This window comes from Streptomyces sp. NBC_00483 (assembly GCF_036013745.1).
Classification (GTDB): domain Bacteria; phylum Actinomycetota; class Actinomycetes; order Streptomycetales; family Streptomycetaceae; genus Streptomyces.
The window spans coordinates 1370063-1426911 of sequence record NZ_CP107880.1; the positions used below are offsets into that span (position 1 = coordinate 1370063).

Sequence of the window (56849 nt, forward strand, 5' to 3'; positions counted from 1 at the left end):
CTCGAAGGGGTCGCCGTCCTGGTCGAAGTCGATGCGCGTGCGGTCGAGTTCACCGTGTTCGTGGTGCAGGGCGTGGAGAGTGAGGGCGATCGCGGTGTTGGTGCGGTCGGTCCTCAGGAGCGTGCCGCTGATGACGAGTTGAGGGTTCGACGGGGAGGTGGGCGCGTAGAGGCTGTCGCCGATGAGGTACCAGTCGGTGGCCGTGGCGTCGCACATCATGGCGAGGATGTCGCGGTCGGTGATGCGCATGGTGGTGTCTCTCCTTGTGTCCTGGCGGGGTGAGGTGCGGGTGGCCGGAGTTGGTGTGGTGTGTTCGCGGGTCCGGGTGGCGGGCGCGGTGTGTCGGTGCCGCGCCCGCCGTGGGGTGTGTCAGGTGCAGGGGCCGAAGCGGCAGGTGTTGGTGTGTGCGGGGTCGTCGTCGAAGGTGGGTGGCAGGGCGTTCTGGCGGTCGCAGTCTTCGCGGGTGAGGGTGCGGGTGAGGTGGGTGCCGAGGTCGGCGAGGTGGCGGATCTCGGCGAGCGGGACCGGGGCGGCGCATTCGGGGCAGGGGCCGAGGAGTTCGAAGGCGTCCTCGTCGTAGAGAGGGAAGCGGGCCAAGAAGGTGTACGTGTCTCCGGACTCGGGGCAGGTGGCGGTCGCGAGGACCGGCTCGCCGATCGCGGTGCGGCGGCGCAGGTGGTCGGGGGTGGTGGTGATCTGGTCGAGGGGTAGGCCGAGGGCGGCGGCGAGGCGGACGGCGGTGCGGGCGTGTTCGCGGCCCTGGTACTGGCCGTGGGGGCTGAGGGCGGTGTGGTGGCGGATGTAGACGGCGGCGGCCTGGGCGCGTTCGGCGATGCTGGTCATGTCGGGTTCTCCGTTCGGTGCGGTGCAGGTTGGTGTGTTGCTCGGTTGGGGGTGGGGCCCGGCGGGGCGCGTGGTGTGTCCCGCCGGGCGGTGTGTCAGGTGTGGGTGGTGGCGAGGGCGGCCTGGGCGGCAGCACTGATCTGGGCTGCGGCCTGGGCGGGGTCGGTGAGTTGGAGGAGGGTGGTGCCGGGGCAGGGGGTGGGGTCGGGTTCGAAGGCGAGCCACAGGGCCGCGCAGCCGCTCGCGCGCAGGGCCTGGATGCGGGCGGTGGCGGCGGTGTGTTCGTCTTCGGCGTAGGCGCCGTCGGAGGCGATGACCACCAGGCGTCCGGCGCCCGGGCGGCTCAGGCCGAGGGCGGCGTCCAGGGCGTCGAGGGCTTCGGCGAGGTTGTGGCCGAAGCCGTTCGCGTGGAAGCGGGGCACCTGGGCGGGGGTGCGGCCGGGGGCGGTGATCGCGGTCAGGCAGCAGTCGTAGGCGATGGTCGCGGCGCGTGAGTCGGGGTCGCTCAGGGCGGTGGCGCGGGCCACGATCCAGGCTGCCGAGGCGATCGGGCCTTCGGCCTCGCCCATGGAGCCGGAGACGTCGACCGCGATGCCGACCCGCAGCGGCGGGGTCGGGGTGTGGTGGTGCACGGTCCGGGTGAACGGGGTCGCCGTCGGGGTGGCCCCGGCCGCCCTCTGGGCGTCGCGGGCCAGGGCCTGACGCATGTTCAGCCGTCCCGGCGGGGCCTGCGAGGCCACGGTCGTCTGGGTGCGTTCGCGATAGGAGGCGGCCCGCAGGCCCCGCGCCAGCCGTCCTGCGGCTGCCTTCTCCCCGGGTGTGGGTGTGCGGGTGCCGCGCAGCGGTGACCAGGCGGGCCCGTCGGGGTCGTGCGGGTCGAAGGGGCGGGCGCCGGGGGCGAAGATCTTCTTGGCCAACGCGGCCGAGGTGCGGGCGTGTTGGGCCTGGGACGTGCGGGCGCGGGTGCGGGCGCTCTGGGCGGCGCTCGCCTGCTCCCGGGCGCGGGTGGCGGCGTGTTCGGTGGCGTGTACGGCGTCGACGGACTGGCTGATCGCTTCGGCGAGTTCGGTGTCCGGGGCTGCCTGCGTCGGTGGGGTGGGGGCGGGGCGGTTGGGGTCGGCGGTGAGGGCCTGGCACCAGGCGCGGCCGTGGGCGAGCATCGCCTGTTCGTCGTCGTCGGCCGTGGTGTGGGCCGCCTGCCAGATGTCGGCGAGGGTGGCCAGGAGGTCGTGGCCGAGGCGGGCGGTGAGGAGGTGGGCGACCGGGTCGGTCTCCGTCTCGTCGAGGATGCCTGCGTCGCGGCGGGCGAGGAGGAGGCCAGCGGCGTGCGCGGCCTGCCACACATCACCTGCGGCCGGAGCCTGGGTGGTGAACTCGTCGAGGATGAGGGCGTGGACGGCGGCGCGCAGCCAGCGTCGGTCGTGCGGGCGGCGGGTGAGGTGTGCGGCCTCGGCGCGGGATTCCTCCAGGAGGGCGGAGGCGGCGTCCAGGGCGGTGCCGCGCAGGTGGGGTGGGGTGGTCCAGTGGGAGTGGGCGGCGTGGGCGGCTTCGTGGACGAAGGCGCCCCAGGCGGCCGGGTAGTTCTCCTCGTCGCCGGGTTCGAGGGGGTCGATGGTGTGTGCGGGGTGTGGGGCGAAGAGGGCGGCGTCGATTTCCAGGGCGGCCAGGGTGGGCATGAAGGCGGCCGGGGCGCCGGAGCGGGTGCCCGGTTCGCAGGTGACGATCACGTCGTCGCGGTCGGCGAGTTCGGGCAGCCGCTCGGTCAGCGCGGCCGAGATCCGCAGCCAGTGCCCGGCCTGCGCGCCGCGCCGGGGCAGGGCAGTCGGGCCGCCGTCGTCCTCCCAGCGGGCGGCGGCCAGTTCGTCGGCGGTGACGGCGGGCGGGGTGTGCTGGAGGTGACTGTTCAGGAGCGTCGTCGTTCCAGTCATGGTGTGTCATTCCCTTCCAGGGAGGGCGAGTTCAGGGGGGGGTGCGGGGCCGGGCGGTGCGGGGGTGCCCGGCCCCGGGCGGGGGTCAGAGTTGGCGGCCCAGGGCGAGGGCGGTGATGGGGCGGCCGATGGCCTTGGTGACGATCTCGGCGACCGTGTCCCGGTCTTCCGGGGGTGCGATGCCGACCAGGTTGGCGAAGGCGACATCGGCGCCGAGTACGTCGGCGATCTTCTGGAAGGCGATCAGTTCGCGTAGTTGCGGGGCCCAGCCGAGTTCGCCGCCCGCCTGCCGGGTGGCGATGTTGCGGGCGATCCGCACCGCCGTCGCGTTGATCTTCAGGGCTTTGGCGAGGTCGTAGTCGGAGGCCACCTGGATCTGCATGCTGAACCGTGAGGCGAGCGCCTCGGTGAGGACCGCGCCGTGCACGCCGGGGTTGTGTCCGGCGATCACGTAGAAGCCGTCGGCCGCCTCGATCGTCTCGCCCTTGTGCGCCTTGACCTGGATCTGGCGGCGCCCGTCCAGGGCCGGGTAGAGGGCGGCCAGGACCTTCGGGGAGATCAGGGTGGCGTCATCCAGGAGGAGGGCGCGGCCCTCGGTCATCGCGGTCACCAGGGGGCCGTAGATGAACTCGTAGCCGCCCGCCTCGGTTTGGGTGTACTCGCCGACCAGGTCACCGACCGTGGTGTCCCCATCGCCCGCCACCGTGATCAGGTCGGGGAAGGCCGCCTCGATCAGGGAGGTCTTGCCCGTGCCCGGCGGCCCGTACAACAACACCGGGACGCTCGCCTCGCGCAGACGCTGCAGCGCCTCGACATCGGGCAGATTCTCCAACGCCCGGGGGTGATACGTCTGCCCATTCGGGCGGGTGATCGGGGCCGGGCGCCCGCCCGGCCCCGGTACGGGCGCGGTGGCGGGGCGCGGGCGGGGCACCGCCGCCGAGGCCGGGGTGGGGTTGGAGGTCGGCTGGGCGGCGGCCCCGGTGGTCGAAGTGGCCCGGTAGGTACGGGGTTTGTGGCCGACCCGTTCGGCCTCGCCCCGGGTGACCAGCGTCTCGCAGGCGTTGCCGACCGCTCCCCCGGAATGCCCCAACTGTTTGGCCAGCTCGGTGACCGTGTAGCGGCCCTGCGGGCTCACGGCCAGGATTGCGGCCACCCGGGCGCGCAGTTGACCGGGGCGGGCCTTGCCCGACCCGGTGGGCAACAGGGCGGCGGCCGGGGCGGGTTGAGGCGGGGGCGGGGTGGGTGTGGCCATGGCGAAGCCTTCCTCTCACTGGGTAAAGGAGAAAATCGGTGGGGGTTCCTGCCACCCGCCGCACCGTCGTGGTGGCGGCCGGTTCGGGCATGGGGGTGCCGTGGCACCGGCCTCATGCGGTCTCGGTGCGGGGTCTGGCTCAGGGGGGTGCCGCGCTCGGGCGGCGGTCGAACGGCTGGGGCCGGGCGGGACAATCGTCTAGGCCGGTTACCCCTTTCCCTGAATTCGGCTACCCGTTCGGAAATTCCCCCGCCGGGCTGCTTTCGCATTTCCCGTTCCCGCCTTTTCGGGGACAATTTAAATATAGCTCGACTCCGGCCCGACCTGAAGCGGGACTCCGGCTTGATAATGCTGGAATTCTCGTGAATTCACGACCGGAATTCCGGGGAATTCGGGAGGCGGCGACGCTTTGCGTCGTGCGCGGCGCACGGGGCGACCGATTACCAGGCGGCCTGCGGGCGCCGGCAAACCCATGATTCGAGCACGCGTCCGAACCACCAGCCCGGCACGGCGGCCCGGCACGGCGGCCCGGCACGGCGGCCCGGCACGGCGGCCCGGCACGGCGGCCCGGCACGGCGGCCCGGCACGGCGGCACCTGCGGCTCCGCCTCGTGCCGCCTCCAGGCCTCCCAGGCATCCCAGGCCTCCTGAGGCCAGGCAAGCAGGGGCCGGCAGGACGGAGAGCAGGCAGAGGATGAGAAGAAAAACAGGGGGGAGATAGAGGGAAGAGAGCGGAGAGCTGTGAGGAGGTCAGCAGAGATAGCGAGATGTGAAATGCGAGCCGGGGAGGGCGGCATGTAGTAGATCGGGATGCTTTTCTGCACCGATATACAGTCGCCCTCGCCACCTGGCGGCTCTTAGGCCACCTGACCTGCTCTTTAACCATCCGCAGGGGCGTCGCATCCAAGCGCGAACACAGACATGACAGGGGAAACGACACCGGACTCGACGGGGCAAGCGCCATCGAGCCAGCAGTCGCCGGATCGTGCCGATCATGGCATCGCGACCTGCGCTTTTGTGCTTTATCGCGGCTGACGCAACGCAGGAGTAAGAAGGGCCTGGGTGGCGGCAGCCGGTTCGAGGCCAAGCTCAGCGAGGCGTCGCTGCAAGCGGGCGTAGGTGCTGCGTGCGGCGTCGTGGTGTCCGGCCTGCTGATACAGGCGCATGGTGTGCTGGGTCAGCTGCTCATGTTCAGGGTGGAGCGTTCCCAGGCGCTCCAGGAGAGCCAGCACCGTGTCGCGGGCGTCCGAGTCACCCACATGTTCCGTCTGGTGCGCCAGGCGGAGGACGGCGTCGGCGGCCTGGGCCGTCGCGTGTTCACGGATGGTGTCGGCCCACAGGTAGTCGCAGCCTTGGGCGAACGGCCCGCGGTAATGCACCAACGCCTGGCTTACGACGTCGAGACGGGTGGAGTACTCCTCACCCTCCTCGTCCGCGGAAAGTGAGCGCCGGGCCGGCCTTCGAAGGAGTTCGGTGAAGTCCGCCAGATCCGTTTCTACCAGTTGCGGGTGGAGTTTGTGGACTTCACCTTGCAGGAGGACGAATTCCTGCCCATCGATTCCCGTGGCGGGGCGCAGAGAACGCCGGACAGCGCGGCGCAGGTTCTTCAGCGCGTTTTGTTCGGTGCCGTCGGCAAGGTGGAGCTTCTCCGCGATATCCGAGGCGAGGAGCCCTGCCGGGTGGGCGGCGAGCAGGGCTAGAAATTCGTGGACTTCGCTGCGCAGGTTGGCACCGATGGGGTCGGGATTTCCGTGCGCGTGCAGTGTGATGGGGCCGAGTACGTTCAGGCGTACCGGCTTGTGTTGGGCCTCGCGGTGGTGCACAGCGTTCGGATGCTCAGCGGCAACGTGGGGAGGGCGGGCGTCGCGGGCGGGCGGGGTTCTCTGCGCGGCCGGGTTCTCTTCCTGGTCGGCGACAGTTCGTGTGGGCTGGTGGCCGGTCGCGCGTGGGTGGGGTCGCTGGCCGTGGGCACCGAGGAGGACGTCGACCATGTCCCTGCCGGCATCCGGAGTGAGGTGGAAGAGTCGCAGGGGACCCGGACCTTGGCCGGCCGCAGTGTCGGTTGTGCCGTCGGGATCGACGTGCCACCGGCTCGCGCCGGGCAGTGCAGTATCCAGGGTGAACACCATCAGGGCGTCCGGCCTGCTCTGGGCGGCCAGAGTTCGCAGTTGTCCGGTGTGGGCGGCGTCGGGGGTGGCGAGCAGGACCAGTGTTCCGGGACGGCCAAAGTCACCTGCGTCGAGCACCAGGCTCCCGGACGAGGTGGAGGCCGCGGATTCGACCGGAGGTGCGTCCGTGTTCTCCAGGTACTCGTGACGGCCGTGGGTGATCAGGTGTTGTTCGGCGAGACGGACAGCATGGGTGAGGTCACGGCCCTGAGTCAGCGCGGTGAATTGAGTCGGCAATCCGGGCAGCAGGAGCTCGGCGAGCGGCTGCGGGACAACAGCCGTGACATGGGGGCGTCCTGGACGGCAACGTTCGGCGGCGGTGAGGATGCCTACCAACAGGGCACGGGCGGCAGCCTCTGCGCCCGGCCCGAGAAGGGCAACTCCTCCCGCCGCAGCGAGCTCGGCCAGTCCGACTTCGACTTCGTCGCGAAGGCCGATGGTCACCGTGCCTGGTGCGCGTGGAGGCCGGGGCGGAGTACGACGAGTAATCAGGGCTTCGGGATCGTCTTGGCGCACGGGCAAGGAGGCCTCGTGCGCTGCCTGAGCGGCCAATTCGACAAACGGGCTCAGGCTGGCCTCCTCGTCCTCTTGGTCAGGTTGGCGTCGCCGCGCTTGATGCAGGCGCCACGCATGGCGTGCCATCAACAGCCCGGCCGCTGCTGTGATGCCGATCAGCCCGGCCTCTCCGAGTCCGATCTGGGCGGACCTTGACTCTGTCTCCGGGTTGGCACCGTCGCGCCTATGCTCCGGGGAGTCCTCGCGTCCCGCATGCCGCTCGCTCTCATCGCCGTCGCCGCCGACGTCCTTCGGTGGCTCATGCGGGGCAGCAGACTCAGGGGGAGCTGCCGATCCAGGCGCGTCCGAATCGGGAGCAGGCGCAGAGGGGGCAGCCGAGGCCCGTGGAACGGGGATGGTCAGCCGCCAGCCCGGCATGATTCTGTCTGGATCACCGAGCCGACCGCCGTCCGGCTGGATGTGGTGCTTGCTGAGCGCATAGATGCGTGGCCACTTACATCCGTCGCCGAGGCGCGCGTGCGCGATCTCCCACAGTGTGTCCCCGCTTTCCACCACGTACTCGACATGCCGAACCTCCATGGACTCGGTCACCGCGCGCGGAATCACGACCCCAGTGCCACCGGCCGTGCCCTTCTGGACAAGCGGCTGTCGACCGGCCGACGAAACCTGATGGTCCTGGCCCGGATTCACAGGCCCCGTCGCGACCGTTGCCGGCCTCATCTCCCCTGTCGTGACGGGCTGTTGCGCCGTTGACACCTGAGGACGCCAGAGGCTCAGCAGGGCCACCACGAGGGCGCCGACGCACACCGCAGCCAGCGACTCCTTGAGAGACAGTGTGGCGACGTGCGCATCGTGGGCCCGACGGTCGCGCAGCAGCTCCGGAAGATGTGCGGCGTACCAGATGGTTTCCCGGACCGCGGACAACGCGAAGCCTGCCCAGGCCACCCAGCCGACCACCGCCAGCAGGTCGACCATCAGGGGGTCGCTGATCGGTTGCATCAGCCGGTCGGCCAACTCGCTCCACGAGGCGACTGCGTCCGGCCACGGGACGCCTGCGGCGCGCCACAGGACATAGGGGAAACCCGCGAGCAGGACGAGAACGACAGCAGCCGACCCGAGTGCGGTGGCCGCCGCGGCCAGCCGACAGCGCAGTCCAACGGGGTGGCCCATGGTGGTGCCCCTTCTCGTGGCGCGCATCGGCGAGGCGATATGGCGGTGAACGGTCCTTACGAGGTGGCACGTTCGGCATGAGCTGTGCCGCTCGCATGCACCGTGAGGGTTGTGACGCCGATCAGCTGGAGGATCTGGGTTCTCTGGTGGTGGGTGACGTGCACGGTGACCGAATCGCCGTGCACGCCGGCCGTCCCCGCGTCGCCGGTGGAGGAGACGTGCGCGCGGGCAGCTCGAACCGCCTGTGCACGCAGGAGGCGAACATCGGCACCGTGCGTACGGCGCAGGTGACCGACGTCGATCTGCTGGGCGCCGGTGCGCGCGGCTTCCTGCGCGACGTCCAAGGCCTGGGCCTTGCCCGCCAATGCCAAACCACCGTCGACGACGATCCCGGCGAACAGCCACAGCGCGGCGAAGACGCCGACGACGAATGCGGTCACCTGTCCGCGGTCGTCTCCGGCTGCCACGAGAGCCCGTACGGTCCGCAGACGGCCCGAGAATAAGTTCATGGCAGGCTCCGGTAAGTGTCGACGACGGAGTACGCGGTGCCCTCCACCTGCACCCGGCCGGGCAGGCCCGTTCCCGTGAGGCGGCCGAGATCGGCTGTGCAGGACACGTGCGCAGTCACGGTGGCGCCGGGCGCGAGGTGGCCGGTGGCGAGGCGGACACGCGGCTGGGTGCAGGCCGCTCCAGCCTCGCGCAGGGCCTGGCTCGCGGCGCGGTCGGCTGAGCCGCGCGCGACAGTATCGGTGCGGGCCAGAGAGGCCGCGCGAGCCGCCTGGTGGGCGGCATCGGACACCACAAGACGGGCATCGACAAGCAACCCGACCGCCACCACTACCAGCATTACCAGCACCAACAGCGGTGCGACCAGAACGAGTTCCACTGCGGCCGAGCCGCGGTCCCGCCCGTAGCGGCTGCCTCGGGTCGGCCCAATCATGGCTGAGCTCCGGTCGGGAAGGTGACCTTCTCGGTGGCGCCGGCGGCCGTACCCGAAGCGTGCAGATGGAGGCCGGGCACCACCGCGATCACAGATCCGTCCACCCGCACGGTCGTGTACGCCGAGGTGCGCGCAACCTGGACGGACGGTCCGGTCAGCACCCGGCCACCCAACGCGGCCAGGCTACGTCGGGCCTGCGCACTGCCGTCTGCGGCGCTGCCGTCCTCCACGCGAGCAGCGGCCAGGCCCCGTTGCGCGGCGTACTGGGCGATGTGCCGGGCGTGCCACGTGAGGGCGAGCTGCACGATGAGCAGGGCGAGAACGAGGAGTGCTGGGGTGACGAGCACTAGTTGGGTAGAGGCGGACCCGCGGTCCTCGCGCAGTCGGCGCCTCAGCGTGGTCACGACTCAACTCCCAAGGTCGATGCCGTTGGCCTTCGCGGTGACCTTGGCGACGATGATGCCGACCACGGTCAGGCCCAGAATGGCCAGGAGCGCGGTGACGATGATCGTCTCCGTGGTGTATCCGGCGTCCCCACGTTCCTTGATCTGGTGACGCAAGTCGTCGAAGCGGGTACTCAGAAGGCTGGCCAGTGTGTCGAGTCGAGCCATCGCAATCACTGCTTTCGTTGTTCTCGTCGGAATCTCGTGAGTTCTCGTGGTCACGTGCGAATCAGTGCCAGATCCCGCGCCGTGATAGCGGCCGGGCTCGGGGTGCGGGCGCGGGTGTTACCCGAGGGCAGTGACGTGAGCGAGTGCCGGGTAGCCGATGAGCAGCAGAAACGCGGCGAACAGGCCGACCACCGGCACCGACATCCGCTCGGTCGCCGCTTGTGCCTGGCCGTCGGCTTCCGAAATGCGGTGCCGGCGCATGGCGCGGGCCTTGGCCGCGAGCGAGGCACGGATCTTGGCACCTTCGCTGCCCGCAAGGTTCAGCGTGGAGGCGAGTTCACTCAGGTCGGACACGCCCAACTGTCTTCCCAGGTCGCCGATATGAGGCCATGGGCTGGTGCGGGTGAGTCGGGCCACGTTCAACGCGTGCCGCAGCTTGGCCGCGGCCCATCCCTGCGGCGTTTCCACTGCCTGGGCCAGGGCCTGGTGGATACCTGCACCACCAGCGAGCGCGATCACGGTGAGGTCGAGAACCAGGCTGAGGGCGTGCCGCATCTCGCGGCGTCGGCGTACCGCTTGCTGACGGATGCTCAGGTCGGGGACGAAGAACAGGAGCGCCGCCAGGACGAGCGAACCGGCCATCGGCGTCCACCAGCCCGTCTCGATCCCTGCGCCCAGCCGCACCAGGGCAGCGACGGCCCACGGCGCCGCGAGCCCCGCCACCGCGCAGACAGCCTTGCCCGCCAGGTGCTGTTCCTCGTCCGTCCCGCACACAGCCAGGTCCCGGCGCAGCGAAGGCGTGGGGAACCCCAGCGCTCGCACCAACGGCACGGCGCGCCGGCCCAGGCGCGTCGCCCACTCTGCTTCATCAGGCTCTCCGCGGGGCGGAGGCACCCACAACTGTGGCACTTCGACCGAGGCGACGACGTCGGCGAGCCTCGGATACGCGGTACGCGCGCCGTAGGCCAAAGCGACCATGCCCGCCCCGAACAGTGCCCCCAGCAACATGACGATCATCGGAGTCCCCCCTGTCCCGCGCCCGCAGCCCCTACCGGCTCTTTGCCCCGGCCTCCGGAGGAGGCGCCGGGTGCGATGAGTCGGACGGGTTCGTCGATTCGGCTGATCACTGTGAGGTAGGTGAAGCTGGCGGCGAACAGCACGCCCACGACCGCGAGGACGATCTGCCCGGTGAGGGTGTTGAACGGGTCCAGGTAGGGGCGGTTGAGGACCACCAGGCCCACCGCCATACCCACGGTGACTCCGACCGTGACCCGCACCCCGGTCCGGATGCTCGCCCGTCCGGCGTCCACACGCTGCCGCATCGCGACCTGTTCACGCACCGAGTCGGCCAACTCCCCGAGCAGAGGGCCAAGTTTGCTGGCCTGCTGCTCCGCTGCCATCACCAGCGCCGCGACCACCACGTCGGCCAGCGGATCGTCGACCTGCTCGGCGAACTCCCGCAGCGCCTGCGCCAGCGGCCGCCCGGAGCGAACTGTGGCGGCCAGTTCCCCGAGATCCGCTTCCAACGCGGCCGGCGCGATATCCGCAGTGGCCAGCACCGCCTGCTCCAGACCGGCAGCGGCAGAGAGGGTGTCACGCAGCATCTCCGTCCACAACGCGAGCGCCTCCATACGCTCGGTGCGCCGCGCCGCCGCCCTGTCAGGGCCCAGCAAGCCGGGCAGTGTGAGCATGGCGACCGTCGTCAGCACCGCCGCTACCGGCCACGTGGTCAGGACGCCCGCCAAGGCCCCGGCCGTCACACACATCACGACACGGCGTGCAGTCCAGTTGTCCGGCAGCCTCCCGGCCAACCGACGCCACAGACCGGCGCCGCCCTCTCGCTCCTCATGCCGTACGACCCCGTAGGCAATCGCGATCATGCCGAGGCCGAACAGAGCGCCGAGCCCCAGGCCGACCCCAGTGACCGGTAGAGCCTTTCCCAGGTCTGTGTTCATGCCGGCCCCCACCTACGTGCCGCTGCAGCCCCCGCATCCCAGCCCACCGCGACCAGATCGCCAGCGGTTTCGGTGCGCAGCGGAGCACCAGGCGCCGCACGGCCACCCGGACCGGACCGGTAGACCTCGTTCGAGACGACCTGCGGCCCGTCCGCGTCGATCACCTCACGCACCGAGTCGACCACCCGGCAGCCTGACGCGTCCCAGCCCAGGTGCACGACGAAGTGCACCGCCGAGGCCACCAGCAGGTTTGTCGCCTCCAAAGTGAGCCGTTCCGGCGACTGGGCCGCGTACGAGGCGAACTTGGTGAACACGCCGCGCGAGGTCGAGGCGTGAATGGTGGACAGTGAGCCGTCGTTGCCCTGCGACATGGCATTGCACATCGGGATGACCTCTGCACCACGGATCTCGCCGACGATGACCCGGTCCGGGGACATTCGCAGCCCCCAGCGCACCAGTTCCGCCTGGTCGATGCCGCCCTGCCCCTCGATGTTCGGCTCGCGGGCCTGCATGGCCACCACGTTCGGATGTGCCACCACGTCCGTGTCCAGGCCGAGTTCGAAGGTGTCCTCGATCGTCACCAGCCGTTCTTCGCTGGGAATCTCACTGGCCAGGGCTCTCAGCACTGTGGTCTTGCCGACGTTGGTGCCGCCGCCGACCACGATGTTCTTCCGTGCCCGCACCAGCGCGCCCAGCAGATCAGCCATCTCCACGTCGCAGACGCCGAGGCGTACGAGCTCGCGGAGCGATGTCGCCGGAAAGCGGTGTCTACGGATCGTCAGTGACACCCGCCCCGTCACCGCCATCACGGCGAACAATCGTGATCCGTCCGGCAGTTGCAGGTTCAGCCGGGGCATGCCCCGATCGAAGCGGCGTTCCTCTCCGCCGGCGTGCGCAGCTAGGGTGCGCACCAACTCCACCAGTTCGGCGTCCGAAAACGCCACCGGCGCCTCACGACGCCAGCGTCCGGCGGAATCCTTGACCCAGACCACATCACAGCCGTTGACGCAGATGTTCTCCAAATCCTTGTCGGACAACAGTCGTTGAAGGCCACCGGTCCCGAACAGGGCATCCTTCACCGCCTGCGCACAGCGCTCCTCCACCCGGACGTGCATCACCGGGCTGCCCTGCCCCAGCGCGGCGCGGCGCTGCGCGGCGAGTTCCTCCGCCAGTAGCCGTTCCACCGTGATCAGGCGCGCGGCCTCGTCCTCCGGTTCCAGTCCGGCCCGCTCGCGTTCACCCGCATAGGCCTCCAGGCGAGCCACCACCCGCTGCTGCACCACCGCGACCAGCGCGCTCTCCTCCCCACCGAGTACGAGACCGGCGGACACCCCCAGGTCAGTCACGACCCACTCCCCTCTCCCGATACCTCGACCAGCCCGGCCCGCGTCCAACAAGCCGCGCCCCTGGCGCCGCTCTCGACGCCGTTGCCCTGCGCTCGCTCGCCGACCTGCGCTGCCAGGCCCTGCGCTCCGATCAAGCGACGCGCGAGATCACCGGCAGCGGCCAACAGCGCGGGCACCCGAAATCCCTCAGCTCGAAGCCGAGCCCGGCCCGCCCCGCCGAGAGCGGCCACGCTGCGCCCGTCCCACGGCCACAACACCACCCGCGGCATGGCCAGCACGTCGGCGATCTCTCCTGCCGGGTACCGGCACGGCCCCACCACCACCAGCGCGAACCGTCCGACATACATGTCCAGGTCCAGTCCGCACGTGGCCACCTGAGTCAGGGCCGCCGGCGATCCCCGTGTCACCAGCACCACCTGGTCCGCCGCTTCCAGCAACGGCACTACGTCCTCGCTGATCCGGCCCACGTCGACCAGGACAGTGCCGGTATCGCCCGCCTCGCCGCGCAGCACCCGCTGTCCGTCTTTGCTGGCGAGCACCCGCACGGCACCCACGCACGGTGCCCGCCCAGGAACGGAGGCCACCACGCGTACGCCGAAGGGCAGTTCGCTCACGGCACCCAATAGAGAACCGGGCTCCTCCTGACGGGCCGAGGCAGCCACGTCGAGCAATGAAGGCGTCGCCGGCAACCCGAACCGGATCATGAGCTCGCCACCGGAGCGATCCGCCTCGACCACCACCGGCCGCACCCCACCGTCCGCCGCCACCGGCCATGCCGCAGCCAGCGCCAGCGCGCTGGTCGTCACGCCCGGCGCCCCGGTCATCGACCCGACCACCACAATCCGTCGACTCACGGGGCCTCACGCCCCTGAACCGACAGCACGACCACCCGAGGGCGCTCCAACTGCGCGGCCCGGTTCGCGGCGGCGGTCTCCACAAGCACGCTCACCACCCGAGGCCCACCCGCGGACTCGGCCGCGCGCACCCCGGTCACCGTGCCCACCACGCTGGAAGCGCCCTTCGCGTCGTCACCGTCATCCGTCCCTCCGGAGGCATCCGGCCCCGCGACCAGAGCGACCCTGTCCCCTCGCGTGACGTCCGGAGGCGCCCCACCCGCTTCCACCGCGACCGCCACCTGCGAGAGCCCCTTTGGGGGAAACTCGGAACGCTCCCCTACCTGCCCTGAAGACAGCAACGCGCCTTTGGTCAGCGGGATTTGAGCTCGCTTCCCCAGCACCGTGCCCCGATGCGCGAGGGGCACCACGCCCGTCTCAGCCGCAACCTCCACGATCCGCAGATCCGTCGGCCTGATCACATGCCCCGCCGGAACATCCCGCGCAAGCATCAGTACGTCCGTCCGCCCTCCGATCTCGGACACGATCAGCGCGAAGCCGACGGCCGAGACTGCCACCGCACCGATCCCGGCCCACAGCCACCCCAGCCGACGGCGTCCACCTCCCGCCACGGCTGGTTGACTTGCCGGCCCCGCACCTCGCGCCCGTGGCACACCGCGTCGAGCACTCTGTTGAACTGAAGAAGGCATGGAGGTACCCACGATTCACCTCACGATCAAGGAAGTTCCCGCCGAATATCGGCCGGCCCACCTCGCAGCGGGCCATGCCGTCACACCAGGGCGTCAGCTTGTGACGACACCCTGAACCTCGTCCACGACCACCTCCCGGTGCGCGTCCATGACGAGCCCCGGCACCGTTCCGCCTTGCCCACCCCCGTGCCAGGTCACGTCCCAGACAACCCGCACGGACAGCACGAACGCAGGCCCCGGTACGGACGCCCGCTCATAGACATGACCGCAGTCCGGCGACGGCGACTTCGGCGCGTACGCCTCCGAGTACGCGGTCCCCGACCCGGCACACTCCACGCGCGCCCCGTCTCCCATGGACCACACTGTCCGCCGCGGCCGAGCGGTCGCCGTGACCGTCAGCCCCTCCACAGAAGCCGAGGCTTTGATCGGTTTCCACTGCTTGTGCTCCACCCACATCCATGTCGGCACATGAACGATCTGAACGAAGCTCTCATCCGGGCTGGTACGAATCTCCGGGTGAGGCAACTTCAGTTTGCTGACCGCCTGTTGGACGACAACTTCAATCGGGACGGCATCTTCCTCACCCCCCGGCTTCGCCTCGGCCTCGGCGTCGGGATCGGCGTCACCGGCGTCGAACTGCGGCAGTACGCACAGTCCACCGGGGCTGTACTCGCATCCCGACGATTCGACAGTCGGCGTTCCAGCAGGAGCCCCGCCCTTGGGCTGCCTTGTGTAGTCCCTGCTCGATGATCGTCCAACATCCGCCGAACCCGGAGCACGGCGAGCCCCCGTCGGCTGTTTCGGTTGCGTCTTCCGCACGCTCTTGGCCTTCGGTGCGCACTCGCCATGTGCGCACGGAGCCTCCGCAAAGTAGTCGGTCTCGTCACCCGCCACCGCAGCTCCGGGCATGGCCACAATCGCCGCTCCGGTGAAGACCATCACCACGACTCCCACTGCGACGCGGTGCGCGGTCAACACGATCCCGCCTTGTACAGGTAGAAGCGCGAAACCCGCCAGTTCCCGGACACCTTCTCGACCGTGGCGTCCGCCTTGCGGTGGCTGCCCGGGATGTCATCCTTCAACCGGCCGTCGAGGCGGTACTGCAACCAGCGCGTGCCGTCCACGCAGTCGCGCAACGTCACCTTGTCCCCGGTCGCCTCGACTACCTCCGGGGCCAACCGGACACGTCCCTTGCCGACGACCCCCTCGGCCTTCGCCTTCTTCAGCCCGTACTTCATGAGTGCAATGGCGTCGCCGCGTGCGTGGTCATTGAGCAGTGAAGAGGAAGCGTCCGAGGTCTCCGAAGCGACGTTCAGGTCGTGCCACATGGCCCGATAGGCGGCCACCGCCTCACTGCCCCGAACCGGGCTCGCACTGGTGGCGCCTCCAGCAGACGCTGGAGCCCCCTTCTCGGCCTCCGGCAGACGGCGCACCTTTGCCGTGCCATCCGAGCAACCGACCAACAGAGCACCAGCCGCCGCCACTCCCACCCCAGCCAGCAGCGTTCTCGTCCACAGACGAACCATGTTCGCTCAACCCCCCAGTTACACCACGCGTCCGGCGCAAGACATACAGCCGTGGGAAGCGACTGGAGTTGGTCAGCGCTCCACTCAGCAACCACGACACGGAGCGTGATAGTCCGCCCGTGGGCTTGACAGTCCTCCGCTTGAGGACCGGCCGTACGAGGAAAGCGGAACCTGTAGCTCGAACGAGGTACAGCCCCCATCCGGCACGACAACTTCCGCCCCACCTGCCACCAGGAAGAAGCCGCTGACCTGGCCACGGGCTGCTCGGCGCGGGCACCACGAGGCACCCCAACTCCCTTACGGATAGCAGGGAATGGCCATCCAACAGCACTTACCGGAGTCCGTCTGCCGGGCTCCCCAACAGCCGCCGCTCAACTCGTCAACAATCCGCAACCCCCGCCCACGCTCGGCAAGAATTTCACTGATCGCGTCGAGCCCTCCGCCACGCCCTTCCTCACAAGGTGCGAAGAGCTCGCCAAGGGGCTGGGTCACGCGCAGTCGCGGTAGGCATTGGCTGGTGTCGTGGACTTCACAAAGGACGTCACCACCAGCGCGGCGCAGATTGAGTGTGTAGGGCCCGGTGGCATGCTCCACCGCATTCGCGATCAACTCGCCCACAGCGAGAGTGACATCGTCGGCGGGTTCCCCGATGATATTCATCTCCGTGAGCGCGGCCTGGAGGGCGCGGCGGGCATCGCTCGGCGCATGGCTATCGCCGTCGCTCCACGAGTGGAGGGTCACGGTGGCGTCGTGCGGCGGCGCGCTCATCGCGCCCCACCCCACGGGAGGATGCGCCGAGCGCGACGGTGGCGTCCACCGCCGGATGCGAGCGTGTCGTGCAGGGCGCTGCTGAGGTAGCCGATCGAGGCCGAGCCAGCGCAGAGGAGAAGGGTGCCGGCGAGCGGCAGGGACAGCAACACGGAGTACCTCCGGTGATCGCGTCAGCGGGTTCCGCACCCATGGGGCCATCGCTCGCGGCAAGAGCGGAAGCCCTGGTCAGAGAGTTGATCGCGATTGTCGGAGTGGTGCGTGATGCTGTCCGGAGTCCCTCCCCGTGCGTCGCTGTGCGCTGCTCGGACTCGCCCACTGGCCGACCCGACTACGGAGCTCCTCATCGTGTCGTGTTCGATGGACTGCAGCCCTGCGTGGGACAACTCCGCGATGGCGGCGCGACCTTCGGGCACAGCTGATGCAGGTCGATGGCGGCGCCGGCGCCGGTGGCGCTGAACACGTCCCGCTGCTCGAGCTGTTGGTCCGGCGCGACGGGCCGCTGACAGCACCAGCACAGGCGCGGGTAACCCCTCAGCTGTCGGGCCTTCCCCACGGCGAGTCGTAGCGCCCGGTGTTCTTCGCATCGAGCGGGTTCGTCGACACACTGCTCGCACGTCTGAATGTGGTCGATGAGGTTGCGGTACCGGATGGCACTGTCGGCGCACTGCGTGCAGACCCGAGGGAACCAGCGCCGCCCCTCGCTCACCCGCTCTGGCAACGCCACGGACGTGGCCGTCGTCAACACGACGCCACAGCACACGCACATGCGCCCGCACACCTGCGCTTCGGAGAGCGACCGGAACGCAGGGACCATCACGGGTGGCGCGTCGGCCACGCCGGCGACCGCCTCCTCGGGGGCGGGGGTTTCTGCGCTGTTCGATGCACGTCTCGTGGTCACAGTCGGATGATGGTTGCGCACGGTGAGAGGCAACCAGGCCGCGCCGTGGCCATGCGTGGCCACGTGGCGGCCATGGCCAGGAACGAGCGGAATGAGCCTGCAGACTGTACGTATGGCCCGTAACGATGCACTGAGAGCAGCACGGCTGCGTGTGGGATGGCGGACCGTCGAGCAGGCCGCAGCCCGGCTCACCGAGCATGGCCAACAGCTGCTTGAAGACCGGCAGTTCACCGTGTCGGCGCGTACCTGGCGACGGTGGGAGGGCGGGCGACCGGGCTGGCCGGCCGCGGAGACCGCCGTCGTCCTGCATGACGCACTTGGGCGGTGGCCGGAAGATCTCGGGTTCACGACGCCGCCCGGCTGGATCCGGCCCGAACAGCACGGAGAGGACCAGGTGAAGCGCCGCGCATTCGTCTCCGTCACGGCGGCCGCACTGATCGCCGGACCGGTTACGCCCCAGCATGTCGACCCCGCCCTGATCGACTACTTTCAGGAGCAGTTGGAAGGGCACTATCGGGCCGACATGCTGCTCGGCCCGCATGATCTGATCGGCACCGTGTCCGCGCAGTACCAGCTCATCGACAAGCTGGTGCGCTCGGCCAAAGGCGATACCCGAAGCGGGCTGCTGCGGGTAGGCGCAGCGTATGCCGCGCTCGTGGGCTGGCTCTATCAGGATGCCGGGGACATGCAGGGCGCCTCGTTCTGGCGCGGAGTGACGCAGGAGATAGCGGTGCGTTCCCGAGACCCGCATCTGATCGGCTACAGCCTCGTCAACCAGGCCCAGGTGCGTACCGACCTGGGCGATGGGCCCGCGGTCATCGATCTGTGCGAGGCGGCATTGGAAGACCAGCACCGCCTCATGCCGAAGGTCCACATCATGGCACTGCAGCAGCAGGCACACGGCGCGAGCCTGACCCGGGACCGCAGCACGGTCGACCGCCTCCTCGACACAGCCGACCACCTGCTTTCCCGCGTCGACGACGACCTGCCGTGGGGCAACGCCTGTAAACGCACACCGGGTTACCTCGAGGTGCAGCGGGCCACCTGCTACGGACGTCTCGGACTCGGCCGGGAAGCGGCAACGCTGTGGTCACAGGTCCTTGATGCCGTCCCGCAGACCGCGCGGCGAGACCGCGGGGTCTATCTGGCACGCCAGGCGACCGTTGCCGCCGGTTCCGGGGACCCAGACCAGGCCGTGCACATCGCCCGCACTGTTGCCGACATCGCCGTGGAGACACGATCAGCCCGGATGCGCCGGGAGTTGGGCGCCCTACAGCGCGCGATGCGGCCGTGGCAGGATGCACCGGTCGGCCAGGACCTGGCGGAGGTCCTGGCACCTGTGAACGAGGAGAGCTGAAGCGTGGCCGACAACCCGGTGCCGCTGACCGAGGATGAGATCGTGATCGCGCTCGACGCCCTGCCCGGCTGGAAGCGCGTCGGTGACGAAATCACCCGCACCTTCGGGATCCGTTACCACGGCGGTGTCGCATTGATCGTGCACGTAGCCGACGTCGAGCGGCTGATCGGCCACCACGCCGACATCGACCTCCGATGGGGAATCGTCCGGTTCGCGATCACCACACACGACGCCGGCCACCGCCTGACCGCCGCCGACTTCGACCTGGCGAAGCGAATCGACGCCATCGCCACAGCCCACGACGCAGAGCCCCTCGATTCCTGACCTCTGTGCCACCGCACACCGTCTGCGCGGAGCCCGCAGACCCCATTAGGGCAGGCCGGGCTGAACCATCGCGAGCGCGCTCCCTCCGTCCGCGCCCCACTGGATTCGGGTCCCGCGTCCGCGACTGACTGGCGCCACGGTGGCGGTCACCTCAGAGATCGGCGGCATCGGCCCGGCCAGGGTTGGTCGTAGAGCGCGCGAGAGCGCCTCACAGCACCCGCTCCACAGACATGTGCTCCCCCTCAACCATCGACGAGCACCGCAGATCCCCCGACGTCCGCCCGTGGCGCCCCACCGCGTTCAACATCTCGTGACAGCCTGCATCGAGATCTGCTCCCCACGGGACAAGGGGACACGCTCCACCGGATATGGGGTCGTCAACTCTCCGGCCCCATAACCGAATTCCAGTTATGGGTTCACCCGGGCGACCCCATAACCACAACAAGGCAATGTGACCTGCACCACACCGTCAACCCGCGTCCTCGATGGGGACACCATCGGGAACGCCGGTGGGAGCCGAAACGGGCGCCACGTTGACGCGGTGACCCCTTGACCGCCGATTTGGGAGCACGTGGGAGCAAGCCCTCTCCCAGCCACCCCGGAACACGAGAAAGGGGCCGTTCGAAAACGGCCCCTCATCTGCGACGTTCGATCGTTCGAACTGTCGGGACGACAGGATTTGAACCTGCGACCCCTTGACCCCCAGTCAAGTGCGCTACCAAGCTGCGCCACGTCCCGATGTCCACTGCCTCCGGCCCGGTGTTATCCGGCCCATCCGGCGGCGACAAGAAGAACAATACCCCAAGCTCAGGGGTGGTTTGAAACCGGATCCGCGGGGCGTGGGCGGCTGAGCGAGAATCGGCGTATGAGCACTTCACGCGAGGATGACCGGGATCGGGACGAAGAGGGGCGGGCTCGTAATGCCCGGCCCCGTGATGGGCTCGGGCGGCCGCTCCCCCATGGTGCGGCCGGCGTCGACCGGCAGCCCGAAGGGGTCGTGCGGACCGCCGCGCAGAGCGTCGCGGAGGCGCAGGCGCTGCTCGAATCCGGGCGGCCCTTCCATGCGCACGAGGTGTTCGAGGACGCGTGGAAGTCGGGGCCCGAGAGTGAGCGCGGGCTGTGGCGGGCCCTCGCGCAGACCGCCGTCGGGCTGACGCACGCGGCGCGCGGCAACGCAACCGGAGGCGCCCGGCTGCTGCGGCGCGGAGCGGACGGGCTCGTGGAGTGGCAGGGCGAGGGGCAGGGCGTCGCCCCGGCCGGGCTCGACACGGCGGGGCTGGTGCGGTGGGCGCAGGAGCTGGCCGGTGAGGTGGAGCGGAGTGCCGAAGCCGTGGATGCCGCCGCCGTCGCCCCGCGCCTGACCTGACGCGGGGCGCCGGGCACGCACGTCCTTCGTCCGACACGGGCGCCGGGTGCTGGGCGCGCAGGTCCCCTGTACGACACAGAGCGCTGGGCGCGCGTGCCCCCGTCCGTCGCGCGGTGCCCCGGCGCGGACGTCTCCCGTCCGACCCGGGGCGCCCGGCGCGCACACCCCCATCCCACGCGGCAAGCGCATGTCACCGGTCCGGCCCCCACCCACATGCGCCGCCCTGGCCCCGATGTGACGCTGCGAGGGTGACGACCACCGAAGAAGCCGCAGCCCCGCCCCCGGCCGCAGAGGCCGCGCCTCCGGTCCTCGACAAGCGCCGTCGCAATGTCGTCTTCGGGACGATCATGCTCGGCATGCTGCTCGCCGCCCTGGACCAGACGATCGTCGGTACGGCCCTGCCGACGATCGTGTCGGATCTGGGCGGCGCGGCGCACATGTCGTGGGTCGTGACGGCGTATCTGCTCGCGGAGACCGTCGCCACCGTCCTCGTCGGCAAGTTCGGCGACATGTTCGGGCGCAAGATCGTCTTCCAGCTCTCGGCGATCATCTTCATCACCGGCTCGTTCCTGTGCGGCCTCTCCACGAACATGTCGCTGCTCATCGCCTGGCGCGCGCTGCAGGGCATCGGCGCCGGCGGTCTGATGGTGACGGCGATGGCGCTCATCGCGGATGTCATCCCGCTGCGCGAGCGCGGCAAGTACCAGGGCGCGATCGGCGCCGTCTTCGGTGTGTCGACCGTCATCGGGCCGCTGCTCGGCGGGCTGTTCACGGACCACCTGACGTGGCGTTGGGCGTTCTACGTCAACGTACCGATCGCGATCATCGTCGTCATCGCCGCCGCCCGGACGATCCCCGTGGTGAAGTCGGCGGCGAAGCCGATCATCGACTATCTCGGCATCGCGCTCGTCGCGGTCGGGGCGAGCGCCCTGATTCTTGCGACCAGTTGGGGCGGCAACGAGTACGCGTGGGGTTCCGGCGTCATCATCGGGCTCTTCGTCGGCGGCATCGTCGCGCTCGGGCTGTTCTGCTGGGTGGAGACGCGGGCCAAGCAACCGATGCTGCCGATGCATCTGTTCCGCAACCCGGTGTTCACGGTCTGCTCGATCCTCAGCTTCATCGTGGGCTTCGCGATGCTCGGCGCGATGACGTTCCTGCCGACGTATCTGCAGTACGTGGACGGGGACTCGGCCACCATCTCGGGTGTACGCACCTTGCCCATGGTGATCGGTCTGTTGATCGCGTCAATCTTCTCCGGCAATGTTGTCAGCAAGACCGGAAAGTATCGGATCTTTCCGATCGTGGGCGCCCTTGTGATGGCGCTCGGGCTGTATTTGCTTTCCCTGATGGACAGTTCGACCAGTGCGTGGCTCGAGTCCGTGTACATGTTCGTGCTGGGACTCGGTATCGGTCTGTGCATGCAGGTGTTGACCATCGCCGTCCAGAACACCGTCGAGTATGCGGAGTTGGGTACCGCGACCTCCGGTGTCACGTTCTTCCGTACGCTGGGCAGCTCGTTCGGCACCGCCGTGTTCGGCACCATCTACGCCAACAGCCTGGAGCCGAATCTGAAGCAGGGGGTGGCGGACGCGGCGCGGGCGGGCACCGGGATCTCGCCGGAAGCCCTCGCGAAGGCCGCGCAGAGTCCGCAGGGGCTGCACGGCCTGCCGGAAGCGGCGCGCGAGCCGATCGTCAACGGGTACGCGGATTCGCTGCACACGGTGTTCCTGTGCACGGTGCCGGTGGCGCTCATCGGGTTCCTGGTGGCGCTGTTCCTCAAGCAGGTGCAGTTGCGCGACACCGCGCGCGCGGGTTCCTCGGACATGGGCGAGGGCTTCGCGCAGCCGTCGTCGGGCGATTCCTCGCACGTGCTGGAACGGGCCGTGGCGAACCTGGTAAAGGAGACGAACCTCAACACCGCGCGGCAGATCCTGGAGAAGTCCGAGACCCGGCTCGACATCGCGGGCGCCTGGGCCGTGATGCAGGTGGACTTCTTCACGCGGATGGTCGGGCACGCGAGCCTCGGGATGATCGCGGCGCGCCGCAGGGTGCCGCCGGAGGTGCTGGTACCGGTGTTCCAGCGGATGGTCGACGAGGGCTATCTGACGCGTACGGGCTCGTACTTCTCGCACACCGAGGCGGGGCACCGGGAGTCGGAGGTCATCAACAGCGCCTGGGGCGACTGGCTGAGCCAGAAGGTCGAGGCCGATGTCGGCCGCCCCGCGGACGCGGAGCTGCGGATGGCGGTCGACTCGATCGCGAAGCGGCTGCTCGCCGAGGACATGGCGCAGGGGCTGACCAGCCAGTCGGGTTCGGAGCGGGCCCTGGTCCCCATGTAGGACCGGTACGGGGTCGGCAGCGGCCTTCAGTTCAGCAGGAGTTGGAGGCCGCCCCGCACGGTCGACACCCGACACCGTCGACCTTCAGTTCAGCAGAAGCTGGAGGCCGCCCAACACCGTCGCCGCGATGACCAGTTGCTCGAAGAGTCGCTGGTTGATCCGGTTCACGCACGCCCTGCCGATGATGGCGCCCGGCACCACGAAGAGGCAGAGCGCGGCGTCCAGGAGCAGCGAGCGGCCGTCGATGAGGCCGAGGCCCACGCTGAACGGCACCTTGGCGGAGTTCACGATGAGGAAGAACCACGCGGAGGTGCCGAGGAAGCCGAGCTTCTTGAAGCCCGCCGACAGCAGGTACATGGACATCACGGGGCCGCCCGCGTTGGCCACCATGGTGGTGAAGCCGCCGAGCACCCCGTACGAGCCCGCCTTGACGCGTGCCGCGCGGGTCTGCGTCGCCTCGGTGTCGGCAGCGGCGGCGGCCGCCTGTTTGCGGCGCCAGAGGGTTACGCCCGCCATGACGAGCAGGATCGCGCCGATCGACATCCGTACGGCCCCGTCCCCCGCGAAGCCGAGGAAGACCGTGCCGAGGACCACGCCCGCGCCGACGGCGGGGAACAGCCGCCACAGGGTGGGCCAGTGGGCGTGCCGCCGGTAGGTGAGCACGGCGAGGATGTCGCCGCAGATCAGGATGGGGAGCAGTACCCCGGTGGAGGCGCGCGCGGGCAGGATCGCGGCGAAGACCGCGAGGCTGACCGTATTGGCGCCGCTGACGGCCGTCTTGGAGAAACCCACCACCATGGCCGCGGCGGCCAAGGCGGAGAACTCCCAGGGGGTTATCCCGAATATGTCGTGCATGGCGAGGACAGATGCTAGACGCAACTACCTGCCCGGCGTCAGGGGCGCCGCATGGTGATACGGGTTACGTTCCACCGGTCCCGTAGGCCCGCATGCACCGCGTCCGGCCCTCCGGGCGGCGCGAACTCGGCCTTGTGTCCTGGCCAATTGGGGACGAGTCTCCCTCCATGACCCCGCTGGCAGAAGTGCTGCCCGAGTCGACGCTGCACGATCTGATCGGCCTGCTGGTCAGGCTGGTCGAGACCGCGGGCGCGCTGATCATCTTCATCGGCGCCGCATGGGCCTTCGCACAGTTCGTCCGGGCAGGTGTGCGCAGGCGCGGCAAGGAGGCGGAGTTCAGCCGGATCAGGCTCGGCCTGGGCCGGTTCCTCGTCCTGGGCCTGGAGTTCCAGCTCGCAGGTGACGTGCTGCGCACAGCGGTCGCACCGAGTTTCGCCGAGATCGGCCAGCTGGCAGCCATCGCGGCCATCCGTACGGCGCTGAACTACTTCCTCGGACGCGAGATCGCCCAGGAGCGGGCCGAGATCGAACAGGGCCGCTCGGCGCCCGCGCCCGGCGCCGAGGAACGGCCGACATGAGTGAGTGGCTGCCGCGGGCGGCCGTGCTGGTCTGCGCGTTCGGTCTCTTCGCCGCAGCAGCGGCCTGGCGCCTGACGCACACGGTGCGTCAGGCGCTGGTCGTGCTGCTCGACTTCCTGACCGCCGCCGCCCTCATCCGGCTGGCCGACCGGCCGTCATGGGACACCATCACCCTGACGGCAGTGGCGATCGTGCTGCGCAGAATCCTCTGACCAGCCGCCGGTCACGGCTGCCACGGTTCCGGTCGGGTCGGGCCGCCCGTCCTCAACCCGCGTACGTCTCCCGCAGCTCGCGCTTGAGGACCTTCATGCTTGGGCCGAGCGGCAGCTGGTCGGTGAACTCCACGCGGCGCGGGTACTTGTGCTTGCCCAGGTGTTCCTTGGACCACGTGGTGAGTTCAGCGGCGTCGAGCGTGGTGTCGGGCTTGAGGACGGCGACAGCGCAGACCTCCTCGCCGTGCACGTCGTCGGGCAGGCCGATGACGGCGACGTGGTCGATGGCGGGGTGGCGCATCAGCACCTCCTCGACCTCGCGCGGGTAGACGTTGTAGCCGCCGCGGATGATGACGTCCTTCTTGCGGTCGACGATCCGCAGGTAGCCCTCCTCGTCCTTGGTGCCGAGGTCACCGGTGCGGAACCAGCCGTCGACGAGGGCCTTCTCGGTCTCTTCGGGCCGGCCGAGGTAGCCGGAGAAGACGCAGTGGCCGCGGACGACGATCTCGCCGAGTTCGCCGGTGGGCAGCAGCTCGATGCGGTCGTCGAGTTCGGCGCGGGCGACCTCGACGTCGACGCCCCAGATGGAGTGGCCGATGGTGCCCGCCTTCGCGCCGTACCAGGGCTGGTTGACGGAGGCGACGGGCGAGGTCTCGCTCAGCCCGTAACCCTCGTGGACGGGGGCGCCGAAGAGTTCCTGGAAGCGTTCGAGGACCGCGACGGGCAGCGAGGCGCCGCCGGATACTGCGACGCGCAGGCGCGGCAGTTCGGCCCCCTGCTCGAGCGCCTGCGCGGCCGCCGTGAGCAGGTGCACGTACATGGTGGGCACGCCCTGGAAGACGGTGACGTGCTCGCGGACCATCAGCTCGACGGCCTTGGCGGCGTCGAAGCGCGGCATCAGGACGAGCGTCTTGCCTGCGCGCCACACGGCGTGCATGGAGGCGGTCTGGCCGAAGGCGTGGAAGAGGGGCAGGGCGCCGAGGACGATGTCGTCGGGGCTGTGCTCGTTGCAGTCGAAGGCCTCGACGGTCGCGTTCATGACGAGGTTGAGGTGGCTGAGCACGGCGCCCTTGGGGACGCCGGTGGTGCCGCTCGTGTAGAAGACGACGGCCGCGTCGTCGGCGTCGCGGGTGGCGTACGTGGCGAGGGGCTCGGCGTCCTGAGTGAGCTTCTCCAGCTCGCCGTCGGCGCCGAGGGCGACGGTGCGGATGCCGACGGCGTCCGCGGCGGCCTCGCCCGTCTTGGCCTGCGCCGGGTGGCACAGCAGGAGCGTCGAGTCGCTGTCCTTGAGGACGTGCTCGACCTCGTGCGCCGACAGGAGCAGGTGGACAGGGACGACGGTGGCGCCGGCCGCGATGGCCGCGTAGTAGGCGCGCGGGAACTCGGCGGTGTTGGGCGCCATGAGGGCGATCTTGTCGCCGGGGCGGACGCCGAGCTCGGCGAGGGCGGCGGCCTGCTTGCGGACCTGGAGCCACAGCTCGGCGAAGGTGCTGCGCAGCTCGCCCGCGACGAGGGCTGTCTTGTCGGGGTACCGGCGGGCGTTGTCGGCGAGGATCGCGGCGAGCGAGAGGGTGGCCATCGGGTAGCGCTCCGTTCCGTACTGACTGCTGGTTCGGCGGTGGACCAGGTCGGGAGGGTTCCGTAGCAGTAAATTAGCGCCGCTAGTTTTGTCCTCCTGGGGGACTCTACGCCTCGGACCCGACCGGGCGGTATGTGCCCTGGGTCACTTCCGGATCTCAGGGCTGGCCCTGATGTCCTGACAGGTCGGCCCGCCTATGGTTGAGGTCCGGCACCGCTCCGCGGACGACGTACGGGGGAGCACGGGGGCTACGGGGGTGGCGCGTCGTCCGACGGAGCGGGTAGCCGGAACCTCTTCCCTCCTTACGGAGGATGCATGGAATCAGCCGCGCAGAAAGCGCAGCACGGCCATCACGCGCCGGTGCTCGGCCGGGTCCGACTCCAGGCCCAGCTTGGCGAAGACGTTGCGGACATGGGTCTCGACCGTCTTGCCGCCGATGACCAGCTTGTTCGCTATGGCTTCGTTGGAGCGCCCCTCGGCCATCAGCGCGAGCACATCGCGCTCGCGGCCGGTGAGTTCGTCGAGCGGCCCTGCGGGACGCGGCGCGTCCATGAGGCGGGCCACCACCAGCGGATCGACGACGGTCTCCCCCGCAGCCACCCGCTTCAGCGCCCCGCTCAGCTCCTCGGCGTCGGCGACGCGCTCCTTGAGGAGGTAGCCGAAGCCCTCCGGCCGCCGGGCGAGCGCCCGGACGCTCGCGGTCGTCTCCACGTACTGGGACAGCAGCAGCACACCGGTGTCGGGGTGTGCCGCGCGCACGGCCGCCGCCGCGACCAGGCCCTCGTCGGTATGGGTGGGCGGCATACGGATGTCGAGCAGCACGGCGTCCGGGGTGTGTTCGGCGACCAGGGCGAGCAGCGGCGCGGTGTCCGCGCACTCGGCGACCACGTCGACGCCCTCGTCGGTCAGCAGCCGTACGATCCCCAGCCGAAGGAGAGCCGAGTCCTCGGCGACGATCACGCGCACGGAAGCTCCGCCCTGATGATGGTTCCGCCCCCGGCGGGGCTGTGGATGTGCAGTACGCCGTCGACGGCCGCGAGCCGGTCCGCGAGGCCGCGCAGGCCGGTGCCGCGCGCGAGGTCGACGCCGCCGACACCGTCGTCGACGGTCTCCACGACGAGGCGTCCGTCGTGGTGCCGGGCCGAGACGCTGACGGCCCTGGCCCCCGCGTGCTTGGCCGCGTTGGTGAGGGCTTCGCAGACGGTGAAGTACGCGGTGGACTCGACGAGCGGGTCGTAGCGGCGGGGCTCGGCCGCGACGACGACCGGGAGTGCGGCCTGCTCGGCGAGCTCGCTCAGGGCGGCGGCGAGCCCTTCGCGGGTGAGGACGGCGGGGTGTATGCCGTGGGCGATGCCGCGCAGTTCCTCGATGGCGTGCCGCACGCCGGCCTCGGCCTCGTCGGCGGCCTCGCGCAGCGTCGGGTCCGGGTGGTCCTCGAGGCCCTTCTGCACGCGGCGTACGGACATCAGGGCGAAGACGAGGCGGGTCTGCGCGCCGTCGTGCAGATCGCGCTCCAGGCGGCCGCGCTCGGCGTCGGCGGCCTGCACGATGCGGGTGGCGACGTCCTTCGCGCGCGTGCGCAGCCAGACGTTCTCCAGGGCGAGACGCAGGGCGGCCGCCACGGACTCCAGGAGTTCGGGGTCCTCGGAGAGGGCCGGGTCGTGGTGGAGCAGGGCGAGCGGGCGGCCGTCGGAGGCGGCCACCGGGGTGCGCCCCGGCCCGTCCTTGCCGATCTCGCGGCGGGACCCGTCGACGTATCCGCCGCGCTCCTCGTCCCACAGGCCGAGCCGCAGCGTCGGGTCGCCGAGGACGCGGACCAGCGCCTCGCGCAGCCGCGCCGGGTCGGAGTCGGTGCCGATGTCGATGACGAGCCCGCTGACCTCGGCGCGCTGCAGGCGCATGCGCAGCAGTCCCGCAAGGAAGGCGAAGGGGACGGCGACCTGGGCGAGGTCGGACAGCAAGTAGACGGCCTGTTCGGGCACCGAGCCGACTCCGCCGAACCACGGCACTACGTAGAACAGCATGTCCCACATCAGGAACACGGTGGCGACGCCGATGCCGATCCAGGCGGGCAGCAGGGCGCGCCTGCGGGCCGCGGACGCGTTCCGCCAGCGCAGCACGATCGCGACGGCGGCGACGACCGAGAGCACCCAGCCCACCGCGTGATAGGCGGCGTCGAACGGGCCGAAGAGGCCGTCCCAGGCGGGCACGTGCAGCAGGTTCGGGCCGCAGTCGCGGCAGTCCAGGTACGTCGCCCCGGCCTGGGCCGCCGGGTCGAACAGGAGTGTGCGGACGAATCCGCCGACGGCGACGAGCCCGTACGCGAACTGCACCAGGCGGCGCGAGAGGACCGTGGTCAGGCGGCCTTCGGGGAACGACAGAATGAGGTGCAGGAGGATCGCCATGTTCAGCGCCTCCCACCAGGCACCGAAGGCGAAGAGGGCCGGGACGGCGGTGCCCTGGAGATTGCCGAAGAACCAGGTGATGCCTTCGAACACCATCAGGCGCCCGGTGTGGTTGGCGGGCCTGCGCCGCCAGGCGACGAGTCCGGCGACCACGAACGCCCAGCCGACCGCGAGGTCCCGTACGAGATCGCCCGCGGACGCGCCACTGCGCGCGTACGCCCACACTCCCGCGCCACCCGATACTGCGGCGAGGGCCGCGGCCCCGGTCAGGCGCAGCCGAACCGCCCGCTCACCCTGACTGTCCACGGCCACACGTTAAGGCATCCAGGGGTGGGTCGGGGAAATCGGGCGGGGCGTGCGGGCGCACTTGGGGTCACCGGGGGCTTTTGGGGTTACTGGGGCTCTTGGCCACCTGGTCCTGCGGCCCGCGGCTGACGCCCTCCTCGCCGCTCTCCCCGTCGGTGATCGTCCCGCCGCCTGCCGCGTCGCCGCTCACCGCGCCACTTGCGCTGCCACTCGCGCCGCCGCCCGCGCGGATCAGCTCAAGGACCCGGCTCCTGAGGGCCGTGAACCGGGCGTCTGCCCGGGTCGTCAACTGGTCGCGCTCTACGGGGAGTTCGACGGGTACGTCCTCCAGGACCACGGTCGGTGACGCGCTCAGGACCAGCACCCGCTCCCCCAGGTACACCGCCTCGTCGATGTCGTGCGTGATGAACAGGACCGTCATGTCGCGCTCCCGCCACAGCCCGCGCACCAGGTCCTCCAGGTCGGCGCGGGTCTGCGCGTCGACGGCCGCGAAGGGCTCGTCCATCAGGAGCACCTCCGGCTCGTACGCCAACGCGCGGGCGATGGCGACGCGTTGCTGCATGCCGCCGGACAGCTCCCACGGGTAGGCGCGGTGGACGCCCGCGAGGCCGACCGCTTCGAGGGATTCCGCGACCCGTGCGCGGCGGGCCGCCTTCGGCATCGATTTGCGCTGCCTGAGCGGGAGTTCGACGTTCTCGGCGACCCGCATCCACGGGAAGAGGCTGCGCCCGTACTCCTGGAAGACGACGGCGAGACCGGGGCGTGGGCCGGTGACGTGTACGCCGTCCAGCGTCACCGAGCCGCTGGTCGGCCGCAGCAGTCCGGCCACGCACTTCAGGAGCGTCGTCTTGCCACAGCCGGAGGGGCCGACGACGCACACCAGCTCGCCCGCATCGAGGCGGAACGTCAGGTCGCGCAGCGCCTCCACCTGCCGGCCCGAGCCCTCGTAGAGCTTGCGCAGTCCCATGACCTCAAGCACCGCCGCCTCCCGCCTTCCGCCGCGCCCCGCGCGATCCGTGGTACCAGCCGAGCGCCCGCCGTTCGACGAGCCGGAACAGCAGCGCGAGCACCACCCCGAGCAGGCCGAGGACGAGGATCCCGGTCCACATCTCCGGCACGGCGAAGGAGCGCTGGAACTCCACGACGGCGAAGCCGAGGCCGCTGCTGGAGGCGTACATCTCGCTGATGACCATGAGGATGACGCCGATCGACAGGGCCTGGCGCAGGCCCGCGAAGATCTGCGGGCTCGCGGCGGGGAGCACCAGGTGCCGCAGCCGGGCCGCTCCCCCGATGCCGTACGAGCGGGCCGTCTCGGCGGCGACCCGGTCCACGGAGCGCACGCCCGCGGTCGTGTTGAGCAGCACCGGCCAGACGCAACCCGAGGCGATCACGGCGATCTTCATGGTGTCGCCGATGCCCGCGAACAGCATGATCACAGGGACCAGGACCGGTGGCGGCACCGCACGCAGGAACTCCAGGGCGGGCTCGCACGCGGCGCGGGCACGGCGGGAGGAGCCGATGACGACACCGAGGGCGACGCCGACGACGCCCGCGACCGCGTATCCGGCGAGCAGGCGCAGCACGCTGGGCAGCACGTCGTCCTGGAGCCGCTCTGCCGTCCAGGTATCGTCGAAGCGGCCGAGGATCGTGCGCAGGGGCGGCGCGTAGAAGCTGGTGCTGGCGTCGGAGGCGAACCACCAGACGGCGACCAGGACGCAGGGCAGGGCCACGGCCAGGACGGCGGCGCGCAGGGCGCGGAGGGTGCGGCTCACGCCGGGCCCTCCGCCCGTACGGACTGGTGCCAGGACAGGGCGCGCCGTTCCACGAACCGCGCTCCAGTGTTGATCAATACGCCCAGGCAGCCGGCGACAAGGATCAATGCGTACATGTCCGGGACGGCCTGTGAACTCTGCGCAACATTGATCCGGTGTCCCAGGCCCGGTGCACCGATGACGAGTTCGACGGTGATGGCGAGGATCAACGCGACCGCGGCGGCGAGCCGTACGCCGGTCATCACGTACGGCAGGGCCGTCGGCCACACGACGTGCCGCACGCGCGCCCACGGGCCGAGGCCGAAAGCGCGCGCCGTGTCGTCGGCGACCGGGTCCACGTCCTGCACCCCGTACAGCACCTGCACGAGGACCTGCCAGAACGCGGCGTAGACGACGAGCAGCAGGACCGAGCGCAGCTCCGTGCCGTACAGGAGGATCGCGAGCGGGATGAGCGCGACGGACGGGATGGGGCGCAGGAACTCGACGGTGGACGCGGTGAGTTCACGCAGGTGCGGGACCGTGGCGATGACGAGGCCCGCGAGGATGCCGCCCGCGGTGGCGAGGGCGAGGCCGAGCGCCCAGCCGGTGAGGGTGTCGCCGAGCGCGGTCCAGAAGGCGGCGTCGGCGAGTTCGCCGCGCAGGGCGTTCAGGGTCGTCGTGAAGGGCGGTAGGAAGTCCGGGTCGACCAGGCCGAGGCGCGGCACCGCCTCCCACAGCGCCGCGCACACCAGCAGTCCGAGGAGCCCGGGCACCGCGGGGATCACGGCAGCGATCACGGCAGCAGCGCGTCGAGGTCGGGGGTCTTCTCGAACAGGCCGTCCTGCTCGCCGAGCTTTGCGAGGGTGTCGAGCGAGGGGCGGTTCCACTGCGCGGGCCAGGCCGGGAGCGTCACCTTGTCGAGGGTCGACTGCGGGATCTTCGTGTACGTGCTGATGATGTCGCGGACCTCGTCGGGGTGACCGTTGGCGTAGGTGAGGGACTTCTGGGTGGCGGCCTTGAACTTCTTGACGACGTCGGGGTGTTGATCCACGTATTGACTCGACGAGAAGTACATCGCGACCGTCAACTTGCGTGCCGTGTCGACGAAGTTGGAGGCGATCACGCGGCCGCCCTGCGCCTTGACGGTGGCAGTGGCCGGCTCCACGACCTGGGCGGCGTCGATCTGCCCCTTGTCGAGCGCGGCGGGCATCTGGTCGAAGGCGAGCTCGACGAACTTCACCTTGGAGGGGTCGCCGCCGTCCTTGCGGACCGATTCCCGGACCGTGGTGTCGTTGATGTTCTTGAGCGTGTTGACGGCGACCTTCTTGCCCTCAAGGTCCTTGGCGGACTTGATCGTGCTGTCCTTGTTGACGACGACGGCGCCGAAGTCCGCGTTCTGCTTGCCCGTGGAACCGACGCCGTTGACGACGACCTTGACGGGGACGCCCTTGGACTGGGCGACCATCAGCGAGGTGGAGTTCGAGAAGCCGAACTGGAACTGGCCGCTGACCACGCCCGGCACGATCGCCGCGCCGCCCTGCGCCATGGTCATGGACAGGCTGAGGCCCTGCTCCTTGTAGAAGCCCTTCTTCTGGCCGAGGTACAGGGGCGCGACGTCGACGATCGGGATGATGCCGATCTTGAGCTTCGTGGTGCCGGCGTCTCCGGTGGATTCGGACTTCGGGCTGTCGGAGCCGGAACCGCAGGCCGCGGTGGCGGCGAGGAGCATCGTGGCAGTGACAGCGGTGAGTGTGCGACGCGTGCAACGCATGGGTATCCCCCTGGGAGCCCTGGTGCTCAGCGGGAACGTAGAGCCCGCACCCTATGGGGTCAACTCCCCTTGTGGGCAAGGATGTTGGCACGATTCACAGCGCAACCTTTGGGTGCGTGGCGCGTCGCCCGCGAGGACGCCCGCGGGGGCACCTGATCCCGGTCGCCATCCCGGCCGCCATCCCGACTGTCGCGTTGCGATGGTGACTGATGAGACAGTCAGAGGCTCAATGGCCAGTGTTTCCCGTTGATTGAGGAGCATCGTGTTGAGTTCTTCTCAACATGCGGTTAGGGTCGTGCCCCGTGGAATCCAGCAACGAGGCAAGCCCTGCCGACACCGCCGCCCGCGTCCGTGAGGTCATCACGGCGGCCGGTGTCAGCCAGCGCGAGTTCGCGCGCCGCATCGTCATGGACCCGTCGAAGCTCTCCCGCTCCCTGAGCGGCACCCGCCGGTTCACGGTGGCCGAGCTGGCGCGGATCGCCGACGAGGCGCGCGTCGACCCGGGCTGGCTGCTCGGCGCGCGGCCGCAGGAGGCCGAGGCCGCGGCGCCCGTGCCCGCTTCCGTGGAGGGCGGGCGGCCCCTGCAGATCGTCCAGGAGACGGTCCGGCTGGTCGCCGAGCACGGGTTCCACGCGGTGCGGGTCTCCGACATCGCCCGCGCCTGCGCCACCAGTACCGCCGCGATCCACTACCACTTCCCCGGCCGCGCGGATCTCCTGGAGGCCGCGGTGCGCTGGTGCATGGACGAGGACACCGCGCGCCGCGCCACCCACCTCGCGGAGGCGGACGACGCGGCGGCGGAGCTGCGCCAGCTCATCGAGTTGCAGACGCCGCGCACGGAGCAGCAGCGGCGGCAGTGGAAGGTGTGGCTCGACCTGTGGGCCGAGGCGGCGCGGTCCACGACGGTGGGGCGGCTGCACACGGAGTACTACCGGCAGTGGCGGGAGACCGTGGCGGATGTCCTCCGTCGTGGGGTCGACCAGGGTGTGTTCCGGTCGTCCGTCGAGCCCGCCGCGGCGGCGTATGCGTTGACCGCGCTGATCGATGGGCTTGCCACGCAGGTGCTTTCGGTGAGTCGGGAGTCGTTCGGGTCGGCCGCCGATGCGATGCATGCGGCGTTGCTCTCGTACGTGGACGGCGTGATCACGAACCCGTAGTCGACGACTCGGGGCTCTGCCCCGGACCCCGCTGCTCAATCGCCGCAGGGGCTTCACTGTGGCCCACCCGCTTGATTTGCCCACCTGATCCAAATACCTGGGAGGTCCCCCTATGCCCACCGAAAACGTCATCATCACTGCCGCTCTCACCGGTGCCGGTGACACCGTGCGGCGGAGTCCGCACGTGCCCGTCACTCCGGAGCAGATCGCCAAGAACGCCGTCGAGGCGGCCGACGCGGGCGCTGCCGTCGTGCACATCCACGTACGGGACCCCGAGACCGGTGACCCCTCGCGCGACACGAAGCTGTACCGCGAGGTCGTCGAGCGGATCAAGGAGACCGGCACCGACGTCGTCATCAACCTGACCGCCGGCATGGGCGGCGACCTGGTCATCGACCCGGACGAGCCGCTCACCCACCTGCCCGGAACCGACCTCGTCAGCGGCCTCGACCGGCTGCCGCACGTCGAGGAGCTGCTGCCCGACATCTGCACGCTCGACTGCGGTTCGCTGAACTTCGGCGACGGCTCGAACCTGTACGTGTCGACGCCCGACATGCTGCGCCAAGGCGCCAAGCGCATCCAGGAGCTGGGCGTGCGGCCGGAGTTGGAGATCTTCGACACCGGCCAGCTGTGGTTCGCCAAGCAGCTGCTCGCGGAGGGTCTGCTCGACGACCCGACCGTGTTCCAGCTGTGCATGGGCATCCCGTGGGGCGCCCCGGCCGACCCGGGCGTGCTGCAGTCGATGGTCAACATGCTGCCGGAGGGCGCCCAGTTCGCCAGCTTCGCGCTCGGCCGCATGCAGATGCCGTGGGTGGCGCAGTCGATCCTGCTCGGCGGGCACGCCCGCGTCGGCCTGGAGGACAACCTCTACCTCGGCAAGGGCAACAAGGCGACCAACGCCCAGCTCGTGGAGCGCGCCGTGACCATCACGGAGTCCCTCGGCTCGCGCGTCGCGACGCCGGACGAGGCCCGCGCGCTGCTCGGCCTCAAGCCGCGTTCCTGAAATCTCCGCTCACGCAAGCAAGACACGTTCCTGAACTCCCCTCACACGCAAGTAAACTGACACCGCTTCACCGGAAGGCAACACCACCCTCATGACCTCCCCCCTCACCGCTCCCGAGGACGTCCGCCGGGTCGCGTGCGTCGGAGCCGGCGTCATCGGCGGCGGCTGGGTCGCCCACTTCCTGGCGCGCGGCTACGACGTCACGGCCTGGGACCCGGCCCCCGACGCCGAGCAGAAGCTGCGCCGCCTGGTCGACGCCGCCTGGCCCGCCCTCACCGAGATGGGTCTCGCCGACGGCGCCTCCCGCGACCGGCTCACCGTCACCCCGACCCTCGAAGAGGCCGTCGCCGACGCCGAGTTCGTGCAGGAGAGCGCCCCCGAGGACCTCGATCTCAAGCGCGATCTGCTGTCCCGGCTCGACGCGGCCGCTCCCGCCGGTGTCGTCATCGCCTCGTCGACCTCCGGCTACCCGATGACCGACATGCAGACCACGGCCGCGAACCCCGCGCGTCTGGTCGTCGGGCACCCGTTCAACCCGCCGTACCTGATCCCGCTCGTCGAGGTCGTCGGCGGCGAGAAGACCGACGCCGACGCCACCGCCTGGGCCTCCCGCTTCTACGAGGTGGCCGGCAAGTCGGTCATCACCATGGCCCGCGAGGTGCCCGGCTTCATCGCCAACCGCCTCCAGGAGGCCCTGTGGCGCGAGGCGCTGCACATGGTCGCCAACGGCGAGGCGACGGTGAAGGAGATCGACGACTCGATCACCGAGGGCCCCGGCCTGCGCTGGGCGTTCATGGGCCCGATGCTGACGTTCGCGCTCGCGGGCGGCGAGGGCGGCATGGCGCACATGCTCGACCACTTCGGCCCGTCCCTGAAGTCGCCGTGGACGCGCCTGGAGGCCCCGGAGCTCGACAAGCAGCTGTACGACTCCGTGGTCGCGGGCTGCGATGTCGCCGCGGACGGCCGTTCCATCGCCGACCTCGTCGCCGAGCGCGACCAGGGCGTCATCGACGTGCTGCGCGCGACGGGCCGCCTGAACGTCAACAAGAACGGGGAGGCCGACCCGCGATGAGCCCACTCCCCCTGCTGCACCGCACGGTCCGCCCCGAGTGGATCGACTACAACGGTCACATGAGCGAGGCGTTCTACGTCCTCGCCTTCGGTCACGCCACCGACGCCATGATGATCGAGACGGGCCTGGACTCGACGTACCGCGAGTCCACCCACTGCTCGCTCTACACGGTCGAGTCGCACATCCGCTATCTGCGTGACGTTCCCGAGGGCGCCCATCTCGCCATCCGTACGCGGGTGTTGGGGGCGGCGTCGAAGAAGGCGCGCTTCACGCACGAGATGTTCGTGGTCGACGACGAGGCGGGCGAGCCCGACCCGGACGCGGCCCCGGTGGCGACCACCGAGCTGCTCGCGATCCACGTCGACCAGGAGGCGGGCAAGGCGGCCGAGTTCCCGGCCGTGGTCCGCGACCGCTTCACCGAGCTGACGGAGCCCGCCCCGGAGTGGGCGGGCCGGTCGATCGCCGTCGTCTGACGGAGCGCCGACCACCTGACGTGCAGGGGCCCCGGACACCTCGTGTCCGGGGCCCTGCACGTGCGCTCATCCCTGCCGTAGTAGATGCATCGTTACTGACGCGGCGTCACCAGCGGTTCCTGCGGGGCCTCTTCCTCCTGGACGCCGAACCGGTCGTGCACCCTGCGCAGCGCTCGCGGCGCCCACCACGCGCGCTTGCCCATGAGCGCCATCGTCGCCGGTACGAGCAGCATCCTTACGATCGTCGCGTCGATCACGACCGCCAGGGTGAGGCCGAGGCCGATCTCCAGGATGGGCGCGAAGCCGCCCGTCATGAAGGCGCCGAAGACGACGGCGAGGAGCAGTGCCGCGCAGCTCACGACGCGGCCCGAGCGCCTCAGCCCGGTCACCACCGCTCCCTGCGCGTCCCCCGTGGTGCGCCACGACTCGCGCATCCGGGCGAGGATGAACAGTTCGTAGTCCATGGCGAGCCCGAAGGCGATGGCGATGATGAGCGGCGGCGCGGTCAGGCTGAGCGCGCCGAGGCCCTCTCCGCCGAGCCAGGACGCGGCGTGCCCGTCCTGGAACACGAGGACCACCACGCCGAGCGCGGCGCCGAGGCTGAGCAGGGTGGTGAGGATCGTCCGCAGCGGGATCAGCAGCGAGCCGGTGAACGCGAAGAGCAGCGCGAAGATGCCGACGAGGACGGTGAGCGCGGCCCAGGGGGCACGGTCGGCGAGCATCTGGCGGAAGTCGACGAGCCGGGCCGCGACGCCTGCCACGCTCACCGGATCGTCCCCGCGCAACGCCCGTACGTCCTGCACGAGTTGGGTCGCGGTGGCTCCGTCGATCGAGCCGGCCGGGGTGACGCGCAGCACGCGGGTGCCGTCGTCGAGGGTCCGGGTCTCCGACGACGCGACGCCGTCCAGCGCCTTCACGCGGGCCTCGAAGGCGAGGTCCGTGCCGGGGCGTGCCACGACGACGACCGGGTCGACGCCGACACCCGCCGGGTAGTGCTCCTGCATGGTGTCGTACAGCTGCCGCGCCTCGGTGGATGCGGGGAGTTGGCGGGCGTCACCGATGTCGATACGGAGGTTCGATACGGGCAGCGCGAGCGTGAGCAGGGCGAGGACGCTCACCGTCGTCACCGCGATGGGGCGGCGGGCCGCGAACAGGGCGAGGCGGGCGAAGACGCGGCCCTCCGTCCCGGGCGCGCGCGGCTTCGACGGGGCGATGCGCGCGCCGAACCGGGTGAGCAGCGCGGGCAGCAGGGTCAGCGCGGCGAGCATGTCGACGACCACGACGGCGGCCACGGCCAGGCCCATGCTGCGCAGGAACGGGCTCGGGAAGACGAGCAGTCCGCTGAGGCTGACGGCGACGGTGAGGCCGGAGAAGAGGATGGTGCGGCCCGCGCGTTCGACGGTGCGGTGCACGGCCTCGGTGACGTCCGCGCTCGTCCGGCGTTCCTCCCGGAAGCGCATCACCATCAGCAGCGCGTAGTCCACGGCGAGGCCGAGGCCGAGCATGGTCGTCACCTGGATCACGTAGACGGAGATCTCGGTGACCTGGCTGAAGCCGAACAGGGCGAGGAACGCGCCCGCCACGCCGCTGACCGCCACGAGCAGCGGCAGTCCGGCCGCGCGCAGCCCGCCGAATATCAGCAGGAGCAGCCCGAGCACGATCGGCAGGGATATCAACTCGGCGCGCTGGACGTCTTCTTGGGCTCGCTCGCCGAGCTGCTGCCCGAGCAGCGGGCCGCCGCTGACGTGCACGTCGGCGCCGTCGATCTCCTTGACCCGGTCGGCGACGGCATCGACGGTCTCCTCCTCCGCGTCGTCGTCGAGTCCGCCCTTCAGGTTGACGGGCACGATGAGCGCGCGGCCGTCGGCGGAGGCCAGGCCCTCGGTGGCGTACGGGTCGGGCACGGCGGCGACGCCGGGAATGCGGCGCAGGTCCGCGGCGGTCCGCTCGACCTGGCCGCGCAGTTCGGGGTCGGTGACGCGGCGCGCCTCGACGACGGCGCTGAGGGATTCGCCGCGCGGGTCGATGTCGTCGAGGAGTTCGGCGGTCCGGTCGGACTCGGTGCCCGGCACGTCCGGCACCGAGTCGGAGAGCCGGCCGAAGACGCCGGTGCCGAGCCCGAAACCGAGCACGATCAGGGCGAGCCAGGTGAGGATCACGGTACGGGGGCGGCGGGTCGCCGCCCGGGCGAGTGCGCTGAGCACGGCGCCTCCTCGGAGGGTTCCGATGGGACACCGTCAGCGTGGTCGCGCACAGAGGTGCGGCGGATCGCCGGGGCGGGCGGTTCCCGGCTCGCGCGTGGGAGGGAGTCGGGGCGCGCGGCATGGGTCGCACGGGTGAGTGACAGCCGCCGGGCGCGCCGGACATGCTGGCGCGCATGCCCGTCTCGCTGCACCACATCGTCATCGACGCCCACGATCTGCCCGCCCTGGCCCGCTTCTGGGCCGGGGCGTTGCGCTGGCGGATCCTGTCGGAGCGGGAGCGCGAGGTGGTGATCGGTCCGGACGAGGACGCGCCGGTCGGGATCTGCTTCATGCCGGTCACGGACCGCAAGGTGGTCAAGAACCGGCTGCACTTCGACCTGACCTGCGCCGCCGAGGACCGGGACTCCGAGATCGAGCGGCTCGTCGGGCTCGGGGCGCGCGGCGCGGACGTGGGGCAGAGCGGCGACGAGTCGTGGACGGTGCTGGCCGACCCGGAGGGCAACGAGTTCTGCGTGGTGCGCCCGAAGCGGACATTGATCGACTGAGCGTGCTCGCCCGGCTAACCAGGCTCCACGAGCCCCGACTCGTACGCGCAGATGACCGCCTGCACCCGGTCGCGCAGGTGCAGCTTGCTCAGGACGTTGCTGACGTGGGTCTTGACCGTGTGCTCGCTGACGTGGAGGGTCGCGGCGATCTCCGCGTTGGTGAGGCCGCGGGCGAGGTGGCGCAGAGTCTCCAGCTCGCGGGCGGTGAGGGCCGAAAGGGTGGGCGTATCACGGGAGTTGGGCCTGCGGCGTGCGACGTCGGCGACGAGGCGGCGGGTCACGGACGGGGCGAGCAGGGAGTCGCCCGCCGCGACGACGCGGACCGCGTGCACGAGGTCGTCGCGGCGTACGTCCTTCAGCAGGAACCCGGACGCGCCCGCGTACAGCGCCTCGTAGACGTACTCGTCCAGGTCGAACGTGGTCAGCATGACGACGCGGCAGCTGGACTGTTCGCAGACGCGGCGGGCCGCTTCGATGCCGTCCATGTGCGGCATGCGGATGTCGAGCAGGAGGACGTCCGGGGCGTGGCGGCGCACGGCGGTGACGGCCTCCGCGCCGTCGGCCGCTTCGGCGACCACCTCGATGTCGGGCTGCGCGTCGAGGATCATGGTGAAGCCGCTGCGCACCAGCTCCTGGTCGTCGGCAACCACGACGCGGATGCTCATGGCGCGTGTTCGGCCGCGGGGCGGCGCGCGGCGGGCAGTCGGACGGTGACCCGGAATCCGCCGCGCGGGCCCGGGCCGCTGTGCGCGCTGCCGCCGCAGGCCGCGGCGCGCTCCTCGATGCCGACGAGTCCGCGCCCGCCACCGGCTCCCGGTGTGTCGGGTCCGGTTCCGTCGTCCGTCACGGTGATCGCCAACTCCGCGTCCCCCCAGTCGAGTTGTACGTCCGCCCGGGCAGCGTACGCGTGCTTGACGGTGTTGGTCAGGGCCTCCTGGACGATCCGGTACGCGGCGGTCTCCGTTTCGGGGGCGAGGGGGCGTGGGTGGCCCGTGCTGCGCAGAGTGACGGCGACTTCGGTGGTCTCGGACACCTGGCGGATCAGGCCGGGGAGGCGGGCGACGCCGGGGGTGGGCGCGACGGCGGGGTCACCGACGCCGCGCGCACTGTTGCCGTGGCCGGTCAACACGCCCAGGATCAGGCGGAGTTGCTGCATGGCCTCACGCCCGGCGCCCGCGATCGCGTCGAACGCCGCCTCCGCACGCGCCGGGTCGCTGCGCACCACGACGGGGCCCGCCTCGGCCTGCACGACCATCAGGCTGACGGCGTGGCCGACCACGTCGTGCATGTCCCGGGCGATCCGGGCGCGTTCGCTGGTCACCGCGCGGGCCCGGTCGACCTCGCGCTCCCGCTCCACGGCACGGGCACGCTCCTCCAGTGCGGTGGTGTACGCGCGCTGAGTGCGGGCCAGCACCCCGAACCCGTAGGCGCTCAGGAGGCTGAGCAGGTGGAAGGCGTACTCGAAGGGCTCGGCGTGCTCCTTCATGGACATCGTCGCCGACGCCCCGATCAGCCAGCCGACGAGCATGACGCGGCGCGGCACCGGTTCCGCGTACGCGGCGAGCGTGTAGAGCAGGACGAGTCCGCCGTACACGACGTCGGGCGGCGGCGCGTGGTACAGCGCCATGGCCGGGGTGGCGACGGTCACGACGACCGCGCACAGGAGCGGTGCGCGCCGCCGCCAGATCAGCGGCACCGCCGTGCCCGCGCCCAGCAGGAAGCCCTGCCAGGACAGCGGGTCGCCGTCCTCGTCGGGGAAGAGGAACTGCAGGGACACGGCGAACAGGACGAGGGCGGCCAGCGCCCCGTCGACGACGTACGGGCTGGTGCGGCGCGGCAGACGCATGGTGCGGCTCCTCGTGGCCTGGTCCCTGTGCAGAGTCTTCGCGGGGTGCTCTGCGGGGCCAGTATCGAGGGGCGGCCCGCCCAACACCTCGCCGGTGAGAGGGATTTCGGGCCGCCCGCACCGGTTTCCTAGAAGGGGCGGTCCCCCGCGATGGCGACGCGTTCGGCGACCCGGCGGGCGTCGCCGTAGTCGGCCACCGCGTAGTGCTGGGTGGCGCGGTTGTCCCAGAACGCGATGTCGCCCGGCTGCCAGTGGAACCGCACCTGGAACTCCGGCACATGGGCCTGCTGGTACAGCAGTCGCAGCAGCCGGTCGCTCTCGGCGCGCTCCATGCCGAGGATCCGGGTGGTGAAGGAGGTGTTCACGAAGAGCATGCGGCGCCCGGTCTCGGGGTGGCGGCGCACGACCGGGTGGGTGACCGGCGGGAACAACTCCTGCCACTGGGCGAGGCGTTCGGGACCGTAGAAGCGGCGGAAGCCGGGCAGGAAGTCGTGCTCGGCCTCGGCGCCCTCGATGCGCGCCTTCACCTCGTCGGAGAGGTTGTCGTACGCGGCCGCCATGTCGGCCCACATGGTGTCGCCGCCGAACGGCGGGACCTCGCGCAGCTGCAACACGGCGCCCAGGGCGGGGCGTTCGCGGAAGGTGACGTCGGTGTGCCACACGTTCTCGTAGCTCGGGACGCCGCCGGCACCCTTGTCGAAGCGGACGACGTCCTCGCTGTCACCACGCTCCAGGAGCGGATTGGTCTCCAACTCGCCCCAGTTACCGGCGAATTCGCGCTGGCGCTCGCTGGTCAGGTGCTGGCCGCGGAAGAACAGCACCTTCCATTCGAGCAGGGCCCGGTTCAGCTCCTCGCGCAGCTCAGGGGAGAGCGGCAGGCTCAGGTCGAGGCCGCTGATCTCGGCGCCGATGGTGGCGCCCTGCGGGGTGAGGTCGAACAGCTCGTAGGGGCGATCCTGCCAGCCGTCAGGGGTGCGGCGCAGAACGCGGCGCCCCTCGTAGAGGCCGTCGGCGGGGATGTGGGCGGGGCGCAGCGAGAGAGAAGGGGGCATTTCGGTCACGGACAAGGGGGGCCTCCACAGGCACGCAGTGACGAGGGAACGCGCTGAACGCGAGAGTGATCCGTACGTGCGGTACGTGGTGCGTGCGGTACGTAGTACGTGCGCGGCCGACGCCCTACGGGGCGGTGGCTTCTACAAGACGTACAGCAAGACCTACAGCACGGCGTACAACAAGACGCACGGGAGAGTTCGGCGAGGGGTCTACAAGCCCGCTACAAGCCGCTGCGCGCGCAACCACATCGGTCCGGCACGGGGGCCGTTCCGAGAGCGTGGGCGCGATGCATGAACATGTGCCCCATCCTGCGCCCCAGTTGATCATTCCGTCAAGTGCCGCGAGGCCGGCCCCGCGGAGAGCGGGACCGGCCTCGGCAGAGGTACCGGGCGTCAGGCGGTGGGCGCCGGGAACGTCGGGTACTCGACGCCGGAGACGTGCTGGACGACGCGGATCACCTGGCACGAGTAGCCGAACTCGTTGTCGTACCAGAGGTAGAGGATCGCGTTGTCGCCGTCGACCTTGGTCGCGCCCGCGTCGACGATCGAGGCGTGCCGGGACCCGAGGAAGTCGCTGGAGACCGCGTCGGGCGAGTCCGTGAAGTCGATCTGGCGGCGCAGCGGCGAGTTCAGCGAGACGTCGCGCAGGTGGTCGAGGACCTCTTCGCGGCTGGTCTCGCGGCCGAGCCGCAGGCTGAGGATCGCGATCGAGACGTCCGGGACGGGGACGCGGATCGAGGAGCCGGTGATCGGCGCCTTGAGGTCCGGCAGGGCCTTCGCGACGGCGGAGGCGGCGCCGGTCTCCGTGATGACCATGTTGAGCGGCGCGGACCGGCCGCGACGGTCGGCCTTGTGGTAGTTGTCCAGCAGGTTCTGGTCATTCGTGAACGAGTGGACGGTCTCCACGTGACCGCGCTCCACCCCGTACTCGTCGGCCATCGCCTTGAGCGGCGGCACGATCGCGTTCGTGGTGCAGGAGGCGCAGGACAGGATCTGCTCGTCCGGCTTGATCGTGTCGTGGTTGACGCCGTGCACGATGTTCGGCACGTCACCCTTGCCGGGCGCGGTGAGCACGACCTTGTCGATGCCGGGCCGCAGGTGCGTGGAGAGGCCCTCGCGGTCGCGCCACTTGCCGGTGTTGTCGATCAGGATGGCGTCCTTGATGCCGTACGCCGTGTAGTCGACCTCGGACGGGTCGTTGGCGTAGATCACCTTGATCGCGTTGCCGTTGGCGTTGATCGTGCTGTTCGCCTCGTCAACGGTGATCGTGCCCTGGAACTGGCCGTGGATCGAGTCGCGACGCAGCAGCGAGGCCCGCTTCACGAGGTCCTGCTCACCGCCGCCGCGCACGACGATGGCGCGCAGGCGCAGACCGTTTCCGGATCCCGCCTTCTCGATGAGCAGGCGGGCGACGAGGCGGCCGATGCGGCCGAAGCCGTAGAGGACGACGTCGCGACCCTCACCGCGCTCCAGCTTCAGGGCGCCGGTCGCGCCGGCGACGGCCTCGGCGGTGAACTCCTCGACGCTCAAGCCCCGGTCGTCGGTCTTGTACGTCATCGCGAGGATGCCGAGGTCGATCTGGGAGGGCCCCAGGTCGAGGTCGGCGAGGGCCCTCAGGAAGGGCATCGTCTCGGTGACCGAGAGCTCCTCGCCGGCGATCTGGCGGGCGAATCGGTGGGCCTTCAGCAGGCTGACCACCGACTTGTTCACCAAGGAGCGGCTGTGCAGCAGGACGTTCACGTCCCGCTCGCGGTGCAGCTTCCCGATGATCGGGATCATTGCCTCCGCGGTCTCCTCACGGTGCTTCCAGTTGGTGAACGAGTCGTCGTTGACAGTCACGTGCGTCTCTTTCGAGCTAGGCGGCGCTCATATGCTAACCCGCCCGCTCGGCTGTCATTTCAGGGGGCCGAGCCCCAGCTCGGCGAAGCGTTCGCCGATGCGGCGGTGGGCGGCCGCATCGGGGTGGACGGCGTCCGGCAGCGGGAGTTCCTCGTGGTCGGCCTCGCCGTACAGTTCGCGGCCGTCGAGGTAGTACAGGTGCGGGTCGTCGGCGGCGCGCTGGGCGACGATGCGGGCGAGTTCGGCACGGATGGTTTCGAGGGTGAGCCTGCCCTGGGCCACCTCCGCCGGGTCGCCGGTGGCCTTGAAGCGCATCTGCCCCTCGGCGACGGAGCTGAAGTCGGGCATGAGCGGGCCGGGCGTCTCCTCGTGGATCGGGCACAGGATCGGCGAGACGACGAGGAGCGGGGTGGTCGGGTGCCCCTCACGGATGGTGTCGAGGAAGCCGTGCACGGCGGGGGTGAAGGCCCGCATCCGCATCAGGTCGGCATTGACGAGGTTGATCCCCATCTTGACGCTGATCATGTCGGCCGGGGTGTCCCGCAGGGCGCGCGCGGTGAACGGGTCGAGCAGGGCGCCGCCGCCGAAGCCCAGGTTGACCAGGTCGACGCCGCCGAGGGAGGCGGCGAGCACGGGCCAGGTCGTGGTCGGGCTCGCGGCGTCGGAGCCGTGACTGATCGAGCTGCCGTGGTGCAGCCACACCTTGCGGCCGGACTCCCCGAGGGGCGCGGTGGGCTCCACGGGCGCGTCCGTGCGCAGGGCGACGAGCTCGGTGGTCTCGTTGTGCGGCAGCCAGATCTCAACGGTCTTGAGGGCGTCTGGCAGACCCGCGAAACGGAGCGTGCCCGGCTCCCCCGGCGTGTGCTCGAAGGTGCCCGCACCCATGTCGATGGTCAGGGTGTCGCCGCCTGCCACGCTCCCCTGCCCGGCGAGCTGCCCGTCCACGAGCAGGTCGTAGAGGCCGTCGGGGCGCGGCGGCACGCCTACGTAGACGCGCTTGGTCGGCACCGCGTCGAGTTCGACGACGGTGGCGCGGGTACGGAAGGCGAGGCGGACACCGGAGGGCTGCGACTCGGCCATGGCCAGCTGGCCGTCCGTGTTCTGGGCGCGGACCCAGGCGGGGAGGCGGTGCGGGAGGAGACCGCGGGCGGTGCGCTCAATGTCGATCGCACCGTGGACGAGGTCGTCCGTCAGCGGTGTGGTGGTCAACTCAGTCAACTCATGGTCGGGATTCGGGGTGCTCATGGTGGCGTCAATCTGTTGATCAAGGATGTGGATGACTCGCCGTGCAGGTCGCGCGGCGGGCGGGCGCCGGTTCACGCCTGCGCGGGCCAGTTGCGAAGCAGCGCGTCGAGCGCGTCCAGGCTGCGCGCCCAGCTCTCGCCCGAGTCGGGTGCGCTGTGACTGAACCCGCCGGCCAGTTCGAGGCTGACGTAGCCGTGGAAGACGCTGCCCAGGAGCCGGACGGCGTGGGTCTGGTCCGGTTCGGTGAGGTCGTAGCCGCGCAGCACGGCCCGCGTCATCTGCGCGTGCCGCACGCCCGCGCTCGCCGCCGCCGTCTCCGGGTCGAGCCGGTACTGGGCGGAGGCGTAGCGGCCCGGGTGCGCGCGGGCGTAGTCGCGGTAGACGTTGGCGAGAGCGGTGAGCGCGTCCTTGCCGGACCGCCCCGCGAGAGCGTCGGCGGCCCGGTCGGCCAGCTCTTGCAGGGCGATCAGGGCGATCCGCGTCTTCAGGTCGTGCGAGTTCTTGACGTGCGAGTACAGGCTCGCGACCTTGACGTCGAACTGCCGGGCGAGGGCCGAGACGGTCACATGCTCGAAGCCGACCTCGTCCGCGAGCTCGGCACCGGCCCGGGCCAGCCGCTCCGCGGTCAATCCGGCACGCGCCATGACCGAACGCCCTCTCCCTCAGCCCCCATCACTGTTACCGAAAACGATTCTGCACCTGCCTAATACCTTTAGGCAAATGTACGCCGGCTTTCGCTTACCGGGCCCCGGCCGTGAGCATCCGCAGCGAGATCGAGTCGGCGATCGCCTGCTGCCCGGCGATGTTCGCGTGGACGCCGTCCCCGTTGTCGTACGCGGGCTTGATGCTGTTGGGGTGCAGCGGGTCCTTCAGGACCTCGTCGAAGTCCATGACGCCGTCACAGGTCCCGGAGCACGAACTCGCTTTCTTCGTAAAGAGGTTGACCGTGTGGCGGTCCAGGTTGTTCTGGTCCGTGTAGCCGGGACGGGGCGTGATGGGCGTGACGTAGATCTTGATGCCGGCGTCGCGCAGTTCCTTGAAGACCTTCTTGTAGCTGGCCAGGACCTGGTCCCCGTCGCAGCCGAAGGCGAGGTCGTTGGTGCCGTAGTAGAACAGGACCGAGGTGACGCCGTGCAGGGCGAGGACGTCCCTCTTGAGGCGGCTCGCGGCGTCGAGGCCCTTCACGTTCGACGGGGCGCCGGGGCAGTCGGCCGCGCTCGTCGTGCCGCTGATCCCCGCGTTGGCGATCGCGACCTGGTCGGTGCGCGGGAGTTCGGCGTGCACGCGGCGCGCCAGGTCGTCGGTCCAGCGGCGGTTGGTTCCGGTCTCGGTGCAGCCGGGGCCGCAGTTGGTGCTGCCGACGCCGTCGACGACCGAGCTGCCGTAGGCGACCGCGCTGCCCTTGAGGCGGGGGTTGTGCACGTCGACCGCGCTGACCAGGTAGGTGGCGTCGACGGTCTTCGTGTACGCGGCGCCGCTGGTGTCGGCGGTGTGGTCGCCGGTGCCCTCCGGCGTGAGGTAGTTGGTGCGCAGCGCGGTGCGGTGCTGGCCGGGGGTGGCCGCACCCTTGAGCGCAACGGAGACGGCCACGTCGTCCTGGGCGGCCGTGTCGAGGTCGGCGGGGTCGCTCCACACCTCGCCGCCCGCGGGAACGGTGACGTGGGTCTTTCCGTCGAAGCGGACGGGGTGAGTGTCGCCCTTGATGGACGCCCCGTCGCCGCTCAGGCCGACGGAGGCGCCGCCGATCTCCAGGGGCGCCGTGCCGAAGGTGTTCTGGATGCGGACGCGGACGCCGTCCCCGCCCTGGCTGAGATGCGTGACGGTGCGGACGGACTGGTCGCGCAGCGGGTCCGTCGCCGCGTCCTGCTGGGACTGGGCCCAGGAGGTGAACCAGGCGTTGCCGCCGGCCTGTCCGGGTCTGGCCTCGGCGGGGTGCGGGGCAGAAGCGAGGCCGCCGCCAGCGATGGCGAGGACGGCCGCTGCGACGGTCGTGAGCGTACGAAGTCGAGGCATGTGCACAACCTTCTTCCGGTGAACGGGAGTCTGGATGGTGCGGTGCTACGAACGCGGAAGGGGCCCGGCAACCCGGCGCAGGCCCCATCCGTCTTTCCTGTCAGCCGCCGACGAGCGCCCTCAACGACACGTAGAAAAGCGAGGGGCCGAGGAGGCAGCCGACGCCCGTGTAGAAGGTGGCGGTCATCGCCCCGTACGGGACGAGCCGCTTGTCGGTGGCCGCGAGGCCGCCGGCCACGCCGGACGTGGTGCCGAGCAGGCCGCCGAAGGCCATCGCCGACTTGGCGTTGTTCAGGCCGATCAGGCGCGCGACCAGCGGCGTACCCACCATCACCACCACGGACTTGACCAGCCCCGCGGCGACCGACAGCGCGATCACGTCCGAACTCGCGCCCACCGCGGTGCCCGTGACGGGGCCCACGATGTACGTGGCCGCGCCCGCGCCGATGGTTGCGAGCGAGGCCGCGTCCCGGTAGCCGAACAGCGCCGCGACGAGCGCCCCGGCGACGAAGGAGACGACGACGCCGAGCAGGATCGACAGGGCGCCGGCGGGCCCCGCCCCCTTGATCTCCTTCAGGTCGACGCCGTACGCGGTGGAGACGATCGCGAAGTCGCGGAGCATGGCCCCGCCCATCAGGCTCATCCCGGAGAGCGCGGTGATGTCGGCGATCCCCGCCTCTCCCCCGGTCGCCGAGCCGCCCCAGTAGGCGAGCGCGAGGCCGAGCACGATGGCAATGGCGGAGCCCTGCAGCCGCCCTCGGGTCAGCTTCTTGGACAGCCACGCCGAGACCAGCATCAGCGTGCCGACGAGGGCGAAGGCGACTATGAGCCCGTTGTCCTTGCAGACGGAGACGAACGTATCCACGTCAGGCCCCCTGCTTCTCGGTGGCGGGCTCCGCCGCCTCCGCGCCTGGGTCACTCAGGGGCGGCAGGGGTTCCCCTTTCCCGCCGATCCGCGCGATCACCGGCACCAGGGCGAATCCCGCGACGAGCGCGACGAGACCGGCCAGCAGGGCCATCGGGCCGCCGGTGACGGCCTTGTACACGTTCTGGGTCGACGCCATCGCGATGACGATCGGGATGTACATCGCGCTCCAGAAGAGCACGCCCTGTTCGCTCGCCTCGGGGAACTTCCCCTTCTGGCGCAGCCAGTGGGTCGCGAACACGAGCATGATCATGGCGAAGCCGACGCCGCCGACATTGGCGTCGACGCCGAGCGCCTCGCCCAGGTATTCACCGACGAGCGTGCCCGTGAGCATGCACACCGCCAGCGCTGCCACTCCATAGAGGACCATCGTCTTCTCCACATTGAGAGACCGGGAAGTAAGTAAGCGAGAACGTGGGGGGGAGATGGGGAACGTAGTAAGGACGGGTAGAGGTATGAGGTAGCGGTACGGGTAGGGGTCAGGCCTTCGCGAACAAGTCCACGTACGTCTTGCGGAGTTCGGCCTTCTGGACCTTGCCCATGACGTTGCGGGGCAGCGACTCCACGACGCGTACCGCGCGCGGGTGCTTGAAACGGGCGAGGTCGGGGGCGATGGAGTCGATGAGGTCCCGCTCCTGCGGCTCCTGGCCCGGCGCCGCGACGACGACGGCGACGACCGTCTCGCCGAAGTCCGGGTGCGGGACGCCGATCACGGCGGATTCGAGGACCGTGGGGTGGGCGTCGAGAAGCGTCTCGATCTCCTTCGGGTAGACGTTGAAGCCGCCGGAGATGATCAGGTCCTTGCCGCGCCCGGAGATGCAGAGGTAGCCGTCCTCGTCGATGAGGCCGAGGTCGCCGGTGATGAAGAAGCCGTCCTCGCGGAACTCTGCGGCGGTCTTCTCGGGCATCTGCCAGTAGCCGGCGAAGACGTTGGGGCCGCGGACCTCGACGCTGCCGACCTCGCCGTCGGGCAGCGGCTTTCCGGTCTCGGCGTCCACCACGCGGATCTCGGTGCCGGGCAGCGCCTTGCCGACGGTGCCGGGCTTGCGGGGCCCGCCCTCGTACGGGTTGGTGGTGTTCATGCCGGTCTCGGTCATGCCGTAGCGCTCCAGGATGGCGTGTCCCGTGCGGGCCTCGAACGCCTCGTGGTCGCTGGCGAGCAGCGGCGCCGAGCCGGAGACGAACAGGCGCATGGAGGCGCAGGTCTCCGGGGTGACCTTCTCGTGCTTGAGCAGGCGCGTGTAGAAGGTGGGCACGCCCATGAGCACGGTGGCGCGCGGCAGCAGCTCCGCGATCGCGTCGGCGTCGAACTTCGGCAGGAAGAACATGGAGGCGCCCGAGGCGAGCACCATGTTGGCGGCGACGAACAGGCCGTGGACGTGGAAGATCGGCAGGGCGTGGATCAGCCGGTCCTCGGAGGTGAACTGCCAACTGCCCAGCAGCGCCTCGCAGTTGGAGGCGAGGTTCTCGTGCGTGAGGATCGCACCCTTGGAGCGGCCCGTGGTGCCGGAGGTGTAGAGGATGGCCGCCGGGTCGCTCGCCGCGGCCTCGTGTACGTCGTCGTGGTGGGCGTCGCCTTCGAGGAGGCTGCCGTCGCCCGCGGTGCCGAGGGTCTCGACGACGAGGTCCGGGCCCTCGCGGTGGGCGTGGTCGGCGCGGCGCTGCGGCGGGCAGACGAGGACACGCGGCTTGGCGTCGCCGATGAAGTAGTCGATCTCGGCGCCCGTGTAGGCGGTGTTGAGCGGCAGGAACACGCCGCCGATCTGCAACGTCGCCAGGTAGAGGGCGATGGCCTCGACCGACTTGTCGACCTGCATGGCGACGCGGTCGCCGGGGGTCACGCCGTCGGCGACGAGGCGCGCCGCGATGCGCCGCACGGTGTCCGCGGTCTCGCGGTAGGTCACGGACCGCCCGTCGGGCAGCTCGAAGAGCGCCTTGTCCGGACGGAGTTCCGTCTGCTCGACGAAGGACCGGTGGATGGTACGGAAGGGGGCGGTCGCCGCCGAGGGGCTCGTCTGCGTGCTCATCGGGGTGGTTCCTTTCTTCTTTTCCTCCGAGGCCCGGTCGTACGGGGCCTCGTGCTGCGGGAAGTCTTCTTCGAGGGGCCCGCCGACCGCGACGGCGCCGCGGCGCACGAAGTCCTCGTGGCGGCGCTCCAACTGGTCCGGTTCGTAGCGGTAGTTGATCATCGCGCCGTAGGACTGGCGCCAGGCTTCGGGCGAGGAGTTGGCGGGCCAGTCGAGCTGCCAGGCGGCGGCGCCGTTGCCGAGGTGGAAGCGGGCGACGGGGTCGAGGGGGCGGCCGTCGGGGCGACGTTCGGCGACGACGTAGCGGGCGAGGGCCGGGAGGAGGCGGGGGCGGATGCGCTCGGCGTCGTCGATGACATCCGGGTTGCTCAACTCGGCTGCGAGGGAGGCGAGTTCGGGCTCGTGCCCGGCCCGCGCCTCCAGCCACGCCCGGAAGCCGGGGATGGGTGACAAGGTCGCGAACTGCGTGAGGTGCGGGAGTTGTTCGCCGACCTGCTCGATGACCTGCTTGATGAGGAAGCTGCCGAAGGAGACTCCGGCGAGGCCGTCGAGCGCGTTGTTGATGGAGTAGAGCGCCGCCGTGTCCGCGTCCGCGGGGCTGAGCGCGGGGCCGGGTTCGAGCAGCGGGGCGATGCTGTCGGGCAGCCCGCGGACGAGGGCGACCTCCACGAAGATCAGGGGTACGTCGCCGATGGCCGGGTGGAAGAAGGCGTAGACGCGGCGGTCCTCGGGCTCGATGCGGCGTCGCAGTTCGGCCTCGGACGCCATCGAGTGCACCCGCTCGCCGCGCAGCAGATGCCGGTGCAGCTCGGGCGGCGAGTCCACGGTGACCTCCTCCATGCGCAGGAAACCGCGGTTGAACCAGGAGGTGAGCAGGTGGTGGAAGTCGTGGTCCAGGGGCCGCAGTTCGGGGTGTGCGGGCAGCAGGCGGCGCAGGTCGGCGCGCATGTGGACCAGGGCGAGGGTGGCGTCGGGCGCGTGGTTCATGCGGCGCAGGAGCTGCTGGCGGGCCGGCTCGACGACGTCGAAGAGGTGGACGAGCTCCGCCTCTCCCTGGGAGCCGGTGGCGCGGGCCTCTTCCCAGCGGCGGTAGGCGGTGCGGACCTGGTCGGCGTCGGCGTCGTAGGTCTTGGTGATGTGGGCGAAGAAGGCGAGCCGGCCGGCGTCGTCGAGCGCGTCGTAGGCGGCGAGGGCGCGGGCTGCGACGGCGCGCGTGGAGGCCTCGCCGACGTCGCTCATCAGGACTTCGCAGGCCGCGAGCAGCTGGTCGAGCGGGGCGTCGGCGGTGGACCGGTCGGTGCCGCCGTCCGCTCGTCCGCCGAGCTTTCCGAGGGCTCGGTACAGGTCGGTGAGCAGCCAGCCGTCATGGCGGTCGTCGTGGTGTTCGTCGTGGTGTCCGTCGCGGTGTTCCTCACGCCGTTCCATGTGCGCTCCCGCCCACGTCTCGCCACGACGCTCGATATGCATCGTGGGGCATGATGTATATAACAAGCGCACGGTAGATCACAGGAGTGACCGGCGCCACCCCCTGGAGCGGGCGGATAATCTGGGCAATCGGAGGTGGAGATGGCTCGAGTCCCTGAGGCCAGACGCGTGCGCGACGCCCTGGAGAACGCGGTGGTGGACGGCCGGTACCGGCCGGGCGAACGCCTCGACCCGGCGGAGCTGGAGCGCGAGTTCGGCTGCTCGCGCACGCCGGTGCGCGAGGCGCTGCAGGCTCTCGAGCGGTCCGGCCTCGTACAGATCCGCCCGAAGCAGGGCACGTACGTCACCGAGCTGAGCGTGTCCGAGCTGGCCGAGCGCTTCGAGGTCATGGCGGAGCTGGAGGGGATGGCGGCGCGGCTTTCGGCTCGCCGTATAGAGCGTGAGGCGCTGGCCGAGCTCGAGGACGCGCTGCGGGAGTGCGAGCAGCATGCGCGCGCGGGCGACGCCGATCCCTACTACTACGCCAACGCCCGCTTCCACGCGATCGTCTACGACTCGTGCGGCAACGAGTATCTGCGGCAGCAGTCCCATGCGCTCAAGCGGGCCCTTCAGCCTTACCGGCGGCTGCAGTTGAGGGTGCCGGACCGGATGCGGCGGTCCCTCGCGGAGCACCGGGCGATCGCCGACGCGATTGCCTCCGGCGCGGCGGAGAGGGCGGAGGAGGCGGCGCGTGAGCATGTGCTCGTGCAGGTGAAAGAGTTCAGCCAGTTGGTGCGGACGTGGCGTCATCTGACGGAGCCGGCGGCGGGCTGACCCTTGGGGTGCGGCGGGCATTGCCTACGTCACGGGCTCTGCCCCGGACCCCGCGAGTCTCGTCCCAGAGCGGGGCTTATAACCGTCACAGATACTCGATTGGGCTCCCGGCCGTTCCAACAGAGGATTGAGCGCGTGACGGAGACGACGGACACGGCAGGCATGAAGGCGTTCCACCAGGCGGTCACCGAGTGGGCCGCCGGTGGTTCCGGCACGCCGGCCCGGGAGCTGGCCGTACGTCTGCGGGTGCGCAGCGCCGTACTCCTCGAAGGGCTCAGTGACGTCGCGGCGGTTGACGCGCTCGCCGAGCGGCGCGGGCGGGACCTCGCGGCCGAGGGCGTGTGCGTCGTGTCCATGGGCGGCGCGATGAACGTGGGCCGTTACGCCCGGCTGCTCGGACCGGCAGGGCTCGGACTGCGACTGACCGGGCTGTGCGACGAGCGCGAGCGGCGCTATTACGACCGCGCGCTGGAACCGGCCGGCGGGCAGATCGAAGGGCCGGGCAGCGGCACCGTTTTCGTGTGCATCGCGGACCTGGAGGACGAGTTCATCCGCGCGCTCGGCGTCGCACGGGTCGAGCAGGTCGTCCGGGAAGCCGGCGAGTGGCACCCCTGGCAGACCTTCGCCCGCCAGCCCGCCCAGCAGGACAGGCCCGCGCACCGCCGCCTGCGCCGCTTCCTCGGCACCAAGGCCGGCCGCAAGATCCGCTACGGACGACTGCTGACCGAGGCGGCGTACGACGCCGGGTGCGTGCCCGCGCCGCTCGAGGAGCTTTTCGCGCAGCTGTAGGCGGCATGCGGCGACGTTTCGGTGCGCCCCGAAGGGTTCACCGGCCACCATGGAGTACATGCACACCACAACAATCCGGCATCGCGGCCCGGTCCTGGCGCTCATGTGCGTCGGCATGTTCCTGGTGCAACTCGATGTCACCGTCGTCAATGTCGCGCTCCCCCATATCGGAGAGGACCTGCGCACCGACCTTTCCGGGCTGCAATGGGTGGTCGATTCCTACACTGTCGTTCTCGCCGCGTGCCTGCTGGGCGCGGGGGTGATCGGTGACCGGTGGGGGCATCGCACGGTGGTGCTCGTCGGGCTCGCGCTGTTTGGCGTTACGTCGCTGCTGTGCGGTCTCGCGCCGAGCGTCGGCACGCTGGTCGCGGCGCGGGCGCTGCAGGGTCTCGCGGCGGCGCTCTTGCTGCCGAGCACGCTCGCCGTGGTGAACCGGACGTTTCCGAAGCGGGAGGAGAAGGCGCGGGCCCTGGGGGTGTGGGCCGGGGTGTCGGCGCTCGCGCTGCCGACGGGCCCCGTGCTCGGAGGTGTGCTGGTCACCGCGGTGGGGTGGCGGTCCGTGTTTCTCGTCAATCTGCCGGTGGTGCTCGTGGCCGCCGCCCTGACCTGGCGATACGTGCGGGCCGACGCGCCGTCCCGCACCGGGCGCCTCGATGTGCCGGGACTGCTCGCCGCGGCCGTCTTCCTCACCGCTCTCGTCTATTCGGCGATCTCGGCCGGGCGCTCCGGGGTGTCCGCGGCTCCGGTCGTCGCGGCGGTGGCCGCCGTGCTCGCCGCTGTCGCCCTCGCGCTGTGGGAGCGGCGGGCGGCGCAGCCGATGTTCCCGCCGGAGTTGGCCCGCAGGCCGGACTTCGTCGGGGCCAACGCGGTGGCCGCCGCCATGAACTTCGTCGGGATCGGCTCGATCTTCGTGATGACGCTGTATCTGCAGAAGGTCCAGCACCGCGACGCCCTGACGGCGGGGGCGATGCTGCTGCCGCTGTTCGTGCCGTTGGCCGCGTGCGCGCCCGTCACGGGGAGGCTCGCCGCACGCCTCGGACCGCGGCCGCCGATGGTCGCCGGGCTGCTCGTGGGGGCAGCGGGCTCCGCCTGTCTGCTGGTACTCACGCCCGCGTCCACGTATGGCGATCTGCTGCCGACGCTCCTCGGGCTCGGGCTGGGCATGGGGCTGCTGACCGCTGCCGCGGTCGCCGCCGCGTTGCAGGCGGGGCCGCCGGACCGGCCCGGCCTGTCGTCCGGCGTCAACAACACCGCGCGGCAGGCGGCCGGCGCGCTCGGCATCGCGGTGTTCGGGGCGCTGGCGCAGGACCCGGAGTCGCCGGCCCGGTTCACGGTGGGGCTGCACCACATCGGCGTACTGGCCGCCGCGCTGTGGCTGGCCGCCGCCGCGTTGACGGTGCGTGTCGTGCCGCGTCCCGAGCGGCCGCACTGAGCGATCGCCCCACGGCGGCCGGAAGTTAATCTTTGCCGCATGCAGTCCTACACAATCGGCCAGGCCGCACGGCTGCTCGGCGTCAGCCCCGACACCGCGCGGCGGTGGGCGGACGCCGGGCGGATCGTCACACACCGCGACGCGAGTGGGCACCGGGTCGTCCAGGGCAAGGATCTCGCCGCGTTCTCCGTGGAGTTGGCCGCGGGCGACGACGCCGACGACCACCCCTCGTACACCTCCGTGCGCAATGCCTTCCCCGGCATCGTCACCGCCGTGAAGCTCGGCGACGTCGCCGCCCAGGTGGAGATCCAGGCCGGGCCGCACCGGCTGGTCTCGCTCCTCACGCGAGAGGCGGTGGAGGAGCTGGGCCTGGAGGTCGGCATGGAGGCCACCGCCCGCGTGAAGTCGACGAATGTCCATATCGACCGTGCGTGAGCATCACTCCCCCTCCCACCACATGTACGTACGAACGCACATGCACACCCACACCGTCCACCCACCGGGATCATGCGAACCCACAGGCGACTTCCCCCTGGCAGATGCGGCAGTATGGTCGCCGTAAGCGTTCCAGGACACAGCAGGGGAGCTGAACCGTGACAACCCGTTCCGCGCGCAGGACCACGACCCGCCGCATGCTTCAGGTGACCGGCATCGGGGCGGCGGCGCTGCTGACCCTGAGCGCCTGCGGATCGTCCGACTCCGGGTCCGGTGCGTCCGATGCGGACTCGTCGGGGGCGTCCAGCGGCAAGAAGCTGTCCGGGACGGTGAACGTGTTCGCCGCCGCCTCCCTCAAGGAGAGCTTCACGAAGCTGGGCAAGCAGTTCGAGAAGGAGCACCCCGGCACCAAGGTCACCTTCAACTTCGGCGGCAGCGACAGCCTCGCCGCGGGCATCACCGGCGGCGCCCCCGCCGATGTGTTCGCGGCCGCGAGCCCCAAGACGATGAAGACGGTGACCGACGCCGGTGACGCCGACGGCAAGCCGAGCACCTTCGTCCGCAACCAGCTGGAGATCGCCACCCTCCCCGGCAACCCGAACAAGGTGTCGTCCCTGAAGGACCTCACGAAGCCCGGCCAGAAGGTCGTGCTGTGCGCAAAGGAGGTGCCGTGCGGTGCCGCCGCGCAGACGGCCCTCAGCGCCAGCAAGCTGAAGCTCACCCCGGTCTCGTACGAGCAGGACGTCAAGAGCGCCCTGACGAAGGTGGAGTTGAAGGAGGCGGACGCGGCGGTCGTGTACAAGACGGATGTGCACGCGGCGGGTGACAAGGTGGAGGGCGTGGAGTTCCCCGAGTCCAAGGACGCCATCAACGACTACCCGATCGCCCCGCTGAAGAAGGCGCCGAACGCCGCGGCGGGCAAGGCGTTCATCGAGCTGGTCAAGTCCTCCGACGGGCAGAAGGCGCTGACCGAGGCCGGGTTCCTGAAGCCGTGACCGTGGCGGCGAACGACACCGTGGAGGGTGGGGCGCGGCGGCGCCGTGGCCGCGTCCCTCCGCTGCCGCTGCTTGTACCCGCGCTCGTGGGCCTTGCGTTCCTTGTGGTGCCGCTGATCGCACTGCTCGTACGGGCCCCGTGGGCGCAGCTGCCCGAGCAGCTGACCAGCCCCGAGGTGTGGCAGGCGCTCCAACTGTCGCTGGTGTGCGCCACGTTGGCGACGCTGGTGAGTCTGGTGCTCGGGGTGCCGCTGGCCTGGCTGCTCGCGCGCACGGAGTTCCCGGGGCGCGGTCTCGTACGGGCCCTGGTGACGCTGCCGCTGGTGCTGCCGCCCGTGGTGGGCGGCGTCGCCCTGCTCACCGCGCTCGGGCGCAACGGTGTCGTGGGGCAGTACCTGGTCTCCTGGTTCGGGATCACGCTGCCGTTCACCACGACCGGTGTCGTGATCGCCGAGGCCTTCGTGGCGATGCCGTTCCTCGTGATCAGCGTCGAGGGCACGCTGCGTGCGGCCGACCCGCGCTACGAGGAGGCCGCCACGACGCTCGGCGCCTCCCGGTTCACCGCGTTCCGGCGGGTGACGCTGCCGCTGATCGCGCCCGGGATCGCAGCCGGCGCGGTGCTCGCGTGGGCGCGGGCGCTCGGCGAGTTCGGCGCGACGATCACCTTCGCCGGCAACTTCCCCGGCCGCACCCAGACCATGCCGCTCGCCGTGTACCTCGCCATGCAGAGCGACCCGGCCGCGGCGATCTCCCTCAGCCTGGTGCTGCTCGCCGTGTCGATCACGGTGCTTGCGGGCCTGCGTGACCGCTGGATGACCGCGTCATGACCGACCTTCAGAAGACGGTGCAGTACGAGGATGTGGCGGGGGCGGGGCTCGACGCGCGGCTCGTCGTGGACCGCGGCACCTTCCGGCTGGACGTCGCGCTCACCGCGAACCCCGGCGACGTCGTCGCGCTGCTCGGCCCGAACGGGGCCGGGAAGACCACCGCGCTGCGGGCGCTGGCGGGACTGACGCCGCTCGACGCCGGACACCTCCGCCTCGATGGCACCCCGCTCGACGGCACGCCGCCCGAGTCGCGCCCGGTGGGCGTGGTGTTCCAGGACTATCTGCTGTTCCCGCATCTGAGCGCGCTCGACAATGTGGCGTTCGGGCCGCGCTGCCAGGGCGCCGCGAAGGCGGATGCTCGTACGCAGGCGCAGGCCTGGCTCGACCGGATGGGGCTCGCGGAGCACGCCGGGGCGAAGCCGC

General features: G+C 70.5%; 54 protein-coding genes and 1 tRNA gene (2 of these 55 running past the window's edge). 18 read left to right on the top strand and 37 right to left on the bottom strand.

Going from position 1 to position 56849, the window contains the following annotated elements:
- The 17 genes from OHA73_RS05780 to OHA73_RS05860 form a co-directional block, all read right to left on the bottom strand.
- A protein-coding gene (locus OHA73_RS05780) for a hypothetical protein (protein ID WP_267071838.1) crosses the window boundary here: on the bottom strand, positions 1-249 show its 5' portion. Its footprint begins 129 nt before the window's first position; only the first 249 of its 378 coding nucleotides appear in the window; it begins with the start codon at positions 247-249; its stop codon lies off the left edge, out of view.
- Positions 250-369: 120 nt separating this feature from the next.
- On the bottom strand, positions 370-843 hold the full coding sequence (locus OHA73_RS05785; protein WP_327654384.1) for a hypothetical protein: 474 nt from the start codon (positions 841-843) through the stop codon (positions 370-372).
- Positions 844-938: 95 nt separating this feature from the next.
- Complete coding sequence (locus tag OHA73_RS05790) at positions 939-2771, bottom strand: hypothetical protein (protein WP_267071836.1); 1833 nt, start codon at positions 2769-2771, stop codon at positions 939-941.
- 85 nt (positions 2772-2856) lie between these two features.
- Positions 2857-3924 (bottom strand): AAA family ATPase, encoded by a 1068-nt coding sequence (locus OHA73_RS05795; protein ID WP_443063200.1) that lies wholly within the window; start codon positions 3922-3924, stop codon positions 2857-2859.
- Positions 3925-5044: 1120 nt separating this feature from the next.
- Positions 5045-7876 carry a BTAD domain-containing putative transcriptional regulator gene (locus OHA73_RS05800; protein WP_267071834.1) on the bottom strand — a complete coding sequence of 944 codons (2832 nt, stop codon included), beginning with the start codon at positions 7874-7876 and terminating at the stop codon, positions 5045-5047.
- Positions 7877-7932: 56 nt separating this feature from the next.
- The gene (locus OHA73_RS05805; protein WP_267071833.1) at positions 7933-8385 is read right to left on the bottom strand and encodes a pilus assembly protein TadG-related protein; all 453 of its coding nucleotides are present in this window, start codon (positions 8383-8385) and stop codon (positions 7933-7935) included.
- Positions 8382-8816, bottom strand: coding sequence for a TadE/TadG family type IV pilus assembly protein (locus OHA73_RS05810; protein ID WP_323187299.1), 435 nt, complete (start codon positions 8814-8816; stop codon positions 8382-8384). Before OHA73_RS05810 ends, OHA73_RS05805 begins: the two co-directional genes overlap by 4 nt.
- The gene (locus OHA73_RS05815; protein ID WP_267071832.1) at positions 8813-9220 is read right to left on the bottom strand and encodes a TadE/TadG family type IV pilus assembly protein; all 408 of its coding nucleotides are present in this window, start codon (positions 9218-9220) and stop codon (positions 8813-8815) included. The genes OHA73_RS05810 and OHA73_RS05815 overlap by 4 nt, the downstream gene beginning before the upstream one ends.
- 3 nt (positions 9221-9223) lie before the next feature.
- Positions 9224-9427 (bottom strand): hypothetical protein, encoded by a 204-nt coding sequence (locus OHA73_RS05820; RefSeq protein ID WP_267071831.1) that lies wholly within the window; start codon positions 9425-9427, stop codon positions 9224-9226.
- 117 nt (positions 9428-9544) lie between these two features.
- The gene (locus OHA73_RS05825) at positions 9545-10444 is read right to left on the bottom strand and encodes a type II secretion system F family protein (RefSeq protein WP_267071830.1); all 900 of its coding nucleotides are present in this window, start codon (positions 10442-10444) and stop codon (positions 9545-9547) included.
- The gene (locus tag OHA73_RS05830) at positions 10441-11382 is read right to left on the bottom strand and encodes a type II secretion system F family protein (RefSeq protein WP_267071829.1); all 942 of its coding nucleotides are present in this window, start codon (positions 11380-11382) and stop codon (positions 10441-10443) included. The genes OHA73_RS05825 and OHA73_RS05830 overlap by 4 nt, the downstream gene beginning before the upstream one ends.
- Positions 11379-12728 carry a CpaF family protein gene (locus tag OHA73_RS05835; RefSeq protein ID WP_267071828.1) on the bottom strand — a complete coding sequence of 450 codons (1350 nt, stop codon included), beginning with the start codon at positions 12726-12728 and terminating at the stop codon, positions 11379-11381. The genes OHA73_RS05830 and OHA73_RS05835 overlap by 4 nt, the downstream gene beginning before the upstream one ends.
- Positions 12725-13534, bottom strand: a complete 810-nt coding sequence (locus tag OHA73_RS05840; RefSeq protein ID WP_267071827.1) for a MinD/ParA family ATP-binding protein — start codon at positions 13532-13534, stop codon at positions 12725-12727. The genes OHA73_RS05835 and OHA73_RS05840 overlap by 4 nt, the downstream gene beginning before the upstream one ends.
- A 44-nt stretch (positions 13535-13578) precedes the next feature.
- Positions 13579-14139, bottom strand: coding sequence for an SAF domain-containing protein (locus OHA73_RS05845; protein ID WP_267071826.1), 561 nt, complete (start codon positions 14137-14139; stop codon positions 13579-13581).
- A gap of 225 nt (positions 14140-14364) precedes the next feature.
- On the bottom strand, positions 14365-15249 hold the full coding sequence (locus tag OHA73_RS05850) for a hypothetical protein (RefSeq protein ID WP_327654386.1): 885 nt from the start codon (positions 15247-15249) through the stop codon (positions 14365-14367).
- Complete coding sequence (locus OHA73_RS05855; RefSeq protein WP_267071824.1) at positions 15243-15797, bottom strand: hypothetical protein; 555 nt, start codon at positions 15795-15797, stop codon at positions 15243-15245. Before OHA73_RS05855 ends, OHA73_RS05850 begins: the two co-directional genes overlap by 7 nt.
- 297 nt (positions 15798-16094) lie before the next feature.
- On the bottom strand, positions 16095-16565 hold the full coding sequence (locus OHA73_RS05860) for an ATP-binding protein (RefSeq protein ID WP_267071823.1): 471 nt from the start codon (positions 16563-16565) through the stop codon (positions 16095-16097).
- A 1013-nt stretch (positions 16566-17578) separates the two neighbouring features.
- On the opposite strand from OHA73_RS05860, the gene OHA73_RS05865 reads away from it, so the two are divergent.
- Together OHA73_RS05865 and OHA73_RS05870 are read left to right on the top strand one after the other, a co-directional pair.
- Entirely contained in the window at positions 17579-18823 is a 1245-nt protein-coding gene (locus OHA73_RS05865; RefSeq protein WP_267071822.1) for a Twin-arginine translocation pathway signal, read from the top strand.
- 3 nt (positions 18824-18826) lie between these two features.
- Entirely contained in the window at positions 18827-19147 is a 321-nt protein-coding gene (locus OHA73_RS05870) for a 4a-hydroxytetrahydrobiopterin dehydratase (RefSeq protein WP_267071821.1), read from the top strand.
- 664 nt (positions 19148-19811) lie between these two features.
- Here OHA73_RS05870 and OHA73_RS05875 read toward each other — a convergent pair.
- A tRNA-Pro gene (locus OHA73_RS05875) sits at positions 19812-19885 on the bottom strand.
- Positions 19886-20012: 127 nt separating this feature from the next.
- Between OHA73_RS05875 and OHA73_RS05880 the strand changes: the two genes are divergently transcribed.
- Both OHA73_RS05880 and OHA73_RS05885 read left to right on the top strand, forming a co-directional pair.
- Positions 20013-20513: a DUF309 domain-containing protein gene (locus OHA73_RS05880; protein WP_327654387.1), complete on the top strand. Its 501-nt coding sequence runs from the start codon at positions 20013-20015 to the stop codon at positions 20511-20513.
- Between the two features lie 248 nt (positions 20514-20761).
- Positions 20762-22852, top strand: a complete 2091-nt coding sequence (locus OHA73_RS05885) for an MDR family MFS transporter (protein WP_327654388.1) — start codon at positions 20762-20764, stop codon at positions 22850-22852.
- 84 nt (positions 22853-22936) lie between these two features.
- Here OHA73_RS05885 and OHA73_RS05890 read toward each other — a convergent pair whose 3' ends face one another.
- Positions 22937-23707, bottom strand: coding sequence for a sulfite exporter TauE/SafE family protein (locus OHA73_RS05890; RefSeq protein ID WP_327654389.1), 771 nt, complete (start codon positions 23705-23707; stop codon positions 22937-22939).
- A 167-nt stretch (positions 23708-23874) separates the two neighbouring features.
- Here OHA73_RS05890 and OHA73_RS05895 point away from each other — a divergent pair, with 167 nt between their 5' ends.
- Together OHA73_RS05895 and OHA73_RS05900 are read left to right on the top strand one after the other, a co-directional pair.
- On the top strand, positions 23875-24285 hold the full coding sequence (locus OHA73_RS05895; protein WP_267071817.1) for a DUF1622 domain-containing protein: 411 nt from the start codon (positions 23875-23877) through the stop codon (positions 24283-24285).
- Positions 24282-24497 (top strand): hypothetical protein, encoded by a 216-nt coding sequence (locus OHA73_RS05900; protein ID WP_266716686.1) that lies wholly within the window; start codon positions 24282-24284, stop codon positions 24495-24497. Before OHA73_RS05895 ends, OHA73_RS05900 begins: the two co-directional genes overlap by 4 nt.
- A 52-nt stretch (positions 24498-24549) precedes the next feature.
- Here OHA73_RS05900 and OHA73_RS05905 read toward each other — a convergent pair whose 3' ends face one another.
- The 7 genes from OHA73_RS05905 to OHA73_RS05935 form a co-directional block, all read right to left on the bottom strand.
- Positions 24550-26076, bottom strand: coding sequence for a long-chain-fatty-acid--CoA ligase (locus OHA73_RS05905; RefSeq protein WP_267071816.1), 1527 nt, complete (start codon positions 26074-26076; stop codon positions 24550-24552).
- A gap of 321 nt (positions 26077-26397) precedes the next feature.
- Positions 26398-27036 (bottom strand): LuxR C-terminal-related transcriptional regulator, encoded by a 639-nt coding sequence (locus tag OHA73_RS05910; protein WP_266719108.1) that lies wholly within the window; start codon positions 27034-27036, stop codon positions 26398-26400.
- Positions 27033-28787: a sensor histidine kinase gene (locus OHA73_RS05915; RefSeq protein WP_267071815.1), complete on the bottom strand. Its 1755-nt coding sequence runs from the start codon at positions 28785-28787 to the stop codon at positions 27033-27035. Before OHA73_RS05915 ends, OHA73_RS05910 begins: the two co-directional genes overlap by 4 nt.
- A gap of 67 nt (positions 28788-28854) precedes the next feature.
- Complete coding sequence (locus tag OHA73_RS05920; RefSeq protein ID WP_327658413.1) at positions 28855-29754, bottom strand: ABC transporter ATP-binding protein; 900 nt, start codon at positions 29752-29754, stop codon at positions 28855-28857.
- 4 nt (positions 29755-29758) lie between these two features.
- The gene (locus OHA73_RS05925; protein WP_266716680.1) at positions 29759-30559 is read right to left on the bottom strand and encodes an ABC transporter permease; all 801 of its coding nucleotides are present in this window, start codon (positions 30557-30559) and stop codon (positions 29759-29761) included.
- Positions 30556-31335 (bottom strand): ABC transporter permease, encoded by a 780-nt coding sequence (locus tag OHA73_RS05930; RefSeq protein ID WP_327654390.1) that lies wholly within the window; start codon positions 31333-31335, stop codon positions 30556-30558. The genes OHA73_RS05925 and OHA73_RS05930 overlap by 4 nt, the downstream gene beginning before the upstream one ends.
- Entirely contained in the window at positions 31332-32309 is a 978-nt protein-coding gene (locus tag OHA73_RS05935; RefSeq protein ID WP_327654391.1) for an ABC transporter substrate-binding protein, read from the bottom strand. The genes OHA73_RS05930 and OHA73_RS05935 overlap by 4 nt, the downstream gene beginning before the upstream one ends.
- Positions 32310-32611: 302 nt before the next feature.
- On the opposite strand from OHA73_RS05935, the gene OHA73_RS05940 reads away from it, so the two are divergent.
- The 4 genes from OHA73_RS05940 (at position 32612) to OHA73_RS05955 (ending at position 36014) form a co-directional block, all read left to right on the top strand.
- Entirely contained in the window at positions 32612-33466 is an 855-nt protein-coding gene (locus OHA73_RS05940) for a TetR/AcrR family transcriptional regulator (RefSeq protein ID WP_266716675.1), read from the top strand.
- Between the two features lie 112 nt (positions 33467-33578).
- Positions 33579-34469, top strand: coding sequence for a 3-keto-5-aminohexanoate cleavage protein (locus OHA73_RS05945; protein ID WP_266716674.1), 891 nt, complete (start codon positions 33579-33581; stop codon positions 34467-34469).
- Positions 34470-34560: 91 nt separating this feature from the next.
- Entirely contained in the window at positions 34561-35541 is a 981-nt protein-coding gene (locus OHA73_RS05950; protein WP_267071811.1) for a 3-hydroxyacyl-CoA dehydrogenase NAD-binding domain-containing protein, read from the top strand.
- A complete protein-coding gene (locus OHA73_RS05955; protein ID WP_266716670.1) occupies positions 35538-36014 on the top strand; it encodes a thioesterase family protein in 477 nt (158 codons plus the stop codon). Before OHA73_RS05950 ends, OHA73_RS05955 begins: the two co-directional genes overlap by 4 nt.
- A gap of 92 nt (positions 36015-36106) precedes the next feature.
- On the opposite strand, the gene OHA73_RS05960 is transcribed toward OHA73_RS05955, so the two are convergent.
- Positions 36107-38218, bottom strand: coding sequence for an MMPL family transporter (locus OHA73_RS05960; protein WP_327654392.1), 2112 nt, complete (start codon positions 38216-38218; stop codon positions 36107-36109).
- A 173-nt stretch (positions 38219-38391) separates the two neighbouring features.
- Here OHA73_RS05960 and OHA73_RS05965 point away from each other — a divergent pair, with 173 nt between their 5' ends.
- A complete protein-coding gene (locus OHA73_RS05965) occupies positions 38392-38763 on the top strand; it encodes a VOC family protein (RefSeq protein ID WP_327654393.1) in 372 nt (123 codons plus the stop codon).
- Positions 38764-38777: 14 nt separating this feature from the next.
- On the opposite strand, the gene OHA73_RS05970 is transcribed toward OHA73_RS05965, so the two are convergent.
- The 10 genes from OHA73_RS05970 to OHA73_RS06015 all read right to left on the bottom strand — a co-directional run bounded on the left by OHA73_RS05970 (position 38778) and on the right by OHA73_RS06015 (position 51135).
- A complete protein-coding gene (locus tag OHA73_RS05970; protein WP_327654394.1) occupies positions 38778-39428 on the bottom strand; it encodes a response regulator transcription factor in 651 nt (216 codons plus the stop codon).
- Positions 39425-40609, bottom strand: coding sequence for a sensor histidine kinase (locus OHA73_RS05975; protein WP_327654395.1), 1185 nt, complete (start codon positions 40607-40609; stop codon positions 39425-39427). Before OHA73_RS05975 ends, OHA73_RS05970 begins: the two co-directional genes overlap by 4 nt.
- A gap of 128 nt (positions 40610-40737) precedes the next feature.
- The gene (locus OHA73_RS05980) at positions 40738-41661 is read right to left on the bottom strand and encodes a TauD/TfdA dioxygenase family protein (protein ID WP_327658414.1); all 924 of its coding nucleotides are present in this window, start codon (positions 41659-41661) and stop codon (positions 40738-40740) included.
- 393 nt (positions 41662-42054) lie between these two features.
- Positions 42055-43500 carry a glyceraldehyde-3-phosphate dehydrogenase gene (locus OHA73_RS05985; protein WP_327654396.1) on the bottom strand — a complete coding sequence of 482 codons (1446 nt, stop codon included), beginning with the start codon at positions 43498-43500 and terminating at the stop codon, positions 42055-42057.
- A 54-nt stretch (positions 43501-43554) separates the two neighbouring features.
- Positions 43555-44745 carry a GDSL-type esterase/lipase family protein gene (locus OHA73_RS05990; protein WP_327654397.1) on the bottom strand — a complete coding sequence of 397 codons (1191 nt, stop codon included), beginning with the start codon at positions 44743-44745 and terminating at the stop codon, positions 43555-43557.
- A 71-nt stretch (positions 44746-44816) separates the two neighbouring features.
- Complete coding sequence (locus OHA73_RS05995) at positions 44817-45389, bottom strand: TetR/AcrR family transcriptional regulator (protein ID WP_327654398.1); 573 nt, start codon at positions 45387-45389, stop codon at positions 44817-44819.
- 94 nt (positions 45390-45483) lie between these two features.
- A complete protein-coding gene (locus OHA73_RS06000; protein ID WP_327654399.1) occupies positions 45484-46758 on the bottom strand; it encodes an SGNH/GDSL hydrolase family protein in 1275 nt (424 codons plus the stop codon).
- A gap of 100 nt (positions 46759-46858) precedes the next feature.
- The gene (gene madM / locus OHA73_RS06005) at positions 46859-47623 is read right to left on the bottom strand and encodes a malonate transporter subunit MadM (RefSeq protein ID WP_266716638.1); all 765 of its coding nucleotides are present in this window, start codon (positions 47621-47623) and stop codon (positions 46859-46861) included.
- Between the two features lies 1 nt (position 47624).
- Positions 47625-48053, bottom strand: a complete 429-nt coding sequence (gene madL, locus OHA73_RS06010; RefSeq protein ID WP_327654400.1) for a malonate transporter subunit MadL — start codon at positions 48051-48053, stop codon at positions 47625-47627.
- 109 nt (positions 48054-48162) lie between these two features.
- Positions 48163-51135: an AMP-binding protein gene (locus OHA73_RS06015; protein ID WP_327654401.1), complete on the bottom strand. Its 2973-nt coding sequence runs from the start codon at positions 51133-51135 to the stop codon at positions 48163-48165.
- Between the two features lie 141 nt (positions 51136-51276).
- On the opposite strand from OHA73_RS06015, the gene OHA73_RS06020 reads away from it, so the two are divergent.
- The 7 genes from OHA73_RS06020 to OHA73_RS06050 all read left to right on the top strand — a co-directional run.
- Complete coding sequence (locus tag OHA73_RS06020; protein ID WP_266716632.1) at positions 51277-51948, top strand: GntR family transcriptional regulator; 672 nt, start codon at positions 51277-51279, stop codon at positions 51946-51948.
- Positions 51949-52110: 162 nt separating this feature from the next.
- The gene (locus OHA73_RS06025) at positions 52111-52737 is read left to right on the top strand and encodes a TOPRIM nucleotidyl transferase/hydrolase domain-containing protein (protein ID WP_327658415.1); all 627 of its coding nucleotides are present in this window, start codon (positions 52111-52113) and stop codon (positions 52735-52737) included.
- Between the two features lie 58 nt (positions 52738-52795).
- Positions 52796-54169: an MFS transporter gene (locus OHA73_RS06030; RefSeq protein ID WP_327654402.1), complete on the top strand. Its 1374-nt coding sequence runs from the start codon at positions 52796-52798 to the stop codon at positions 54167-54169.
- A 39-nt stretch (positions 54170-54208) separates the two neighbouring features.
- Complete coding sequence (locus tag OHA73_RS06035) at positions 54209-54604, top strand: TOBE domain-containing protein (protein ID WP_267071799.1); 396 nt, start codon at positions 54209-54211, stop codon at positions 54602-54604.
- Positions 54605-54801: 197 nt separating this feature from the next.
- Positions 54802-55599: a molybdate ABC transporter substrate-binding protein gene (modA, locus tag OHA73_RS06040; RefSeq protein WP_327658416.1), complete on the top strand. Its 798-nt coding sequence runs from the start codon at positions 54802-54804 to the stop codon at positions 55597-55599.
- Positions 55600-55601: 2 nt separating this feature from the next.
- Positions 55602-56426, top strand: coding sequence for a molybdate ABC transporter permease subunit (gene modB / locus OHA73_RS06045; protein WP_327654403.1), 825 nt, complete (start codon positions 55602-55604; stop codon positions 56424-56426).
- Positions 56423-56849, top strand: partial view of an ABC transporter ATP-binding protein gene (locus OHA73_RS06050; RefSeq protein WP_327654404.1) — the beginning only. Its footprint extends 659 nt past the window's final position; the window shows 427 of its 1086 coding nt (coding positions 1-427); its start codon is at positions 56423-56425; the stop codon falls past the right edge of the window. The genes modB and OHA73_RS06050 overlap by 4 nt, the downstream gene beginning before the upstream one ends.

Coding starts and splice junctions, on each gene's coding strand:
- OHA73_RS05790 (WP_267071836.1), bottom strand. CDS start 2,771: ATGACTGGAACGACGACGCTCCTGAACAGTCACCTCCAGCACACCCCG.
- OHA73_RS05945 (WP_266716674.1), top strand. CDS start 33,579: ATGCCCACCGAAAACGTCATCATCACTGCCGCTCTCACCGGTGCCGGT.
- OHA73_RS05830 (WP_267071829.1), bottom strand. CDS start 11,382: ATGAACACAGACCTGGGAAAGGCTCTACCGGTCACTGGGGTCGGCCTG.
- OHA73_RS05920 (WP_327658413.1), bottom strand. CDS start 29,754: ATGGGACTGCGCAAGCTCTACGAGGGCTCGGGCCGGCAGGTGGAGGCG.
- OHA73_RS05905 (WP_267071816.1), bottom strand. CDS start 26,076: ATGGCCACCCTCTCGCTCGCCGCGATCCTCGCCGACAACGCCCGCCGG.
- modA (WP_327658416.1), top strand. CDS start 54,802: ATGCTTCAGGTGACCGGCATCGGGGCGGCGGCGCTGCTGACCCTGAGC.
- OHA73_RS06000 (WP_327654399.1), bottom strand. CDS start 46,758: ATGCCTCGACTTCGTACGCTCACGACCGTCGCAGCGGCCGTCCTCGCC.
- OHA73_RS05980 (WP_327658414.1), bottom strand. CDS start 41,661: ATGCCCCCTTCTCTCTCGCTGCGCCCCGCCCACATCCCCGCCGACGGC.
- OHA73_RS05990 (WP_327654397.1), bottom strand. CDS start 44,745: ATGAGCACCCCGAATCCCGACCATGAGTTGACTGAGTTGACCACCACA.
- OHA73_RS05805 (WP_267071833.1), bottom strand. CDS start 8,385: ATGAACTTATTCTCGGGCCGTCTGCGGACCGTACGGGCTCTCGTGGCA.
- OHA73_RS06025 (WP_327658415.1), top strand. CDS start 52,111: ATGAAGGCGTTCCACCAGGCGGTCACCGAGTGGGCCGCCGGTGGTTCC.
- OHA73_RS05800 (WP_267071834.1), bottom strand. CDS start 7,876: ATGGGCCACCCCGTTGGACTGCGCTGTCGGCTGGCCGCGGCGGCCACC.
- OHA73_RS06030 (WP_327654402.1), top strand. CDS start 52,796: ATGCACACCACAACAATCCGGCATCGCGGCCCGGTCCTGGCGCTCATG.
- OHA73_RS05950 (WP_267071811.1), top strand. CDS start 34,561: ATGACCTCCCCCCTCACCGCTCCCGAGGACGTCCGCCGGGTCGCGTGC.
- OHA73_RS05935 (WP_327654391.1), bottom strand. CDS start 32,309: ATGCGTTGCACGCGTCGCACACTCACCGCTGTCACTGCCACGATGCTC.
- OHA73_RS05890 (WP_327654389.1), bottom strand. CDS start 23,707: ATGCACGACATATTCGGGATAACCCCCTGGGAGTTCTCCGCCTTGGCC.
- OHA73_RS05820 (WP_267071831.1), bottom strand. CDS start 9,427: ATGGCTCGACTCGACACACTGGCCAGCCTTCTGAGTACCCGCTTCGAC.
- OHA73_RS05965 (WP_327654393.1), top strand. CDS start 38,392: ATGCCCGTCTCGCTGCACCACATCGTCATCGACGCCCACGATCTGCCC.
- OHA73_RS05975 (WP_327654395.1), bottom strand. CDS start 40,609: ATGCGTCTGCCGCGCCGCACCAGCCCGTACGTCGTCGACGGGGCGCTG.
- OHA73_RS06035 (WP_267071799.1), top strand. CDS start 54,209: ATGCAGTCCTACACAATCGGCCAGGCCGCACGGCTGCTCGGCGTCAGC.
- OHA73_RS05970 (WP_327654394.1), bottom strand. CDS start 39,428: ATGAGCATCCGCGTCGTGGTTGCCGACGACCAGGAGCTGGTGCGCAGC.
- OHA73_RS06020 (WP_266716632.1), top strand. CDS start 51,277: ATGGCTCGAGTCCCTGAGGCCAGACGCGTGCGCGACGCCCTGGAGAAC.
- OHA73_RS05860 (WP_267071823.1), bottom strand. CDS start 16,565: ATGAGCGCGCCGCCGCACGACGCCACCGTGACCCTCCACTCGTGGAGC.
- OHA73_RS05955 (WP_266716670.1), top strand. CDS start 35,538: ATGAGCCCACTCCCCCTGCTGCACCGCACGGTCCGCCCCGAGTGGATC.
- OHA73_RS05785 (WP_327654384.1), bottom strand. CDS start 843: ATGACCAGCATCGCCGAACGCGCCCAGGCCGCCGCCGTCTACATCCGC.
- OHA73_RS06015 (WP_327654401.1), bottom strand. CDS start 51,135: ATGGAACGGCGTGAGGAACACCGCGACGGACACCACGACGAACACCAC.
- OHA73_RS05855 (WP_267071824.1), bottom strand. CDS start 15,797: ATGGTTCGTCTGTGGACGAGAACGCTGCTGGCTGGGGTGGGAGTGGCG.
- OHA73_RS05895 (WP_267071817.1), top strand. CDS start 23,875: ATGACCCCGCTGGCAGAAGTGCTGCCCGAGTCGACGCTGCACGATCTG.
- madL (WP_327654400.1), bottom strand. CDS start 48,053: ATGGTCCTCTATGGAGTGGCAGCGCTGGCGGTGTGCATGCTCACGGGC.
- OHA73_RS05825 (WP_267071830.1), bottom strand. CDS start 10,444: ATGATCGTCATGTTGCTGGGGGCACTGTTCGGGGCGGGCATGGTCGCT.
- OHA73_RS05900 (WP_266716686.1), top strand. CDS start 24,282: ATGAGTGAGTGGCTGCCGCGGGCGGCCGTGCTGGTCTGCGCGTTCGGT.
- OHA73_RS05865 (WP_267071822.1), top strand. CDS start 17,579: ATGGCCCGTAACGATGCACTGAGAGCAGCACGGCTGCGTGTGGGATGG.
- OHA73_RS05810 (WP_323187299.1), bottom strand. CDS start 8,816: ATGATTGGGCCGACCCGAGGCAGCCGCTACGGGCGGGACCGCGGCTCG.
- OHA73_RS05995 (WP_327654398.1), bottom strand. CDS start 45,389: ATGGCGCGTGCCGGATTGACCGCGGAGCGGCTGGCCCGGGCCGGTGCC.
- OHA73_RS05880 (WP_327654387.1), top strand. CDS start 20,013: ATGAGCACTTCACGCGAGGATGACCGGGATCGGGACGAAGAGGGGCGG.